The organism is Methylobacterium sp. J-076 (assembly GCF_022829405.1).
Taxonomy (GTDB): domain Bacteria; phylum Pseudomonadota; class Alphaproteobacteria; order Rhizobiales; family Beijerinckiaceae; genus Methylobacterium.
The window spans coordinates 108832-164818 of the sequence record NZ_JAKSXW010000143.1 but is presented as its reverse complement, the minus strand read 5'-3'; the positions used below and the strand labels follow the sequence as shown (position 1 = coordinate 164818).

At 72.4% G+C, this 55987-nt stretch carries 54 protein-coding genes and 1 pseudogene (2 of these 55 running past the window's edge); 28 read left to right on the top strand and 27 right to left on the bottom strand.

Annotation, left to right across the window (positions count from 1 at the left end; translation table 11 throughout):
* From fdxA to MKK53_RS20295, 6 genes are all read right to left on the bottom strand, one after another.
* Positions 1-203: the 5' portion of a ferredoxin FdxA gene (gene fdxA / locus MKK53_RS20320; RefSeq protein ID WP_243930567.1), read on the bottom strand. 136 nt of this gene lie to the left of the window's left edge; only the first 203 of its 339 coding nucleotides appear in the window; it begins with the start codon at positions 201-203; its stop codon lies off the left edge, out of view.
* 176 nt (positions 204-379) lie between these two features.
* Positions 380-655 (bottom strand): RNA-binding S4 domain-containing protein, encoded by a 276-nt coding sequence (locus MKK53_RS20315; RefSeq protein WP_243930566.1) that lies wholly within the window; start codon positions 653-655, stop codon positions 380-382.
* Between the two features lie 15 nt (positions 656-670).
* Positions 671-3949: a helicase-related protein gene (locus MKK53_RS20310; RefSeq protein ID WP_409564381.1), complete on the bottom strand. Its 3279-nt coding sequence runs from the start codon at positions 3947-3949 to the stop codon at positions 671-673.
* Between the two features lie 126 nt (positions 3950-4075).
* A complete protein-coding gene (locus tag MKK53_RS20305) occupies positions 4076-4345 on the bottom strand; it encodes a hypothetical protein (protein WP_243930565.1) in 270 nt (89 codons plus the stop codon).
* A 301-nt stretch (positions 4346-4646) separates the two neighbouring features.
* Positions 4647-4937, bottom strand: a complete 291-nt coding sequence (locus MKK53_RS20300; protein ID WP_243930564.1) for a DUF1330 domain-containing protein — start codon at positions 4935-4937, stop codon at positions 4647-4649.
* A gap of 69 nt (positions 4938-5006) precedes the next feature.
* Positions 5007-5903, bottom strand: a complete 897-nt coding sequence (locus tag MKK53_RS20295; RefSeq protein ID WP_243930563.1) for a DUF3108 domain-containing protein — start codon at positions 5901-5903, stop codon at positions 5007-5009.
* 258 nt (positions 5904-6161) lie between these two features.
* Here MKK53_RS20295 and rpmB point away from each other — a divergent pair, with 258 nt between their 5' ends.
* The 3 genes from rpmB (at position 6162) to MKK53_RS20280 (ending at position 7680) form a co-directional block, all read left to right on the top strand.
* Positions 6162-6467, top strand: coding sequence for a 50S ribosomal protein L28 (gene rpmB, locus MKK53_RS20290; RefSeq protein WP_243930562.1), 306 nt, complete (start codon positions 6162-6164; stop codon positions 6465-6467).
* A 159-nt stretch (positions 6468-6626) separates the two neighbouring features.
* Positions 6627-7100 carry a DUF1348 family protein gene (locus MKK53_RS20285; RefSeq protein ID WP_243930561.1) on the top strand — a complete coding sequence of 158 codons (474 nt, stop codon included), beginning with the start codon at positions 6627-6629 and terminating at the stop codon, positions 7098-7100.
* 37 nt (positions 7101-7137) lie between these two features.
* Positions 7138-7680 (top strand): TetR/AcrR family transcriptional regulator, encoded by a 543-nt coding sequence (locus MKK53_RS20280; protein WP_243930560.1) that lies wholly within the window; start codon positions 7138-7140, stop codon positions 7678-7680.
* 132 nt (positions 7681-7812) lie between these two features.
* Here MKK53_RS20280 and cobT read toward each other — a convergent pair whose 3' ends face one another.
* From cobT to MKK53_RS20260, 4 genes are all read right to left on the bottom strand, one after another.
* Entirely contained in the window at positions 7813-9717 is a 1905-nt protein-coding gene (cobT, locus tag MKK53_RS20275; RefSeq protein ID WP_243930559.1) for a cobaltochelatase subunit CobT, read from the bottom strand.
* 5 nt (positions 9718-9722) lie between these two features.
* Positions 9723-10235, bottom strand: a complete 513-nt coding sequence (locus MKK53_RS20270; protein ID WP_243930558.1) for a DUF29 domain-containing protein — start codon at positions 10233-10235, stop codon at positions 9723-9725.
* A gap of 4 nt (positions 10236-10239) precedes the next feature.
* Positions 10240-11223: a cobaltochelatase subunit CobS gene (cobS, locus tag MKK53_RS20265; protein ID WP_243930557.1), complete on the bottom strand. Its 984-nt coding sequence runs from the start codon at positions 11221-11223 to the stop codon at positions 10240-10242.
* A 191-nt stretch (positions 11224-11414) separates the two neighbouring features.
* Positions 11415-12038, bottom strand: coding sequence for a J domain-containing protein (locus tag MKK53_RS20260; protein WP_243930556.1), 624 nt, complete (start codon positions 12036-12038; stop codon positions 11415-11417).
* Positions 12039-12141: 103 nt separating this feature from the next.
* Here MKK53_RS20260 and MKK53_RS20255 point away from each other — a divergent pair, with 103 nt between their 5' ends.
* From MKK53_RS20255 to gmk, 6 genes are all read left to right on the top strand, one after another.
* Positions 12142-12420, top strand: coding sequence for a BolA family protein (locus MKK53_RS20255; protein ID WP_243930555.1), 279 nt, complete (start codon positions 12142-12144; stop codon positions 12418-12420).
* A 16-nt stretch (positions 12421-12436) separates the two neighbouring features.
* On the top strand, positions 12437-12856 hold the full coding sequence (arfB, locus tag MKK53_RS20250; RefSeq protein ID WP_243930554.1) for an alternative ribosome rescue aminoacyl-tRNA hydrolase ArfB: 420 nt from the start codon (positions 12437-12439) through the stop codon (positions 12854-12856).
* A gap of 114 nt (positions 12857-12970) precedes the next feature.
* Positions 12971-13915 carry a bifunctional DNA-formamidopyrimidine glycosylase/DNA-(apurinic or apyrimidinic site) lyase gene (gene mutM, locus MKK53_RS20245; RefSeq protein ID WP_243930553.1) on the top strand — a complete coding sequence of 315 codons (945 nt, stop codon included), beginning with the start codon at positions 12971-12973 and terminating at the stop codon, positions 13913-13915.
* An 87-nt stretch (positions 13916-14002) separates the two neighbouring features.
* Positions 14003-15406, top strand: coding sequence for an endolytic transglycosylase MltG (gene mltG, locus MKK53_RS20240; RefSeq protein WP_243930552.1), 1404 nt, complete (start codon positions 14003-14005; stop codon positions 15404-15406).
* Positions 15407-15597: 191 nt separating this feature from the next.
* Positions 15598-16476 carry a YicC/YloC family endoribonuclease gene (locus MKK53_RS20235; protein ID WP_243930551.1) on the top strand — a complete coding sequence of 293 codons (879 nt, stop codon included), beginning with the start codon at positions 15598-15600 and terminating at the stop codon, positions 16474-16476.
* 49 nt (positions 16477-16525) lie between these two features.
* Positions 16526-17182: a guanylate kinase gene (gene gmk, locus MKK53_RS20230; RefSeq protein WP_243930550.1), complete on the top strand. Its 657-nt coding sequence runs from the start codon at positions 16526-16528 to the stop codon at positions 17180-17182.
* Positions 17183-17705: 523 nt separating this feature from the next.
* Here the strand turns inward: gmk and MKK53_RS20225 are convergent.
* From MKK53_RS20225 to rimP, 9 genes are all read right to left on the bottom strand, one after another.
* The gene (locus tag MKK53_RS20225; RefSeq protein ID WP_243930549.1) at positions 17706-18266 is read right to left on the bottom strand and encodes a biliverdin-producing heme oxygenase; all 561 of its coding nucleotides are present in this window, start codon (positions 18264-18266) and stop codon (positions 17706-17708) included.
* Between the two features lies 1 nt (position 18267).
* The gene (locus tag MKK53_RS20220) at positions 18268-20901 is read right to left on the bottom strand and encodes a histidine kinase dimerization/phosphoacceptor domain -containing protein (protein WP_409564380.1); all 2634 of its coding nucleotides are present in this window, start codon (positions 20899-20901) and stop codon (positions 18268-18270) included.
* A 96-nt stretch (positions 20902-20997) separates the two neighbouring features.
* Positions 20998-22401 carry a dihydrolipoyl dehydrogenase gene (locus tag MKK53_RS20215; protein ID WP_243930548.1) on the bottom strand — a complete coding sequence of 468 codons (1404 nt, stop codon included), beginning with the start codon at positions 22399-22401 and terminating at the stop codon, positions 20998-21000.
* Between the two features lie 70 nt (positions 22402-22471).
* Positions 22472-23494 carry a tRNA pseudouridine(55) synthase TruB gene (gene truB / locus MKK53_RS20210; protein ID WP_243930547.1) on the bottom strand — a complete coding sequence of 341 codons (1023 nt, stop codon included), beginning with the start codon at positions 23492-23494 and terminating at the stop codon, positions 22472-22474.
* 144 nt (positions 23495-23638) lie between these two features.
* Complete coding sequence (rbfA, locus tag MKK53_RS20205; RefSeq protein ID WP_243930546.1) at positions 23639-24055, bottom strand: 30S ribosome-binding factor RbfA; 417 nt, start codon at positions 24053-24055, stop codon at positions 23639-23641.
* 108 nt (positions 24056-24163) lie between these two features.
* Positions 24164-27193: a translation initiation factor IF-2 gene (gene infB / locus MKK53_RS20200; RefSeq protein WP_243930545.1), complete on the bottom strand. Its 3030-nt coding sequence runs from the start codon at positions 27191-27193 to the stop codon at positions 24164-24166.
* A gap of 109 nt (positions 27194-27302) precedes the next feature.
* Positions 27303-28013, bottom strand: coding sequence for an RNA-binding protein (locus MKK53_RS20195; RefSeq protein ID WP_243930544.1), 711 nt, complete (start codon positions 28011-28013; stop codon positions 27303-27305).
* 160 nt (positions 28014-28173) lie between these two features.
* Positions 28174-29823 carry a transcription termination factor NusA gene (nusA, locus tag MKK53_RS20190; protein WP_243930543.1) on the bottom strand — a complete coding sequence of 550 codons (1650 nt, stop codon included), beginning with the start codon at positions 29821-29823 and terminating at the stop codon, positions 28174-28176.
* 72 nt (positions 29824-29895) lie between these two features.
* The gene (gene rimP / locus MKK53_RS20185; RefSeq protein WP_243930542.1) at positions 29896-30666 is read right to left on the bottom strand and encodes a ribosome maturation factor RimP; all 771 of its coding nucleotides are present in this window, start codon (positions 30664-30666) and stop codon (positions 29896-29898) included.
* Between the two features lie 188 nt (positions 30667-30854).
* Here rimP and MKK53_RS20180 point away from each other — a divergent pair, with 188 nt between their 5' ends.
* From MKK53_RS20180 to MKK53_RS25475, 8 genes are all read left to right on the top strand, one after another.
* Complete coding sequence (locus tag MKK53_RS20180; protein ID WP_243930541.1) at positions 30855-31817, top strand: glycosylase; 963 nt, start codon at positions 30855-30857, stop codon at positions 31815-31817.
* Positions 31818-31822: 5 nt separating this feature from the next.
* Positions 31823-32779 (top strand): hypothetical protein, encoded by a 957-nt coding sequence (locus MKK53_RS20175; RefSeq protein ID WP_243930540.1) that lies wholly within the window; start codon positions 31823-31825, stop codon positions 32777-32779.
* Between the two features lie 187 nt (positions 32780-32966).
* Positions 32967-33716, top strand: a complete 750-nt coding sequence (locus tag MKK53_RS20170) for a class I SAM-dependent methyltransferase (RefSeq protein WP_243930539.1) — start codon at positions 32967-32969, stop codon at positions 33714-33716.
* Positions 33717-33752: 36 nt separating this feature from the next.
* Positions 33753-34463, top strand: a complete 711-nt coding sequence (locus tag MKK53_RS20165; RefSeq protein ID WP_243930538.1) for a spermidine synthase — start codon at positions 33753-33755, stop codon at positions 34461-34463.
* Between the two features lie 643 nt (positions 34464-35106).
* On the top strand, positions 35107-35610 hold the full coding sequence (locus MKK53_RS20160; RefSeq protein WP_243930537.1) for a cell division protein DivIVA: 504 nt from the start codon (positions 35107-35109) through the stop codon (positions 35608-35610).
* Positions 35611-35679: 69 nt separating this feature from the next.
* Positions 35680-36195: a hypothetical protein gene (locus MKK53_RS20155; RefSeq protein ID WP_243930536.1), complete on the top strand. Its 516-nt coding sequence runs from the start codon at positions 35680-35682 to the stop codon at positions 36193-36195.
* Positions 36196-36220: 25 nt separating this feature from the next.
* On the top strand, positions 36221-36775 hold the full coding sequence (locus tag MKK53_RS25480) for a hypothetical protein (RefSeq protein ID WP_279599149.1): 555 nt from the start codon (positions 36221-36223) through the stop codon (positions 36773-36775).
* Between the two features lie 38 nt (positions 36776-36813).
* Positions 36814-37071, top strand: coding sequence for a hypothetical protein (locus tag MKK53_RS25475; protein ID WP_279599148.1), 258 nt, complete (start codon positions 36814-36816; stop codon positions 37069-37071).
* Positions 37072-37082: 11 nt separating this feature from the next.
* On the opposite strand, the gene MKK53_RS20140 is transcribed toward MKK53_RS25475, so the two are convergent.
* Positions 37083-38099: an aldo/keto reductase gene (locus tag MKK53_RS20140; RefSeq protein WP_243930535.1), complete on the bottom strand. Its 1017-nt coding sequence runs from the start codon at positions 38097-38099 to the stop codon at positions 37083-37085.
* A gap of 166 nt (positions 38100-38265) precedes the next feature.
* On the opposite strand from MKK53_RS20140, the gene MKK53_RS20135 reads away from it, so the two are divergent.
* Together MKK53_RS20135 and MKK53_RS20130 are read left to right on the top strand one after the other, a co-directional pair.
* Positions 38266-39213, top strand: coding sequence for a sulfite oxidase heme-binding subunit YedZ (locus MKK53_RS20135; protein WP_243930534.1), 948 nt, complete (start codon positions 38266-38268; stop codon positions 39211-39213).
* 85 nt (positions 39214-39298) lie between these two features.
* Positions 39299-39688, top strand: coding sequence for a hypothetical protein (locus MKK53_RS20130; RefSeq protein WP_243930533.1), 390 nt, complete (start codon positions 39299-39301; stop codon positions 39686-39688).
* 30 nt (positions 39689-39718) lie between these two features.
* Here the strand turns inward: MKK53_RS20130 and MKK53_RS20125 are convergent, their stop codons facing one another.
* Complete coding sequence (locus MKK53_RS20125; RefSeq protein ID WP_243930532.1) at positions 39719-39895, bottom strand: hypothetical protein; 177 nt, start codon at positions 39893-39895, stop codon at positions 39719-39721.
* A 183-nt stretch (positions 39896-40078) separates the two neighbouring features.
* On the opposite strand from MKK53_RS20125, the gene MKK53_RS20120 reads away from it, so the two are divergent.
* From MKK53_RS20120 to MKK53_RS20085, 8 genes are all read left to right on the top strand, one after another.
* Positions 40079-41098: an NADP-dependent oxidoreductase gene (locus MKK53_RS20120; RefSeq protein WP_243930531.1), complete on the top strand. Its 1020-nt coding sequence runs from the start codon at positions 40079-40081 to the stop codon at positions 41096-41098.
* A 382-nt stretch (positions 41099-41480) separates the two neighbouring features.
* Entirely contained in the window at positions 41481-42056 is a 576-nt protein-coding gene (gene msuE / locus MKK53_RS20115; RefSeq protein WP_243930530.1) for an FMN reductase, read from the top strand.
* 8 nt (positions 42057-42064) lie between these two features.
* Entirely contained in the window at positions 42065-43012 is a 948-nt protein-coding gene (locus MKK53_RS20110) for an aliphatic sulfonate ABC transporter substrate-binding protein (protein ID WP_243930529.1), read from the top strand.
* Between the two features lie 6 nt (positions 43013-43018).
* A complete protein-coding gene (locus MKK53_RS20105) occupies positions 43019-44032 on the top strand; it encodes a sulfonate ABC transporter substrate-binding protein (RefSeq protein WP_243930528.1) in 1014 nt (337 codons plus the stop codon).
* Entirely contained in the window at positions 44029-44808 is a 780-nt protein-coding gene (gene ssuC / locus MKK53_RS20100) for an aliphatic sulfonate ABC transporter permease SsuC (protein WP_243930527.1), read from the top strand. The genes MKK53_RS20105 and ssuC overlap by 4 nt, the downstream gene beginning before the upstream one ends.
* Positions 44805-45641 carry an ABC transporter ATP-binding protein gene (locus tag MKK53_RS20095; protein ID WP_409564384.1) on the top strand — a complete coding sequence of 279 codons (837 nt, stop codon included), beginning with the start codon at positions 44805-44807 and terminating at the stop codon, positions 45639-45641. Before ssuC ends, MKK53_RS20095 begins: the two co-directional genes overlap by 4 nt.
* 18 nt (positions 45642-45659) lie before the next feature.
* Positions 45660-46835 (top strand): FMNH2-dependent alkanesulfonate monooxygenase, encoded by a 1176-nt coding sequence (ssuD, locus tag MKK53_RS20090; RefSeq protein WP_243930525.1) that lies wholly within the window; start codon positions 45660-45662, stop codon positions 46833-46835.
* Between the two features lie 81 nt (positions 46836-46916).
* Positions 46917-47576 (top strand): SCO family protein, encoded by a 660-nt coding sequence (locus MKK53_RS20085; protein WP_243930524.1) that lies wholly within the window; start codon positions 46917-46919, stop codon positions 47574-47576.
* A 142-nt stretch (positions 47577-47718) separates the two neighbouring features.
* Here the strand turns inward: MKK53_RS20085 and MKK53_RS20080 are convergent, their stop codons facing one another.
* The 6 genes and pseudogenes from MKK53_RS20080 to MKK53_RS20055 form a co-directional block, all read right to left on the bottom strand.
* On the bottom strand, positions 47719-50046 hold the full coding sequence (locus tag MKK53_RS20080; RefSeq protein WP_243930636.1) for a TonB-dependent receptor family protein: 2328 nt from the start codon (positions 50044-50046) through the stop codon (positions 47719-47721).
* Positions 50026-51384: pseudogene (locus MKK53_RS20075) on the bottom strand (PepSY-associated TM helix domain-containing protein); the annotation flags it as partial. The gene MKK53_RS20080 and the pseudogene MKK53_RS20075, both read right to left, overlap by 21 nt.
* Positions 51385-51424: 40 nt before the next feature.
* Positions 51425-51742 carry a hypothetical protein gene (locus tag MKK53_RS20070; protein ID WP_243930523.1) on the bottom strand — a complete coding sequence of 106 codons (318 nt, stop codon included), beginning with the start codon at positions 51740-51742 and terminating at the stop codon, positions 51425-51427.
* 89 nt (positions 51743-51831) lie between these two features.
* Positions 51832-52872 carry an aldose epimerase family protein gene (locus MKK53_RS20065; protein ID WP_243930522.1) on the bottom strand — a complete coding sequence of 347 codons (1041 nt, stop codon included), beginning with the start codon at positions 52870-52872 and terminating at the stop codon, positions 51832-51834.
* A 60-nt stretch (positions 52873-52932) separates the two neighbouring features.
* Entirely contained in the window at positions 52933-54168 is a 1236-nt protein-coding gene (locus tag MKK53_RS20060) for a nuclease (protein WP_243930521.1), read from the bottom strand.
* Positions 54169-54246: 78 nt separating this feature from the next.
* Positions 54247-55053 (bottom strand): hypothetical protein, encoded by an 807-nt coding sequence (locus MKK53_RS20055; protein ID WP_243930520.1) that lies wholly within the window; start codon positions 55051-55053, stop codon positions 54247-54249.
* Positions 55054-55347: 294 nt separating this feature from the next.
* On the opposite strand from MKK53_RS20055, the gene MKK53_RS20050 reads away from it, so the two are divergent.
* Positions 55348-55987, top strand: the 5' portion of a protein-coding gene (locus tag MKK53_RS20050; protein WP_243930519.1) for a lipid kinase. The gene runs 311 nt beyond the window's last position; the window shows 640 of its 951 coding nt (coding positions 1-640); its start codon is at positions 55348-55350; its stop codon lies beyond the right edge, outside the window.

Below are 55987 nucleotides of genomic sequence, written 5' to 3'. Positions count from 1 at the left end.
TTCAGCCACGTCTCCAGGCTCGACTCGGTGTCCGGCTTGATCGCCTCGGCCGGGCATTCCGGCTCACAGACGCCACAATCGATACACTCGTCGGGGTGGATGACGAGCATGTTCTCACCCTCGTAGAAGCAGTCCACCGGACAGACTTCCACGCAGTCCATGTACTTGCACTTGATGCAATTCTCGGTGACGACGTAGGTCATCGGCTATCTTGGTCCTCAGGTCCCGCATCGTCCGGACGGGGCGTCTCGGCCCGCGCATCCGGGGGCTGCGCTGGCACGCAGGCGTTCTTGTGAAGGGCTCTAGCCCCTGCCTTCGGGGCTGACAAGCGCGTGGGCGCCGCATGGCCTGCGCGGGGGCCCCCTGTGGCAGAGGGTCATCACCCGTGATCCGGGGACAACGCCTCGTAGAGCCCCTTGGCCTCCTCGGAGGGGCCGCGGCGCTCGCCGAGGTCGGTCACCCGCACCGCCATCGTGGCGTGGGGCGCGGCGACGGTCACCACGTCCCCGAGGCTCAGGCCCTTGGCCGGGTTGTCCGACCGGGTGCCGTTGACCCGGACGAACCCGTCGCTAACGAGGCGGGCGGCCAGGGTCCGCGTGCGGGCGAAGCGCGCGAACCACAGCCATTTGTCGAGGCGCTGACGCCCTTCGCGCATCGCGCCTCCGTTCGGTCAGCGCTTGCCGCCGTCACCCGACTCCAGCTGCGCCTTGAGGGCGGCGAGCTTGGCGAAGGGCGAATCGGGATCCGGCGCCCGCTCCCGCCGGGGCGGACGGGGGTCCGGGCGCGGCGCGCCGGGGCGTGTCTCCTGCCGGGGATCGTGGCGGCCCTCGCCGCGATGCTCCGGCCGGCGCTCGGGACGGCCCTCGTCCCGGCGGCGCTCGGGACGAAAGCCATCCGGCCGGTCGCGGCGGCGGTCGTCGCGGCCGGGGCGGGGGGCGCCATCGCCTTCCGCCCGGCGCTGCTCGGGGGCCCCGGGCTGGCCGGGCGGCGGCCCACCCTCGCGGCGCCCGCCGCGCGGACGGTTGTTGGGACGGGCATGGGCCGGGCGCTGATGCCGCTGGAGCCGCCAGACCTCGATGGGCGAAACTTCGGCGGGGGCGGCGGCCTCCCCGGCGGCGGCATCGGCCGGAGCCTCGGCCGCCTCATCCTCGGCCTCGCCGGCGACGTGTTCCGCGACGGGCTCTGCGCCGGCTTCGGCCGCATGGGCCTCCGACTCGGGCTGGTGCTCGGGCTGGGCCTCGGCCTCCGGCTCGGCGGGGGCGGCTTCGGCGACGGGCTCGGGCGCCTCGGGGGGTGCCTCCGCCGCGATCTCGGCCTCCGGTTCGCCCACAGGCGGCTCGGTGACGGTCGGCTCGGGGGCCGCCTCGGCCGGGGCGTCCTCCGCGACGGCGTCCGACGGCTCCGCGGAGGCGGCTTCCGGAGTAGCTTCGGGCGCTTCGGCCGGTTCCGGCGCGTCGGCGGCCTCGGCCTCCGGCGCCGTCACGGCCTTGGCCGGCACGGTGGGGGCGGCCGGCAGCAGCGGCACGGTGATGGCGGGGCCGGGCCGCGCCTCGTTGGCGTAGCCCAGCGATTTCAGGATCGAGGCGAAATCCTCGCCCGAGCAGCCGACCAGCGACGTCATGCCCACGGTGGCCACGAACCCGTCGCCATCGGCGGTGCCCTCCGGCGGGGCGCCGGGGGTCGTGCCGGGGCGGTAGGCGATGGCCGGGCGAATCAGGTCGGCGAGGCGCTCCAGGATGTCCACCCGCACCGCCCGCTCGCCGCAGACGCGGAAGCCGGCCGCCCGGTAGAGGCCCTTGGCGATCTCCTTGTCGACCTTGATCGAGGTGCGCCCGGACCCCGCGAGGTGGGCGATCTCGTCCAGGCCGCGCTGGTCGAGGCCGCCGTTGCGCAGGGCCCAGAGCTGGGCCGCCAGGGTGCGCGGCGCCGGCTTCAGCAGGGCCGGCAGGAAGATGTGGTAGGCGCCGAAACGCACGCCGTGCCGGCGCAGGGCGGCGCGGCCGTCCTGATCCAGGGTGCGCATCTCCTGGGCGACCTTGGCGCGCTCCAGCACGCCGAGCGCCTCGACCACCTGGTAGCCGATGCCCTTGGCGAGCCCGACGAGGTCGGCGGCCGTCTCGATCTCCATGAGGGGGCCGAGCAGGCGCACCACATGGGCCTTCAGCCACGCCTCCAGGCGGGCCTGGACCTTCTCGCGGGCGGCGGTGTCCAAGCTGTCGTCAGCCAGGACGCGGATCTGCGGGGCGAACAGCTTGTCGCCCGGCATCAGCCGGCCCACCGGGGCGCCGGTCCAGCGGATCGTCCCGTCGTGCGACAGCACGAGGGTCGAATCGGGCGTCGCCGCGAAGCGCTCGGCACGGGATTCGATCTCGCTGGCAAGCGCCTTGTCGGCCGCGTGCCGGAGCGTCTTGGCCTCGTGGCCTTCCGCATTCGCGTCGGGCACGAACAGGAAGCCGTTCAGCTGGCCGACATGCTGACCCTCGACGGTCACATCCCCGTCGGGGGTAATCTGGGCTTCGAGCATCGTGTTCTCTCGTAGGCGTCGCATCAGGACGCTGGTGCGCCGGTCAACGAAGCGGCTCGCAAGGCGTTCGTGGAGGGCGTCCGACAGTCTGTCCTCTACCCGACGCGTTTCGCCCTGCCAATGTTCAGGGTCACGAAGCCAGTCGGGCCTGTTGGCCACGAATGTCCAGGTGCGACCCTGCGCGATCCGCCGGGACAGGGTGTCGATGTCACCGTCGGTGCGGTCGATCATCGCCACGTGCTCGGCGAACCACTGGTCCGGGATCCGCCCGGCCATGCCCTTCATCAGGAAGCGGTAGAGCTGCGCCACGAGGTCCGCATGCACCTGGGGATGCACCTTGCGGTAGTCCGGCACGCCGCAGACATCCCACAGCCGGCGCACCGCCGACCGGCCCGCGGCCATGTCGCGGATGTCCTCCTCGCGCATCAGGATTTCCAGCGCCTGCTGGTCCTCCCCCATCGGCGCGCGGGTCAGCCCCGCTTCGTGGGGATGCGTGTCCAGGCTCGCCTGGAGGGCATCGAGGCTGGCGAAGGAGAGGTCGGGGTTGCGCCATTGCAGGATGCGCAGGGGGTCGAAGTCGTGGTGCTCCAGGCGCTCCACCAGCTCCGGCTCGAAGGGCGGGCAGCGGCCGGTGGAGCCGAAGGTGCCGTCCGAGAGGTGGCGCCCGGCCCGGCCGGCGATCTGCCCCATCTCGGAGGGGGTGAGGCGGCGGAAGCGGGTGCCGTCGTATTTCCAGTTGGCGGCGAAGGCGACGTGATCGACGTCGAGGTTCAGCCCCATCCCCACCGCGTCGGTGGCGACGAGATAGTCCACGTCGCCGCTCTGGTAGAGCTCGACCTGGCTGTTGCGGGTGCGGGGGGAGAGGGCGCCGAGCACCACCGCCGCCCCGCCCCGCTGGCGGCGGATCAGCTCGGCGATGGCGTAGACCTCCTCCGCCGAGAAGGCGACGATCGCCGTCCGCCGGGGCAGGCGCGAGAGCTTCTTCTCCCCGGCGAAGGTCAGCTGCGACAGGCGTGGGCGGGTGGTGGTGTGGACGTTGGGGATCAGGCTCTGCACCAGCGGCAGCACGGTCGAGGAGCCGATGAGCAGCGTCTCCTCCCGGCCGCGGACGTAGAGCAGCCGGTCCGTGAAGACGTGGCCCCGGTCCATGTCGGCGCCGAGCTGGATCTCGTCGATGGCCACGAAGGCCACGTCGAGGTCCCGGGGCATCGCCTCGATGGTGCAGATCCAGTAGCGCGGCCGGTCCGGCTTGATCTTCTCCTCGCCGGTCACGAGGGCGACCTTCTCCGGGCCGACCTTGGCGACGACGCGCAGGTACACCTCCCGGGCGAGCAGCCGCAGGGGCAGCCCGATCATCCCGGTCGGGTGCGCCAGCATCCGCTCGATGGCGAGGTGCGTCTTGCCGGTATTGGTCGGCCCCAGCACCGCGGTGACACCGCGGGCGCGGGCGTCGCGGGGCAGGGAGCGCTGGGTGGGGCGGAGCAGGGCGTCGATGATCGGCTGTTCCTGCGGTCGGGCGACCGTCGGCCTGGGGAAGGTCTCCCGTCCCGCCTAATATGGGTCTCTGCGCCCGCCCCTGCCAACCTGCGGCACGATGACGGGATAGGCGTCGATGCGCACATCCGCCCCCGGATGCTGGGGGGCGACGTCGGCGCACAGGGTGTCCGGCACCGCCGTGAGCGGCCCGTGCCGGGGCGGCCGGTGCTCGATCACCTGGGCGGAGGAGAACGCATCCCCACCGCAGGGGGAGTCGGTGGTCAGCGGCTGCGCCACCGCCGGGGCGGCGATGAGCAGCAGGGGGAGCAGGGCAGTGATTCGCATGGCTGGCTTCGTCCTCGCCTCACCGGGGATGGGCCGCGGTCTCATACGGCCTCCGTTCGCCCCCTAGGGCAGTGACGCACTCACTCCGTTCATGCGTCTCTGCCCTAGCTTCTTGTTTTTGCATCAATTTTTCCAGGCACGGCCAACGCCTTCGTCTGGATCGATGCACGAGGCCGTCGCGGCCAGAGAACGGCCGATCCCGTCGTCGCGAGGCGAAGCCGACGCAATCCAGAGCGCGACTCATCCGGGCAGGGCGGTGCCGCCTGGATTGCTTCGCTCCGCTCGCAATGACGGGCGGACGTCAGTCCACCCCCTCGACCAGCACCACTTCGCCGATCCCCGCCGGCCGGCGCTTCTCGACCGCCGCCTGGTACTCGGGGGAATAGTAATAGGCCCTGGCCGCCTCGTAGGAGTCGAATTCGAGGACGACGTTGCGCGGCCGGGCCTCGCCCTCCAGCGCCTCGCTGCGGCCGCCGCGGACCAGCGGCTTGCAGCCGTGGAGCTTCATCGCCTCGGAGGCCATCGCGGCGTACTCCCGGTACGTCTCGGGGTCCGTGACCGTCATGCGGACGATGATGTAACCCTTGGCCATGCCGTCTCCCCCCGGCGGCCCCTGCCGCCGCGAGGGGGGATAGGGCGACGCCGCGGCGAAGGGAAGCGCCTACTGGCCGGGCAGGCTGGCCTGAGCGAGGGACGGCTCCCCGGCGGCCTTGTCCGCCGTCTCGGCCTCGCCCGAGCGGGTCCAGCGGGTCGCCTCGATGATGTTGGTGCCGATCTCGGTGAGGACGGAGATCCGCAGGGGCACGAGCAGCCGCGTGCCCTCGACCGGGGCGAGCCACACGGAAATCTCCCGGTTGTCCTCCATGAACTTCACCCCCGGCCGGTCGGGCCGGTGCCCGGCCACCGCGTGGTACCGGGCGCTGCAGACGAGGACCGGGCCGGCATAGCCCGGCTTCTGCACCTCCCGGGTCTCGGCATAGCTGAGCACCACGTTGAAGCGCGTCGCCCCGTCGAACAGGGGCAGCGTCCGGTCGCAGTTGGCCGGATCGGTGAGGGCCGCCCCCGCCCGGGCCGGCATGACCAGGGCGCTCGCCGGATCGACGATGCCGCGCTTGTCGGCGGCGGTCACGGGGACCCGGTCCTGCATGTCGACGAGGGGCGGGGTGATCTCGGTTTGGACCACGTTGCCGTGGGCCAGGGCCATGCGCACGGCGATGCCGGAGCTCGCCGTGCGGGTGGCGATGGAGAAGGCGTTCGGCAGCGGGCCGGCGCCGACCGTCCCCGTGGCGCGGGCCGAGCCCTGGCCGCCGGTGATCGCCCCCACGAGGCCGGTGAGCGTCGCCGACACATCCATGCGGTACGCGTCGCGCTCGAACGAGCCGGCGAGGCGGGCCGTGCCGATCCGCAGGCCGGCGAGCGCGATGGCGTAATCGACCGAGAGCGAGGCCGGGGCCGCCTTGGCGGGCCGCGGACGGGCCTCCGCCGCGGGGGGCGCGATGCCGAGCACCGCGGCGATGCCCGCCGCCAGCACGGCCTTGACCGGGATCGTGATACGCATGGTCCGGCTCGAATCCTGAGGCCACCCGGTCGGGCCGGGCGGGGTGGAACCCGGTTATCCCCACGCCATGGTTAACAGAGGGTTCGGGCACGGCATCGTCACCAGAGCCTTGACGGGGCGGCACTGCGTCGCCTATAGCCCCCGCCTTCAACAGGACTCCGCAGGACCTGGTTTGACGCACGGGCGCAGCCCGCGGCGCGAAGGTTTGCGCAGGCTGCGATCTGGCCCGCGGCGGAACGGAACGGGATAGTTTAAGTTATGGCGCGCCGCTGCGAACTCACCGGCAAGGCCGTTCAGGTCGGCCACCTCGTGAGCCACTCGAACCGCAAGACCAAGTGCCGGTTCCTGCCGAACCTGTGCAACGTCACGCTTCAGTCCGATGCCCTCGGCAAGCGCGTGCGTCTGCGCATCACCGCCCACGCCCTGCGCACGGTCGAGCACCGTGGCGGGCTCGACGCCTTCCTCACGAAGGCGCCGGAGAGCGATCTGTCGCAGACGGCCCGCCTCCTGAAGCGCGAGCTGCACAAGAAGCTCGCCGAGGTCGAGGTTCCGGCCGCGGCCTGAACCCCTTCTCCAGTTCGGTGTGACAGCGACCGGCGGCCCTTGGGCCCCGGTCGCTTTCGCTTGTCCGCACTCCGGCTCCGCCCCCGGTCGCGGCTGACCGGGACGATGCGTTGACCGTGCCCGGGCCTCGTTGTACCGATCGGTACAAAGGAGTTGCCCATGTCCGCGAATCGTCCGCCGCTGCCGCCCTTCACCGCCGAGACCGCCATGCGGAAGGTCCGCGCCGCGGAGGACGGATGGAACGGCGTCGACCCCGCGAAGGTCTCCCTCGCCTATACCGAGGACAGCCGCTGGCGGAACCGGTCGGAGATCTTCTCCGGCCGTGAGGCGATCGTCGCCTTCCTCACCCGCAAGTGGCAGGCGGAGCGGGACTATCGGCTGATCAAGGAACTCTGGGCGTTCCACGACGCGCGCATCGCCGTGCGGTTCGCCTACGAGTACCACGACGCCTCCGGGGCGTGGTTCCGGGCCTACGGCAACGAGAACTGGGAGTTCGACGGCCACGGTCTGATGCGGGTCCGCCATGCCAGCATCAACGACCTGCCCATCGCCGCGGGCGAGCGCCTCTTCCATTGGGACCGCTCCGGTCCGCGCCCCGCCGACCATCCCGGCCTGACCGATCTGGGCCTGTGAGCGAGGGCCTGGACGCTCCGATTCGGCGAGGCGCGTCGTGACGGAGCGGGCGGATGCCGTCGCGGCCATCGCGGAGGTGTTCCGCGAACTCGGCTTCGAGGGGGCGAGCCTTTCGGCGATCACCGCGCGCACGGGGCTCGGCAAGGGGAGCCTGTACCACCTCTTTCCCGGCGGGAAGGAGGACATGGCGGAGGCCGTCCTCGCCGGGATCGACGGCTGGTTCGCCCGCGCGGTCTTCGCACCCCTCCGGGACGACCCGGACGGCGAGGCGGCGATCCGGCGGATGCTGCGGGAGACGGACGCGTATTTTCGCTCGGGGCGGCGGATCTGCCTAATCGCCGCCTTCGCCCTCGACGGGACCCGCGACCGCTTCGCCGGGCGGATCGCCAACTACTTCACCGCCTGGCGCGACGCCCTGGCCGGTGCCCTCCGGCGGATCGGCCGGGCGGAGGCGGACGAGCGGGCGGAGCACGCCGTCCTGGCGATCCAGGGGGCGCTGCTCCTCAGCCGGGCCCTCGACGATCCGGCGGTGTTCGGCCGGACGCTCGAACGGCTGGAGGCCGATCTGCTCAGACGGTGACGGGCCCGCCGGACTCTGCGCCAGGGCGGCGGACGAACCCACGGCATTCGCCGCATCGCCCTCCCGCCCGACCGATCGCCGCTTCGGCCCACGACGCCTCAGCGGACCGCCCCGGCGGGAGCCGCGGGCTCCTCAGCGCCGGCCGCCGACGCGCTTGGGCTGGCGGAGGGGGACGGGGGAACCGTCCTCCTCGAACAGCTCCGCCAGCTTCTCGGTCATGGCGCCGCCGAGCTCCTCGGCGTCGATGATCGTCACCGCCCGGCGGTAGTAGCGCGTCACGTCGTGGCCGATGCCGATGGCCAGCAGCTCCACCGGAGAGCGGGTCTCGATGTCCTCGATCATCCAGCGCAGGTGCCGCTCCAGATAATTGCCGGCGTTGACCGAGAGGGTCGAATCATCCACCGGGGCACCGTCCGAGATGACCATCAGGATCTTGCGCTGCTCGGGGCGGCCGAGCAGGCGCTGATGGGCCCAATCGAGGGCTTCGCCGTCGATGTTCTCCTTCAGCAGGCCCTCGCGCATCATCAGCCCGAGGTTCTTGCGCGCCCGGCGCCAGGGGGCGTCCGCCGCCTTGTAGACGATGTGGCGAAGGTCGTTCAGCCGGCCGGGTGACGGCGGCTTGCCGGCCGCAAGCCACGATTCGCGGCTCTGTCCGCCCTTCCAGGCGCGGGTGGTGAAGCCGAGAATCTCCACCTTCACGCCGCAGCGCTCCAGCGTCCGCGCCAGGATGTCGGCGCAGGTCGCCGCCACGGTGATCGGCCGCCCGCGCATCGACCCGGAATTGTCGAGGAGCAGCGTCACCACGGTGTCGCGGAAGTTCGTGTCCTTCTCCTGCTTGAAGGAGAGAGGCTGGAACGGATCCGTCACCACCCGCACGAGGCGGGCGGGGTCGAGCTGGCCCTCTTCGAGGTCGAAGTCCCAGGCGCGGTTCTGCTGGGCGAGCAGCCGGCGCTGGAGCCGGTTGGCCAGCCGCCCGACGACGCCCTGCAGATGGGAGAGCTGCTTGTCGAGGTAGCTGCGCAGGCGGGCGAGTTCGTCCGCGTCGCACAGCTCCTCGGCGTAGATCACCTCATCGAATTTCGGGCTGAAGACCTTGTATTCGGGCCCGTGGGCCTCGTTCGCCTGACGGGGCGGCGGGCGGGAGCCCTCGGCCGCCTCGTCCGATTCGGCATCCTCGGCCTCGTCGGGCAGCTCGCCGGAGGGGGCGTCCGCCTGCTCCTGCGCGCCCTCCTCGATGTCGTCGGAGGCCTCCTCGGAGGTCTTGATCTCGGCGCGCTCGCCCTGCGACTTCTCCTCGGCATCGCCCTCGCTGGGGTTCTGCTCGTCATCCTGGGCGTCGTTCTCGTCGTCGTTCTCATCGTCCTCCGGGTCGAAGGGCGTCTCGTCCGACATGTCGAGGGAGGTGAGGAGGTCGCGGATCAAGCGGGCGAAGGCGCGCTGGTCCTCGAGGGAGCCGATGAGCCCGTCGAGGTTCGGCCCGGCCTTGGCCTCGACATGCGCGCGCCACAGATCGACGATCTTCATCGCCGCCTGGGGCGGGGCCTGCCCGGTCAGGCGCTCGCGCACCATCAGGGCGACGGCGTCCTCCAGAGGGGCGTCGGCCCGGTCGGTGATCGTCTCGTACTTCCCGCCCCGGTGGTAGCGGTCTTCCAGCATCGCCGAGATGTTGCTGGCCACGCCGGACATCCTCCGGGAGCCGATGGCCTCCACCCGCGCCTGCTCCACGGCATCGTAGACCGCCCGCGCCGGGGCGTTCTCCGGTGCGAAGCGGCGGTGGAGGGTCACGTCGTGGCAACCGAGGCGCAGGGCCATGGCGTCGGCGTTGCCGCGCAGGATCGCCACGTCGCCGGGCGTCATCTTCCGCGGCGGCTCGGGCAGGCGGGCCTTGTCGCCGGTCAGCGCGGGCCGGTCGGTGGCGTAGGTGACCTCGATCTCGGCCTTGCGGGCGATGGCACGCAGGCACCCCGCCACGGAGCGCTTGAGGGGCTCCGCCACGGGCTCGCGCCGCTCGCCGGGCTTGCGGTTGGACAGGGACATGCGGGCTACCGATCGGCGTCGAAGTCGAAGGGACGGGTCAGGATGTCGTCCCAGGTGTAGGGGCACTCGTCGGGCAAGGACTTGACCGGACGCCGCATCTGGCGCGCAGCCCCGAGGCGGGCGAGGCGGTACGCGTCTTTCCGCACCTCGCTCAGACTCGATTTGAGGCCAGGGCTCTTACGCTGCTGGATCCGAGCCCGCTCACGATGCTCCGCAATGCTGAGCGCCCAACTTCTCGTCCGACGCTCGGGCTGGTGGTCCCATTTCAGCATATGGAGCAGCACGATCTCGATCGCGCTTTGGAGCCTGTAATACTCACTCAGACCCACGTCGTTCAGTTCCTCGGCGATATTCTCGAGGTCCAGCGCGTCGACGTGGCCGGCGCGAAGGAGGGCGACCTGCTCCTGAACCCAGGTGTACACATCGGCCTCGTGGCGCGTCGCCGCCGCGCGCGAGGGCGCGTAGCCGGGGCTTTGCGGCTCCCGGCTCGGGACAGGACGCGCCACGGTCTCCTCCATGGGTTTAGCTCAGGGCGACGTTCATCGCGCTCTCGGGCAGCTCCTTGCCGAAGGCGCGCTGATAGAACTCGGCCACCAGGGACCGCTCCAGCTCGTCGCACTTGTTGAGGAACGTCACCCGGAAGGCGAAGCCGATGTCGCGGAAGATGTCGGCGTTCTCGGCCCAGGTGATGACGGTGCGCGGGCTCATGACGGTGGAGAGGTCGCCGTTCATGAAGGCGTTGCGGGTCAGGTCCGCCACGCGGACCATGCGGTTGACGATGTCGCGCCCGCTGTCGCCCTTGTAGTGGGGCGCCTTGGACAGGACGATGTCGACCTCCCGGTCGTGGGGCAGGTAGTTCAGGGTGGTGACGATGGACCAGCGGTCCATCTGGCCCTGGTTGATCTGCTGCGTGCCGTGATAGAGGCCCGACGTGTCGCCGAGGCCCACCGTGTTGGCGGTGGCGAACAGGCGGAAGGCCGGGTGGGGGCGGATCACCCGCTTCTGGTCGAGCAGCGTCAGGCGGCCCGAGACCTCCAGCACCCGCTGGATCACGAACATCACGTCCGGGCGGCCGGCATCGTACTCGTCGAACACGAGGGCGACGTTGTTCTGCAGCGCCCAGGGCAGGATGCCGTCCTGGAAGGCGGTGACCTGCTTGCCGTCCTGCAGCACGATCGCGTCCTTGCCGACGAGGTCGATGCGCGAGACGTGGCTGTCGAGGTTGATGCGGATGCAGGGCCAGTTCAGCCGTGCCGCCACCTGCTCGATATGGGTCGACTTGCCGGTGCCGTGATAGCCGGTGACCATCACGCGGCGGTTGCGCGCGAAGCCGGCGAGGATGGCGAGGGTGGTCTCCCGGTCGAAGATGTAGTCCGGGTCGAGGTCGGGCACGTGCTCCTCAACCGCGGTGAAGGCCGGGACCTTGAGGTCGAGGTCGATGCCGAAGACGTCGCGGACGGAGACGGTGCGGTCGGGGAGCCGGGCGGGCGTATCGTCAGAGAGCATTCGGGACCTCTTGGGGCGCGGGGTGGCCTGGGCGGCCGCGTCCGCGCGGGAGACGTATCGGGAGCGGTGTCCGCGAGCCGCGGAACCTTAGACGGCAGCGAGGGGACTCGCTACCGCGGGAACGACACCCTGCATATAGAGCCCACCGGCCTCCGCTTCGAGCGGGGCCGTGCATCCTTCGTGCCGGCCGGTCAGCAGAGCCCGGCGGCGCGCAGGACGTCGTGGGCGCGGATGATGTCGCGCAGGCGCTCCTCGAAGGACCGGTCGCCGCCGTTGGCATCCGGGTGGAAGCGCTTCACCAGGGTCTTGTACTGCGCCTTGATGCCGGCCGTGTCCGCCGACTCGTCGAGGCCGAGGACGTCGAGGGCCTTGCGCACGGCGGCCGTGCGCTGGGGCCGCTCGGGCTCTTCCTGCCGGGCGCGGCGCGCCTTGTCGCCCACGCCGTTGGCCCGGAGGATGCCGAGGGGATCGACATAGGCCCAGTCCCGGGCCGCCTCCTCCTCGGGCTTGGCGGGGCCGGTGCGGTTCACGCCCATGGCCCAGGTCGGCCGGTGCCCGATCAGCGCGTCCTTCTGGTAGGCCTGGACGGCGGCGTCGTTCATCCCGTCGAAGTAGTTGTACGAGGCGTTGTAGGCCCGCACGTGGTCCATGCAGAAGCGCCAGTACTGGCCCTCCGCCCTGCGGCCCTTCGGCGCCCGGTAGAGGCCCGGATTCGTGCAGCCCGGACTCTCGCACGAGGCCTCGGCAGCGGCCTTCGGCTCGTCGCAGGACGGCTTGATGCGGATGCTGTCGAACAGGCGCGAGTTGAGATCCATGACGGGCCGATTATGAGGGGGAGTATCGCCAACACAAGTGCGCCGGGCCTGATGACGCATGCGCGGGATCGGACTTGACGGCGCCAGCGACGCGGGACGCGCAATGGCAGAGACGCTACGGGACTGGATCGAGATGCGGCTGCGCGCCGAACTGGCGCCGACGCAGCTCGACGTGATCGATGAATCGCACCTCCATGCCGGCCATTCCGGGGCGCGGCCGGGGGGTGAAACCCATTACCGCCTCGATATCGTATCGGCGGCTTTCGACGGAAAGAGCCGGGTGGAGCGCCACCGCCTCGTGAACGGGCTCCTCGACCCCGCCTTCGCCCGGGGCCTGCACGCCCTGGCGATGCGCGCCCGCACCCCGGCGGAAGCCGCGTGACCGGAAGGCGCCGGCCGTGACCCTCGTCTGCACGCCGGCGATCGCGATCCCCGACGCGGAGCTCATCGAGACCTTCGTGCGGGCGTCGGGTCCGGGGGGCCAGAACGTCAACAAGCTCTCCACGGCGGTGCAGCTGCGCTTCGACGTGCGCCGCTCCCGCGCCCTGCCCGATCCCGTCGCCGTGCGCCTGATGCGGCTGGCGGGGCGGCGGCTCACCGATGACGGCATCCTCGTCATCCTGGCGCAGCGGTTCCGCACCCAGGAGCGCAACCGCGCCGACGCCCGCGAGCGCCTCGCCGCCCTCGTCGCGGAGGCCGCCATACCGCCCACCCCCCGCCGCCCGACCCGGCCGACCCTGGCCTCGAAGAAGCGGCGGCTGGAGGAGAAGACCAAGCGGGGCGCCACCAAGCGGATGCGCGGCGCCCCGACGGACTGATCGGGACCACCACCTCGCCCCGCGGCGGGAAACTCCGGCGACGCGCGCACGGGGCGCATTGCCGCCCGCGCGGGCGGTGCCGATATCGGCGGGCGCCGAGAGAAACAGGACGACATGCCCGAACTGCCCGAGGTCGAGACCGTGCGACGGGGCCTTGAGCCCGCCCTGGTCGGCGCCCGCTTCAGCCGCGTGACGCTCCGCCGGCCGAACCTGCGCTTCCCCTTCCCCGAGCAGTTCGCCGGCCGGCTCGAGGGGCGCGCCGTCACCGCCCTCGCCCGCCGGGCGAAGTACCTCGCCGCCGCCCTCGATTCGGGCGAGACGCTGATCATGCACCTCGGCATGAGCGGGCGATTCGACGTGGCGATGCCGGACGGGCGCAATCTGTCCCCGGGGGATTTCTACCTGGAGGGCGCGCAGGGCGTGCCCAAGCACGACCACGTGGTGATGGCCATGTCCTCGGGCGCCACCGTGACCTACAACGACGCCCGCCGCTTCGGCTTCATGGACCTCGTGCCGAGCGATTCCCTCGACACCTGCCGCCACTTCGCGAAGATGGGCGTCGAGCCCCTGGACGGGCTGACGGGGGCGGTGATCGCGGGCCTGTTCCGGGGCAAGGTGACGCCCCTGAAGGCGGCCCTCCTCGACCAGCGGCTGATCGCCGGGCTCGGCAACATCTACGTCTGCGAGGCCCTGCACCGGGCGAGGCTCCACCCCGAGGCGGCGGCGGGCAGCCTCTCCCGCGCGGATGGCCGGCCGACGCCCCAGGCGAACGCCCTCGCCCGCGCCATCGTGGCGGTGCTGACGGAGGCCGTGGAGGCGGGGGGCTCGACGCTCCGGGACTACGCCCACACGGACGGCAGCGCCGGGAGCTTCCAGCACGCCTTCCGGGTCTACGACCGCACCGGCCTGACCTGCACCCGCGCCGGCTGCACCGGCACGGTGGCGCGGGTGGTCCAGAGCGGCCGTTCGACCTTTTTCTGTGCGACCTGTCAGCCGCCGGCCGTCGAACCCGCGGACCTTCGCCGTGCAGGACGGCAATTTCGCCACAAAAGCGGCTAGGGTCGCGCTCCCGACGCCCCAACCCGTTGCGGGTGGCTGGCCCGGACCCGTTCGCGAGACGGTTCGGCCGGCCCGCCGAGGATCCCGATGTTCTTTCGCCGTTCCAAGACGACGCCCGGTGAGGGACCGGATGCGGCCGGCCACGAAGACCGGGACGAGGAGCAGGCCCTGCCGCAGCGCCTCTCGCCGCGCTCGCCCAGCGAGGCGATCAAGCCCATCGCCGCCCCCCCGCCCCCGGAGCGGCCCGAGCGCGAGCGCGGCAGCTTCATCGGCCTGTTCAGCGGCCTCCTGACCTTCGGGGTGGCCGCCGCCCTGGCGGCGATGGTGACGCTCACGATCTACCAGCGCAACGTGCAGGAACCCGGCCCCCTCCCGGCGGACAAGGTGGTGGTGATCCCGAGCCGCAGCGGCACGAGCGAGATCGCCGAGACCCTCGCGAAGGAGGGCGTCATCCAGCATACCGGGCTGTTCGAGTTCGCCGCGCGGTTCGGCGGCCGTCCGCCGCTGCGGGCCGGCGAATACCTCTTCAAGGCCCATGCCAGCATCGGCGACACCCTGGACACCCTGGCCACCGGCCGGCAGGTCCAGCACGCGATCACCTTCCCCGAAGGGCTGACGTCGGAGCAGATCGTCGCCCGCCTCAACGAGAACGACGTGCTCGCGGGGGAGATCGGGGAGACCCCGCCGGAGGGCTCCCTCCTGCCCGACACCTACAAGTTCGAGCGCGGCGCGACCCGCCAGCAGATCGTCAACCTGATGAAGACGAAGCAGCGCGAGGTGCTCAACCAGATCTGGCAGCGCCGCAGCGCCGACATCCCGGTGAAGACGCCGGCCGAACTCGTCACCCTCGCCTCCATCGTGGAGAAGGAGACCGGCCGGGCCGACGAGCGCCCCCGGGTCGCCGCGGTGTTCGCCAACCGCCTGAACCGGCGGATGAAGCTACAATCCGACCCGACCATCGTCTACGGCCTCGTCGGCGGCCGGGGCACCCTCGGGCGGGGCATCCTGCGCTCCGAGATCGACCGGGCCACGCCCTACAACACCTACGTGATCGAGGGCCTGCCGCCGGGGCCCATCGCCAACCCCGGCAAGGCCGCCCTGGAGGCGACCGCCAACCCGTCCCGCACCCGCGACCTCTACTTCGTGGCGGACGGGACCGGCGGCCACGCCTTCGCCGAGACCCTGGAGGCGCACCAGCGCAACGTCGCCCGCTGGCGGGCCGTGGAGAAGAGCCGCCAGTCCCCGCCGGACGCGGTGGACAAGGCCGATCCCAACGCCGACCCGGCCGCGCCCCGGCCCACCGGCGCCATGCCCGCCGGCGGCACCAACGCGGCCTTCCTCGACCCGGCCTCGCCGGAGGCCCGCTCGCGCGCCTTCGACGCCTCGGAGGGCACGCGCCTCGATCCCCTGAAGAACCGGACCTACGACCTCGGCTCGCCCAAGAGCGTGCCCCTCCTGGCCGAGCCGCCGACCCTCAAGCCGAAGCGGTAGGGCCGCGGTTGGTGTGGGCCCGGGAATGACGGGGCTGGTTTTCAAACCCGCATCGTCATTCCGGGGCTCGCCGCAGGCGTGAACCCGGAACCCGGAGCCGCCGCCATCGCCGGACGGCCGACGCTCCTCCCCCTTCCCCTTGCAAAAGATCCGTGCGACAGCCGCCGTCCCTCCGGACGCCGACCCTGCCCATGGCCCAGATCGCGAGCATGACGGGATTCGCCCGGGCCGCCGGCACGACGGGCCCGGTGCAATGGGCGTGGGAGGTCCGCAGCGTCAACGGACGCGGGCTCGACGTGCGCGTCCGGGTGCCTTCCGGTTTCGAGGCCGTGGGCGAGACCGCCCGCACCGCCCTGCAGAAGACCCTGTCCCGGGGCCAGTGCCAGCTCTCCCTCACCCTTACCCGGAGCGAGGGGACCCCGCGGGTGCGCATCAACGAAACCCTGCTCGCCAGCCTCGCCCAGGCGGTGGCCCGGGTCCCCCGGCCGGAGGGCGTCGCCCCGGCGACCATGGACGGGCTGCTCGGCATCCGCGGCGTGGTGGAGGCCGAGGAGGAGGCCGCGCCCGAGACCGATTCGCTGAACCGCGACCTCACCGAGGGCGTGGTGCGGCTGGTGGCCGACCTCGTGGAGGCCCGCCGGGCCGAGGGGCGCCAGCTCGAAGAGATCGTCGGCGGACAGGTCGCCCGGATCGCCGCCCTGACCCTCGCCGCCGAGGACGAGCCTTCCCGCCGCACGGAGGCGGTGCGCGCCCGGCTGGCGGCGGCGATGGAGGCCCTGTCCGGCACCGGCCTCGACCCGGAGCGGCTTCACCAGGAGGCGGTGCTGCTCGCCGCCAAGGCCGATGTCCGCGAGGAGCTGGACCGCCTGCGCGCCCACGGGGCGGCGGCGCGGGACCTGCTCGCGGCGGGCGGACCCATCGGCCGGCGCCTCGATTTCCTGGCCCAGGAATTCGGGCGCGAGGCCAACACCCTCTGCGCCAAGGCCGGCGACATCGGCCTGTCGCGGATCGGACTCGACCTGAAGACCGTAGTCGAGCAATTCCGCGAACAGGTTCAGAATATCGAATGACTCTCCGGCTTATCGCAGGGCGGCGAGCAAGAGGGAGCCGGGCGAACCCGTGATCGACGAGACGAGAATTGCGCGGCGGGGCCTCATCCTCATCCTGTCCTCGCCGTCGGGCGCGGGCAAGACGACGCTCACCCGCGCCATCGCCGGGGATCCGAGTTGGGCCCTCGAACTGTCGATCTCGGTGACGACGCGGGCGCGGCGTCCCTCCGAGATCGACGGGCGGCACTACCATTTTATCGAGCGCGAGGCGTTCGAAGACCTGCGCGCCCGGGACGACCTGCTCGAATCGGCCGAGGTCCACGGCAACTTCTACGGCACGCCCCGGCGGCCGGTGGAGAAGGTGCTGGGCGCGGGCCGGGACATGATCTTCGACATCGACTACCAGGGCACCCGGCAGGTCCGCGGGAAGCTCTCGGGCGACGTGGTGAGCGTGTTCATCCTGCCCCCCAGCATGGCCGAGCTGCGCCACCGCCTGGAGCGCCGGGCCGAGGATTCCGCCGAGACCATCGAGCGCCGGCTCGCCAACGCCCGCACCGAGATCCAGCGGTGGAGCGAGTACGACTACGTCATCGTCAACGACGACCTGCAGGCGGCCTTCACCGCGCTGAAGGGCATCCTCGCCGCCGAGCGGTTGAAGCGCACCCGGCGCACGGGGCTCTCCGCGTTCGTGGAGGGTTTGCTGGCCGAGGCCGACGGGCAGGGGTAACCGCCCCCCGCGCCCGGCATCGCGGGCGCCGCGGCGGGCCCCAGGGATGCGGGCCTTCTCCGGCTCTCGCGCCGCCCTGGATTGCTTCGCTCTGCTCGCAAAGACGGGGGCGGCTCCTGCACCTCGCCGCCGTCATCGCGAGCGAAGCGAAGCGACCCAGGGATGCGGACCGCTTCAGGCCGTCGCGCCGCCCTGGATTGCTTCGCTGCGCTCGCAAAGACGGGGGCGGCTCCCGCACCTCACCGCCGTCATCGCGAGCGAAGCGAAGCGACCCAGGGATGCGGGCCTTCTCCGGCCGTCGCGCCGCCCTGGATTGCTTCGCTGCGCTCGCAAAGACGGGGGCGGCTCCCGCACCTCACCGCCGTCATCGCGAGCGCGGCGAAGCGACCCAGGGATGCGGGCCGCTTCAGGCCGTAGCGCCGCCCTGGATTGCTTCGCTGCGCTCGCAAAGACGGGGGCGGCTCCAGGGGCTCCTCCGGCGTCGCGAGCACAGCGCCGCGACCCGCCGTGACGGGCTGCGCGCTCAGGGCGCCTTCAGCCACATCCGCATCGCGTCGAACGTGGCGTTCGCCGCCGCCACGACCGCATCCCCATCCCCGTCGAAGGCCTCGAGGCGGGTGCGGAAGGCCGACCACATGGCCCCCGTCCCGGCCGCGTGGCCGGAATAGTAGGCCAGCCCGTCGCCGGCGAGGCCGTGGGTCGCCATGATGTGGCGTCCGATCACCCGGCCGCCCAGGGTCGAGCCCTCCAGGACGTAGAGCGCCCCCATCGCCTCGGCCGCCCCGCCGAGGGCGATGGGCCGGGCCCGGGGGAGGCCGGCGATGTCCTGCGCGGACAGGCCGAGGAAGCCGAGGTCGCGGTCGAGGGCACCGACGCGGCGGCGGGAATCGAAGAACGCGCCGTCCCCGAGCGCCGCGCCGATCGCCGGCTCCCAGGCGGCATGGAAGCCGTGCAGCCGGGCGAGCAGCCCACGGTAGCCGTCAAGGGTGGCGACCCGCGCCTCCCAGCCCAGCTCCTCCTCCAGGGCCGCGTGCGCGGACGCCGTCGCCGCCCGCAGCCGCAGGTGAAGGGCCCCCGCGGACATCTCAGGCCGTGATCGTGAAGCAGGCGCCGGGATTGTTCACCACATCGAGACGGGCGTTGATCTGGTCGAGCATCGCCCGGATCAGCTTCATGCCGAGGCCCGAGCCCTGCGCGCGGCCCTTCGGCTCGGCCCAGTCGGCGGGCAGGCCGCCGCCGTCGTCGCAGACCTTGAGCTGGACGCCACCCATGTCGTCCGCGGCCGAGACCGTCACCTCCACCCGGCCGCCGCCGGTCGGCGTGGCGGCGTATTTGAAGGCGTTGGTCACGAGTTCGGTGGCGATGAGCGAGAGGGCCACCGCCTTGCGGTAGGGCACCATCATCCCCCGCTCGACGGTGAGATCGACGGAATGCCCGTCCCCGGCGAGGCCGGCGAGGTCCTTGCACAGGCTCTCGATGGTCTGGCCGAGATCGACCTCGTCCACCCGGTCGGCCTGGTAGAGGCTGTCGTGGACCCGGGCGACGCTCATCACCCGCGCCGAGGTCTCGGCGAAGGCCTGCCGCGCCGCCGCATCGGAGATCTGGCGCCGCTGCATCTGCAGGAAGGCCGACACGATCTGCAGCGAGTTCTTCACCCGGTGGTCGATCTCGCGGGTGAGCAGGTCCTTCTGCGCCAGCAGGCGCTCCTTCTCGGCCAGCAGGCCGGTGAGTTCGTCGATCTTGCGCCGCTGGCGCAGGACGACGCCCTCCACCGCCTCCGCGAGGGAGCTCGCGAGGTTGGCCTGCCATTCCTGCCAGGGGTTGGCGTGGCCGGTGCGCTCCTCCACCCAGCGTTCGAACGAGCGCCGCGGCAGCACCGCCACCGAGCCGCTGCCCGCCAGCACCGGCTTGCGGGGGTCGCCGCCCCAGGTCACCGTGCTCGGCATCTCCGGGCGGAACCACACGAGCAGGGTCTCGCGGCCCTCGTCCACGAAGGCCGCAAGCAGGCCGCTCGCCACTTCGCGATACGCGGAGGCCTCCGGATAGACGGTGGTGAAGTGGCTGCTGTGGAAGCGCGTCTCGCCCGCCGGCAGGGTGTCCCGCAGCCACGCGGCGATCGCCTCGACGGCCTCGGGCGGGGGAGCCCGGCCGATCAGGGTCGCCCGGTCGCCGGTGACGATGCCGGCCCCGGTGGCGTCGAACAGGTGGAGCAGCGTGGTCACGCCGCCGGTCAGCGCACCCACGAAGTCGTCGGAGCGGGTGAGGCTGCGCACGAGGCGGCCTTCGACGTCGAGATGGGCCTGCCGTTCGGCCCAGAGCCGGCGGGACTCGATCTCCTGCACCCGCATGGCGAAGGCGTCGGTCAACACGGTCGCCGCCGCGCGGGTCTCCGGCGGCACGTAATGCGGCCGGCGGTGGTGGCCGATCATCAGCCCCCAGAGCTGCCCATCGACCATGATCGAGATCGACATGGAGCCGTTCACGCCGAGGTTGCGCTGGTACTCCAGGTGGATCGGCGACAGGGAGCGGTGCTGGGCGAAGGTGAGGTCGATGGGCGCGTTGGCGCCCCCCGGCGCGCCGACCAGGGGCACGGGCACGCTGTCCCGGTCGATCACGAAGCGGCTCTTGGCCTTGGTGTAGAGGGCCCGGGCCTGGGCCGGGATGTCGGAGGCGGGAAAGCGCAGGCCGAGCAGGCTGCGCGACCAGTTCGGCGCCTTGTCCTCGGCCACGGCCTCGCCGTTCCAGTCGGTGTCGAAGCGGTAGACCAGCATCGCCTCGAACCCGGTCAGGGCGCGGATCTCCAGGGCGGCGACGCGGGCCGCGCCCGCCAGGGTCTCGGCGGCGCGCAGCCGCGCCACGGCGAGCTCGGTATCGGTCTGGCTCGCCTGCCGGAAATCGTCCGCGATGTCCGGCTCGCGCTCGATCTCCACGATCAGGCGTTCGGCATGGACATGGGCGACGGCGAGGTAATTCGTCTCCGGCTGGACCGCGAAACGGATGCGCCGCCGGAGCGAGCGGCCGTCATCCAGGGTGCCGCTCGTGAGGCGCGCCCGCACGGCGTCCACGAAGGCGGCGGGCAGGACATCGCCCAGGGAGCGGCCGAGCAGGGGCGGCTCCGCCGGATTCACGATCTCCGTGATGTTGGTGGAGAAGGCGGTGACGAGGAGCGTCGCCGCGTCGGCGGCGAGCAGGACGGCGTTGGGCTGGATCGAGCCCGGCACGTGGATCGGCTCGCGCTCGCACAGGCCCGGATCGACCGGCTCCGAGCGGACCCGGCGGCCGATGGCCGAGACCACGGCCTCTCGGGTGGCGCCGAAGCCGATGGTCTCCAGGGCGTCGATCCGCAGCCAGGTCACCGGATTGCCGTCGAACCGGCCGTGCTGCATCCGCACCTGCGCCCGCAGGGGCTGCGGCAGGCGGCCGAACACGTATTCGAACTGCTCGTCGAGGACGCCCCGGCGGGAGCCGGCGAGGAACCGGCCACGGAACGCCGGTACGTTGGCCCCCGGCATCACGTCCTGGAAATAATCCCGGCCGAGCACGGCGGCGCGCGGCAGCTTCAGCAGCGCGCTGGCACCTTCGCTGAACGCGACGATGGTCCCCACCGCGTCGAGCGCGATGATGCCCGCATCGAGGCGATCGAGCTCGTCGGGGGCAAGGGCATCGAGGTCGCCGCCGCCCTGGCGGCCCTCCGAGGGGGGCTTGCTCGGCGGCATCATGCACGAGACCGGGTCATCGGACACGGTATGACGATGCCATTCACAAAGTGCAATGCTTGCAAGCCGGTTGTTTCTTTCCTTGTTCGGGAGCGTCGTTCAATTTCCGTTCGCATCACTGGTTTTTTGTATCATTCCTGACAATGCGGTGTAGAGGCCTTCCTCTACGGTCGGATGGTAGACTGGCCTGTCCTGCATGGCCTGGACGGTCAGCCCATCGCGCAGGGCGTTGGATACGATCTGCGCGAGATGCTCGACCGCAGGTCCCAGCATCTCTCCGCCGAGCAGGCGGCCATCGGGCGCCGCCCACAGGCGGATCCCGCCGCGATTGACCCCCTCCGTGCGCGCGCGCCCCTGATCGGCGAAATCCATCTGTGCCCCGATCCGGCCGGTTGCGTCGGGATCGTAGGGCTCACCGATCGCCGCGGCCTGGGGATGGGTGAAGACCATCGCCAGGGCCGGCCAGGGCGCGGGCGTCTCCACGCTGCCCCCCGCCGCCAGGGCGGCGGCGTTCCGTCCGGCGATGCCCCCCTGGCGGCTCGCCTCGTGCAGGACCGGGCGCCAGGCGTTGGCATCCCCGGCGATGAGGATCGGCGCCCCCCGGCAGACGAGGCTCCGGCGGTCGAAATCGGGCAGGCCGTCCTCGTCCAGGGCGAGGCCGGTGGCCTCCAGGCCGAGACCGCGCACGTTCGGGGGGCGGCCCGCCGCCGAGAGGACGCAGTCGGCCTGCGTGGCGTGAGTTCGCCCCTCCCCGTCGGTCCAGTCCAGCCGGACGCCCTCGCCCGCGCGCTCCGCCCCCTCGATCCGGGCGCCGAGATGCAGGGTGAACTCCTCCCCCAGGATCTCCGCCGCCTCGCGGACGAGGTCCGGATGCGTCAGCCCGGCGATGGTCCCGCCGGAATCGAACGCGGTGACCCGGACACCCAGGCGGGCCATCGCCTGGGCCAGCTCGACCCCCACGGCGCCGAGGCCGAGGATGGCCAGGGAGGCCGGCAGGGCGGGGATCTCGAACAGCGTGTCTGTGGTGAGCAGGCGGTCGCCCAGGCCCTTCAGGGGCGCCGGCACGGCGGGGCTGGACCCGATGGCGATCACGGCGGCGCCGAATCGCAGGCGGGTCGACCCCTCGATCTCGAGGGTGCGGCCATCGACGAAGCGGGCTTCACCCACGAGGCGGTCGTCCCCGGGGATCTTGTCCACGCCCTCCAGCACGGATCCCACGAAGCGGTCGCGCTCACGGCGCACCCGGTCGAGGACGGCCCCGCCATCGACCGCCATCGACCCGATCCGGATGCCGAACAGGTCGGCGTGACGTGCCTTGTGGGCGGCTTCGGCGGCGGCGATCAGCAGCTTGGAGGGCATGCAGCCGACGCGGGCACAGGTGGTGCCGCCGGGGCCACGCTCGATGAGGACGGCCTGCGCCCCCGCATCCCTGGCGGCCCGGTACGCGGCGAGACCGGCCGTTCCCGCGCCGATCACCGCCACGTCGCACACGCGTTCCAGCATCCCACCCCCCGGACTCGATCCGGGGGCCAACAGGGCGGGAAAACGTTCGTTCCGGGTGCGCCGACGCGCCTCAGGCCCGGCCGGGGGCCGTGCCGCCGAGGTGGAAGACCCGGTGCGGCACCAGTTCGCCCCGCTCCACGTCGCCCACCGCCACGAGGATGCCGGAGCAGGTGGCGAACGCCTTGCCCGAGACCGGCGCGTCCCGCCCGCGCAGGATCACCGGCTGGCCGCGCATGAGGCGCAGGCCCATGTCGCGGGAGACGGCGACGCCGGGGATGGCGTCGAGGGCGGTCTCCACCGGGCGCAGGTGGGCGAGGGCCGCCTCCGGCCCGTCGTCGGTGAGGGTGGCCACCCCGCAGGACTCCGCTTCGGCGAACGGCCCGACCCGGGTGCGCCGCAGGGCGGCGACGTGGCCGTAGCAGCCGAGCATCCGCCCGAGGTCGCGGGCGAGCGCGCGGACATAGGTGCCCTTGCCGCACTCGGCCTCGATGACGGTCTGCCCGTCGTCGTGGGACACCACCTCCAGCCGGTCGATCTGGACGGGGCGGGCCACGAGTTCCACCATCTCGCCGTCGCGGGCGAGGTCGTAGGCCCGCTCGCCCTGGATCTTGATCGCCGAGTAGCGCGGCGGCACCTGCTCGATGGCGCCGACGAAGGCCGGCAGCGCCGCCTCCACCGCCTCACGCCCGGGCCGGGCGTCGCTGGTGGCGACCGGGCGCCCCTCGGCGTCGTCCGTGTCGGTCTCGACACCCCACGACACGGTGAAGCGGTAGGCCTTGCGGCCGTCCATGACGAAGGGGACCGTCTTGGTCGCCTCACCCAGGGCGATGGGCAGGATGCCGGAGGCCAGGGGATCGAGGGTGCCGGCGTGGCCGGCCTTCTTGGCGTTGAAGGCGCGCTTCACCACCGCCACGGCGTGAGTCGAGGTCATGCCGACATGCTTGTCGAGGATCACCCAGCCGGACACGTCCTTGCGCTTGGGGCGATCCGGCCGGGGGCCGCGGGCCTGGGGACGACGGCTCTCCTGGCCGTGGGTCTCGCCCGGCAGGCCGGCCGGCGGCGGCTGCGCGTGATCGTCGGTGGAAACCGTCATGTCCCTCTGTGCCCTAGAGCGTGATCGATACAGGTTTCAAAAGGACAGGTCCTTTTGCGCGTGCAGGGACGGAGCCCTGCGAGGGATTCCCGGCATGGCGCCCAGACATCCCGCCGGAGGGGCCAGCCCCCCGGGGTCACCGGATCAATGATCGGCGTCCTGATCCGTTTCGTCCGGGTCCAGGTCCCGGCGGACACGCTCGTCGCGCAGGAGCCGGTCGATCCGGGCAGCCTCGTCGAAGGTCTCGTCCCGGCGGAAGCGCAGCTCCGGGGCGTATTTCAGGTTCACCCGGCGGGCCACCTCCTGGCGCAGCACCTTCCGGTGCCGCTCCAGGGCCGCGATCACGGGCGCCTCGTCCTGGCCGCCGAGGGGCATGATGTAAGCCGTGGCGAGCTTGAGGTCCGGTGACATCCGCACCTCGGGCACGGTCACCACGTGCGAGCCGAGCACCGGATCCTGGATGTCGCCCCGCTGCAGCACCTCGGCCAGCGCGTGGCGAATCAGTTCCGCGACGCGCTGCTGGCGCTGGGAGGGGCCGGTCGTTGTGGGTTTCTGCGCCATGGTCCCGCGCTAGGGCCGCTGCCGCATGGGCGGACCCTGCCTCCAAGAAAAGAAAAACGGCCGCGGCGGGTGCCGCGGCCGCCCTGTCCGGACGGTCCGTCCGGACGATCAGAGCGTGCGGCGGATCTCCTCGACCCGGTAGCACTCGATCTCGTCGCCTGCGCGCATGTTCTCGAAGTTCTCGAAGGCCATGCCGCATTCCTGGCCGCTCGTGACCTCCTTCGCGTCGTCCTTGAGACGCTTGAGGGTCTTGAGCTTGCCCTCGTGGATGACGACGCTGTCGCGCACGAGGCGGACATGGGCGCCGCGCTCCACGACACCGTCGGTTACGCGGCAACCGGCGACCTTGCCGACCTTCGACACCTCGAAGACCTGAAGGATCGTCGCCGAACCGAGGCGCTCCTCGCGGAGCGTCGGCGGGAGCATCCCCGACAGGGTCGCTTTGATGTCGTCCACGAGGTCGTAGATGATGTTGTAGTAGCGGATCTCGACGCCGGCCCGCTCGGCAGCCTCGCGGGCCTCCTTGTGGGCGCGGACGTTGAAGCCGATCACCACCGCCTTGGATGCCTGGGCCAGGGTGATGTCCGATTCGGTGATGCCGCCGACGCCCGAGAGCAGGATGCGGGCCGCCACCTCGTCGTTGCCGAGCTTCTCCAGCGCGCCGACGATGGCTTCCACCGAGCCCTGCACGTCGCCCTTGATGAGGACGGGCAGTTCCTTGCGGCTCGAGCCTTCCTTGATCTCGCGCATCATGTCCACGAGCGAGCGGTTGGCACCGCCGGTGCGGGCCGCCGCACGCTCCCGCTTGATGCGGGCGCGGTACTCGGTGACTTCGCGGGCACGGGCCTCGGTCGGGACCACGATCACGCGGTCGCCGGCATCGGGGGTGCCGTTGAAGCCCAGCACCTCCACCGGGACCGACGGGCCGGCGTACTGCACGTTGTCGCCGAGGTCGTCGATCAGGGCGCGGACCTTGCCCCATTCGGCGCCGGCCACGACGATGTCGCCGGTGAACAGGGTGCCGCGCTGCACGAGCACCGTCGCCACCGGGCCGCGGCCGCGGTCGAGCTGGGCCTCGATCACCGTACCTTCACCGTCGCGCTTCTCGTTGGCGCGCAGGTTCATGATCTCGGCCTGGAGCTGCAGGCCTTCGAGGAGCTCGGGGAGCCCGTCGCTGGTCTTGGCCGACACCTCGAATTCCAGGGTCTCGCCGCCCATGGACTCGACCTGGATGTCGTGCTGCAGCAGCTCGGTGCGCACCCGCTGCGGGTTCGCATCCGGCTTGTCGATCTTGTTGATCGCGATGATCATCGGGACGTTCGCAGCCTTCGCGTGCTGAATCGCCTCGATGGTCTGGGGCATGACGCCGTCATCGGCCGCCACCACGATCACCACGATGTCCGTCACCTTGGCGCCGCGGGCGCGCATGGAGGTGAAGGCCGCGTGGCCGGGGGTGTCGATGAACGTGATGAGGTCGCCGGAGGGCGACGCCACCTGGTAGGCGCCGATGTGCTGGGTGATGCCGCCGGCCTCGTCGTCGGCGACGTTGGCCTTGCGGATCGCGTCGAGCAGCGAGGTCTTGCCGTGATCGACGTGGCCCATGATCGTGACGACCGGGGGACGGGGATCGAGATCCTCCTCCAGATCCGGCTCGTCCGAGGACAGACCCTCTTCGACGTCCGACTCGGCGACGCGGCGGACCGTGTGGCCCATTTCCTCGGCGATGAGCTGGGCGGTGTCCGAATCGATCACGTCGGTGATCTTGTGGATCTGACCCTGCTTCATCAGCATGCGGATCACGTCCACCGCCCGCTCCGACATGCGGTTGGCGAGTTCCTGGATGGTGATCGTCTCGGGAATGATCACTTCGCGGGACAGCTTCTCTTTTTGCTCGACCTGGCCACGGCCGCTCATCCGCTGCTGGCGGCGGCGGAACGAGGCGACCGAGCGCGTGCGCTCGTCTTCGCCCGCGGTGGCGTTGGCGATGGTCAGACGGCCGCGGTTGCGGTCGCCACCCGGACCCTTGGGGGTCTTGGGCGGGGTGATGATCTTGAGCGGCATGCCGGGCCGCCGGATCACCCGCTTCGTCTCAGATTCGTCGTCGTTGGTCTGGGCACCGCGGCCGGCGGCCGGGCGGGCCGTGGCCGCACCGGCCGGGCGGGCGGCGGTGGTCGGCGTCGCCGACTTCTCCGGTTCCGGCGCGGGGGCCGGGCGGGCCATAAAGTTCAGGTCCCGCGGCTTGCGGTTGTCCGCGGTGAGGATCTTGCGCGGCTCGTTGGAGGCCGGGCGCGGCGCCGGGGCGGCCGGGCGTGCGGACGCCTCGCCGGTCCGGGCGGCCGGGCCGGCGGAACGCGCCGCGGTGGGACGGGACGCAGCCGCCGGCTGGCGGGCCGGCGCGGCGGGCTGGCGGGGCGCCGCGGCCGGAGCCTGCACCTGCACGGGGGCCGGCGTGGGAGCGGTGGGTGCCGCGGCCTGGGTCGGAGCCGGAGCGGAAACCGGAGCCGCCGCGACGGGCGCGGGGGCGGCGGGAGCCGGCTCGGCGGGTGCCGGAGCAGGAGGCGCGGCGGCAGCGGCCTTGGCGGCCTCGGCGGCAGCGACGGCCTGCGCCTCGGCGGCGGCCTTGCGGGCAGCCTCCTCGGCGGCCTTGGCCTCGGCGGCGGCGCGGGCGGCCTCCTCCTCGGCGCGGCGACGGGCTTCCGCCTCCTCGCGCTGACGGCGGGCCTCGGCCTCGGCGGCGGCGCGCTTGGCGGCCGCCTCCTCCTCAGCCTTGCGGCGGCCTTCGGCCTCCCGGCGCTGGGCGTCGGCAAGGGCGGCGGCGCGGGCCGCGCTTTCCTGCTCGCTCAGGGTCCGGAGCACGACGCCACCGGCAGCGGGACGCTGCGGGGTGCGCGGCGGCGCGGCGGCCGCTCCGCCGACCGGGCGGACGCTGGGCGCGGGGCGGGCGGCGGGCGCGGCATCCCTGGCCGGCGCCGCGGGGGCACCGACGCGACGCTTCACCGTCTCGACCATGACCTGCTTCGTGCGGCCATGGGAGAAGCTCTGCCGCACCACACCCTGTTCGATCGGGCGCTTCAAGGACAACGGCTTGCGGGATTCCCGCTCCGGCACCTTGTCGCCCGGGTTGTTCGTGTCACTCATCCAGTCAGAACCCTGGGGGTTACCATTCGTACCGTGGACTGCACCCCGGCGGCACCGGATGCGCAGTCAAACTCGTGTCGTCTCGTGGGGCTCGTAAGATCCCGCCGCGTCAGACAGGATCGGGCTCCTCGGTCGCCGTGGCGGCGCCCTCGAAAGATCGTAGCCGACGCCAACGTGACAGGCAGCCGGCAGCTCCGGCTCCTGCGACGAGCGCAGCGTGTATCACATGATCCCGACCCAAGGCCATGTCCAATTCGTCCTCGGACAAGTCATCGACGATCGGGATGGTTGATATGGCTTGTCCATGGCGCCGCATCAAGGCGGCGGCAATCTTTCTGCGGCCGTCGGGGCTCGCTTCACTGGCATGAATCACCGCCGCGACCCCCGGATCCGATCCGATGGCCGATTCGACCTTGCCGAAACCGGCCACGACGTTGCCCGCCTTGTTGGCCAGGGCGATGGCCTGTCGAAAATCGGCGCGCAGGGCCTCGGCGATTCGGTCGGGCAGGTCGGCCCCCGCCGGGGACGGCCCCTTGAAGGCCCGGGAGAACAGGTTCTTGCGCAGCGCCGTCTGCACGGCGTCGCGCCTCGCGCTGACCCAGGCGCCCCGGCCGGGGAGCCGGGCGCGCAGGTCGGGCACCACCGTCCCGTCCGGCCCGCGGACGAAGCGGATCATCGCCTCGGGGGCCTGCGCCACCCGCGTGACGATGCAGGTGCGGGTCCGCGCCCGGCGGCCGGGCCCCGCATGGTCGGGTCCCGAATCGAGGGCATCCCCGATCTCTGGCTCCTGGTCGGAGAGGCTGTCCACGGCCACCGTCATGCTGCGGCACCCCTTCCGCACCCTGCCGTAATCGCGCACGCGGAGGGGCGCCCCAGGGACGCGGGACGTCTGCGGACGTCGCCGGTCCCCGGATCGCTCCGCTGCCCGCGCGAGGGCGGCGCGCCCGCGAGCGTATGGATCGGCGCCCGCCTCACCCCTGTCAGGTCCGCTGCTCGGCGGACTCGTCCTGCGAGGAATCGGCCACCTCGGCGTCGGCCTCGGCGCCCTCTTCCCCCTCTTCCGTCTCCTCGGGCTCGGCGGGGGCCTCAATCCAGCCCGCATGGACGCGGGCGGTCATGATCAGCGCCTCGGCCTCGGCCCGCGACAGCTCGAACCCGTCGAGGAAGCCTGCATGACGGACGGCCTCCGGCCCGCGGCCCTCGACATAGCCCACGAGGTCGTCGGTGGCGCAGCCGGCCAGATCCTCGACCGACTTCACGTCGTTCTCGCCGAGGGCGACCATCATCGGGGTGGTGATGCCCTCCAGCTCGCGCAGGTCGTCCGAAACGCCGAGTTCCCGGCGGCGGTCGTCGTGCTCCTGCTCGATCCGGGCGAGGTGATCCTGCGCGCGGGCCTGGATCTCGGCGCCGGTCTCCTCATCGAGACCCTGGATGTTGGACAATTCTCCGGTCTCGACGAAGGCGATCTCCTCCACCGAGCGGAAGCCTTCCGCCGCGAGGAGCTGGCCCACGGTCTCGTCCACGTCGAGGGCTTCCATGAAGATCTGGGTCCGCTCGGCGAACTCCTTCTGGCGCCGCTCGGATTCCTCGGCCTCGGTGAGGATGTCGATGTCCCAGCCGGTGAGCTGCGAGGCGAGCCGCACGTTCTGGCCCCGGCGGCCGATGGCGAGGGAGAGCTGGTCGTCGGGCACCACCACCTCGATGCGGTCGGCCTCCTCGTCCAGCACCACCTTCACCACCTCGGCGGGCTGGAGGGCGTTGACGATGAAGGTCGCCTGATCCTCCGACCAGGGGATGATGTCGATCTTCTCGCCCTGCAGCTCGGCCACCACCGCCTGGACGCGGGAGCCGCGCATGCCGACGCAGGCGCCGACGGGATCGATCGACCCGTCGCGGGAGATCACCGCGATCTTGGCGCGGGAGCCCGGATCGCGGGCCACCGCCTTCACCTCGACGATGCCGTCGTAGATCTCGGGCACTTCCTGGCCGAACAGCTTGGCCATGAATTGCGGGTGCGAGCGCGACAGGAAGATCTGCGGCCCGCGGACCTCGGCGCGCACGTCGAACAGGTAGGAGCGGATCCGGTCGCCGGGGCGGAAGGTCTCGCGCGGGATCATCTCGTCGCGGCGGACGATGCCCTCGCCCCGGCCGAGATCGACGATGACGTTGCCGTACTCGACGCGCTTGACCACGCCGTTGAGGATCTCGCCGATCCGGTCCTTGTACTCGTCGAACATCCGGGCGCGCTCGGCGTCGCGGACCTTCTGGACGATGACCTGCTTGGCCGACTGGGCGGCGACGCGGCCGAAATCGAAGGGCGGCAGGGTGTCGGAGATCACGTCGCCCACCAGGGCGCCGGGGTTGAAGCGGCGGGCCTGATCGAGGGTGATCTCGCGGGCGTCGTTCTCCACCTGCTCCACCACCAGCAGGTGGCGGGAGAGGCGCAGCGCCCCGCTCTTCGAGTCGATCTCGGCGTGGACGTCCGTCTCCGCGCCGTAGCGGGAGCGGGCGGCCTTGGCGATCGCCTCCTCCATCGCCTCGATGACGATGCCGCGGTCGATCACTTTCTCGCGGGCGACCGCGTCGGCGATCTGGAGGAGTTCGAGCCTGTTGGCGCTGACGACGGCCATCGGTTCAGGTCCTTCTTCACAGGTCATCATGCCCGGCGCCCCTCGGCGCGCGGACCGGATTCGAAAACAATCTCAGAGCGGCTCGTCGCGACCCTTGAGCCGGGCGGCCTTGGTGAGGACCGGCTGCTTCGGCCCGCCGCGGGCGGGCTTCGCGGCGCCCGGTTTCGCGGCCCCCGGCTTCCGGCCCGCCGGCTTCGCCTTCGGTGAGGCGGCCTTGCGCGGCGCGGGGCGGGGCGCCTCGGCCTCGGGCTCATCCGTCTCGTCCGCCGCGTCGCCCTCGTCCGGCGGGCCGCCCCGGCGCAGGGATTCGCGCACCAGCTCGTCCGTGAGGACGAGGTGCGCGTCGGCGAGGTCCCGCAGGGGGAGGACGATCCGGCTCGGAAGGCCCTCCTTCACGTCGGGCAGGTCGATCGGGACCGTCCTGCCCTCGGCATCCGGCACGCCGATCAGGCCCCGGAAGCGCTTCCGCCCGTCCAGGGGCACCGCCAGTTCGACCTTCGCCTCGTGGCCGGCCCAGCGGGCGAAGTCCGAGACCCGCACCAGCGGCCGGTCGATCCCCGGCGAGGACATTTCGAGGTGGTAGGCCACACCCACCGGATCGTCGAGGTCGAGGATCGGCGACAGGACGCGGCTCGCCGCCTCGCAATCGTCGATGGTGCAGGTCCCGTCCGGCCGCTCCAGCATGATCTGCACGGTGCAGCCGTTCTGGGCCGAGACCTTCACCCGCACGAGGCGGTAGCCGAGGCCCTGCAACGGGCCCTCGACGACCCGCGCCACCTGCGCGCCGACGCCGCTCTCGCCGGCGAGGCGTGGTTCCGTGAGATCGGAGGGAGATTCGGCCATGGGAGTTACGCGCAAGAGCCCGCATCGGGGGGCGAGGTCGCGGCCAAAAAAAAGAGCGGGCCCGGGGGCCCACTCCGAACCGCAGCCTCGCGACTGCCATCAGAAATGATGTCCGTTACTTACGGTCATTCGCCTTCCGCCGCAAGGGCCGCGCGGGTAGTCTGCGCCGTCGCGACAGGGGGAACGACGTGCCGCATTGGCGCAAGCTCGGCCGGGTCTTCGACCCGATGACGGTCCGGGATCGGCCCTGGCTGAAGGAATTCGCACAGGCGCCGAGCGCCCTGATCTGCGGCGACGTGGTGCGGATCTACTTTTCCTGCCGCCCGCCCGCCGACGCGGCCGGGCAATACGTGAGCCACAGCGCCTATGTCGATCTCGACCGGGCCGACCTGTTCACGATCCGCGCCGTGGCCGAGGCGCCGATCCTGCCCCTGGGGCAGACCGGCGCCTTCGACGAGTTCGGCGTCTATCCCGTCTCGGTGATCCGGCACGGGGACGAGGTGCGGGCCTATTACGCCGGCTGGACGCGCTGCGAATCGGTGCCCTTCAACACCGCCATCGGCTGCGCCGTGAGCCATGACGGCGGCGTGCGCTTCGAGCGGCTGGGGCCGGGGCCGATCCTGCCCTACGGCCCGGACGAGCCCTTCGTGATGAGCGGGCCGAAGGTCCGCATCTTCGGCGGCACGTGGTATCTGTTCTACATCGCCGGCCGGAGCTGGACGATGCATGGTGGCCGGGCCGAGCCGGTCTATCGCATCCGCATGGCGACCTCCCCCGACGGGCTGACCTGGACCAAGGCGGGCCACGACCTGATCCCGCCCCGGATCGAGCCCGACGAGGCGCAGGCGAGCCCCGACGTCTTCTTCGCGGACGGGCGCTACCACATGCATTTCTGCTACCGGTACAGCACCGATTACCGCGGCCATGAACGCGGCTACCGCATCGGCTACGCCTGGAGCGACGACCTCGTGACATGGACCCGCGCCGACGAGCGCGCCGGTATCGACGTCTCGGCGGAGGGGTGGGACGCGCAGATGGTGAGCTATCCGCACGTCTTCACGGTCGATGGCCGGACCTACCTCGCCTATCTCGGCAACGATGTCGGGCGCGGCGGCTTCGGCCTCGCCGTCCTCGACGGGCCGATGGGGTGACGCCGATGCGCTGGGACAGGCTCGGCCTCGTCTTCGACCTTCGGGCGCATCCGCTGCCCTTCGGCATCGGCGCGTTCGCGCAGGGGCCGCAGGCCCTGGTGCTGGACGACCGCGTGAGGGTCTACGTCTCCACCCGCAGCCGCGATCCGGACGGGAAGTACCGCAGCCTCGTCGCCTTCGCGGATTTCACCCGCGACCTCTCGGCGGTCCTCGGCGTCAGCCGGAGCCCGGTGATCGAACCCGGCGGGCTGGGCACCTTCGACGAGCACGGCATCTTCCCGATGACCGTGCTCGCCCATGACGGGACGGTCTACGGCTACACGACCGGATGGAGCCGCCGCGTCTCGGTCTCGGTCGAGACCGGGATCGGCCTCGCCATCAGCCGAGACGGCGGCCTCACCTTCACCCGGCACGGCGCCGGGCCGGTGCTCTCGGCCACCCTGAACGAGCCCTTCCTCGTGGGCGACGGGATCGTGCGGGTGATCGGCGGCCGGTTCCACATGTGGTACATTTTCGGCACGCAATGGACCCGGCCCGCGCCCGGCGCGGAGGCCGAGCGGGTCTACAAGATCGGCCACGCCACCTCGGCGGACGGGATCGCCTGGGTGAAGGAGGATGGGCGCCGGATCGTGCCCGACCGCCTCGGCCCCACCGAATGCCAGGCGCTGCCCACCGTCTTCGACCGGGACGGGCGCCACCACATGGTGTTCTGCTACCGCGAGCAGGTCGGCTTCCGCACCGATCCGTCGCGGGGCTACCGGCTCGGCCATGCGTGGTCGGACGACCTCGCCACGTGGACGCGGGACGATGCCATGCTCGGCCTGCCGAGCGTGCCGGGCGAGTGGGACGGGGCGATGCAATGCTACCCGAACGCCTTCACCTGCGACGGGGCCACGTACCTCCTCTACAACGGCGATGCGTTCGGGCGATTCGGTTTCGGCGCGGCGCGGCTGCTGGGGTAAGTCTCGGCCCTCGTGTCTCACGTGACCCTTTCCCGAGAGTCCGGCCGGACAGTCGCGGCTTTCCCCTCTCCCCGCAGGCGGGGCGAGGGGAGGCCAACCCTTCCCGGCCGGAGTGGGCCTCGAAGGATGACGTAACGTCTTGAGAGTACGGTTCAAACGGGATCTGCACGGCGACGAGGATCGAACCATGACCGGGGCACGCGATTTCGACCGCGAGGCGCAGGATGTGCAGGGGCACCGCTACGCCTACGACTTCGACTTCGACGTCATGCACGGCTACATGGTGCGGGCCTTCGCGCCGTTCTTCCGGCCGGGCCGGTTGCTCGAACTCGGCAGCTTCCGGGGCGACTTCACCCGGCGCCTGACGCCGCACTTCTCCGACATCACCTGCGTCGAGGCCTCCGGCGAGGCCGTGGAGGCCGCGCGCGAGCGACTCGGCGGTGCGGCGATCATCACCCATGCCACCTTCGAGGAGGCCGCCCTCCCCGGCCGCTTCGACACGGTGGTGCTCACCCATGTCCTCGAACATCTCGACGACCCGGTCGGGGTGCTGCGGCGGGTGAACGACGAATGGCTCGCCGAAGGCGGGCGCCTCCTCGTCGCCTGCCCGAACGCCAACGCGCCCTCCCGGCAGATCGCCGTGCGGATGGGCCTGATCCCGCACCACAGCGCCGTCACCGAGGCCGAGCGCCAGCACGGCCACCGCCGCACCTACGCCCTCGACACCCTGGAGCGCGACACCGTGGCGGCGGGCCTGCGCGTCGTCCACCGCTCGGGAATCTTCTTCAAGGCGCTCGCGAACTTCCAGTGGGACGCGCTGCTCAAGACCGATATCGTCTCGCAGGATTACCTCGATGGGTGCTATGCGCTCGGACAGGTCTATCCCGACCTCTGCGCGAGCATCTACCTCGTCTGCGAGGCAGGCCGCGCGGCCTGACCCGGAGCCGCCCTTCGCGCGGCGTGAGAGTGAACCGTGCTTCCCTGGATCGAGATCGACACCGGCCCCGTCCCCGGCTGCGACGCCCCGCTGCGGCTGATGCAGAGGGGCCAGGAATTCTCGATCTTCGCCGGGTCGAACGAGCTGATGAACAGCTTCCGCGGCGGCTCGGAGGAGGCGCTGGCGGTGCTGGCCTGCGAGCGCCTCGCCGGCCTGCGCGCCCCGCGGGTGCTGATCGGCGGGCTCGGCATGGGCTTCACCCTGCGCGCGGCGCTGGCGAGCCTGGGGCCTGACGCCCACGTGGCCGTGGCCGAACTGGTGCCGAAGGTCATCGCCTGGGCGAAGGGCCCGCTCACCGGCGTCTTCAAGGGATGCCTGGACGACCCCCGCGTCGCCCTGCACGAGGCGGACGTGAACCGCCTGATCCAGTCGGGTCAGGGCGCCTGGGACGCGATCCTGCTCGACGTCGACAACGGCCCGGAGGGCCTCACGCGCCGGGAGAACGACCGGCTCTACGACAGCTGGGGCGTGAAGCGGGCGCTCTGGGCGCTCAGCCCGAACGGCGTCCTCGGCGTGTGGTCGGGCGGGCCCGACCGGAAGTTCAAGGCGCGGCTCCAGAACGGCGGGTTCGTGGTGGACGAGGTAAGGCCCCGGTCGGGCGGCCGGCGCGGGGCCCGGCACGTCGTCTGGCTCGCCTCCCGCCCGAACCGGGCCGCCCCCCCCGCCGGCCGCGCCCCCGGGCGCTGATCCGGCCCGCGCCGCTCGTCTTTTTTTCCCGGTCGTTCCGCCCGCGGGATCGGCCCGGGGACGGCCTCAGGGATAGCGCTGGAACTCAGTATTGGTCCGGGTCGTCAGCGGCCACGGCGCCGTCCGCGCAAGCAACGACATCTCCCGCCCCGCGGTGACCGGATGGCCAACGCCGCGTCCGGGACCGGGGAATTGTGCCCGGCGGAGTTGCATTCCTTCCCGGTTGCTGTCGAGAACCGGGCGATTGAACCACTATAGGTTGGGTTGCTGGGGGCCACACGCCGGTCTGAGCGAGCAGTGCAGCGCCGGGCGAACAACTGGACCGTTCCCTCGACCGGGCAATTTCAGCCCTTCACATGTTAATGCCGGGCAGGACACATTAGAAAAGCCTTACCCCTCACCACCCTATTAACTGCGCATTAACCATGGGCGTGGTCCACATGCTGATAGATTAAGTTTTCGTGTGGAGGGCAGAAACATGGCGGTGACTGCGCGCACTCCCTGGTCGCAAATTTTGAATCAATTTGCGGAAGGGCTCGACGCTATTCCTGATCAAAGAAGCGCTGAAATTCTGGTTCTCAAGTCGAGTCTCGACAATCCCTCACCCCCGCGTGAGGAGATCGGCGAGAAGGAGACCTTGGACGTGTCGGTCGAACCCGCCCGTCCCCTGGCGCCCCCGCAGTACTCGGCCGCGGCCGAACTGGATCCGGGTGCCGGCGAGGATCTCGCCGACTGGACCACGACCCTCGACATCATCAACGGGATGGCCGGCTACGCCGACGAGCAGCGCTCGCGGGTCAAGGAGCAGGCCAAATCCTACAAGGAGACCCTGCAGGACCTGCAGAAGGAGCTCCGCGACGTCCACCAGCGCCTGCGGCTGTTCGAGAAGCAGGCCGCCGAGACGCAGCTCCAGGCCGATGCCCGCGTCCAGCGGATCCAGGCCGAGGCCGACGCCCAGGTGCAGGAGATCCGCCTCGCCGCGGAGGCCCAGATCCGCTCGATCCGCAACGAGGCCGACGGCCGCGTGAAGATCGCCGAGGAGAAGACCCGGGCCGCCAACCTGCGGGCGGTCACCGCCGAGAAGTGGCTGCAGCGCATCGACAACGCCGCCAAGAACCTTCTGACCGGCGTCCATACCGGCCTCTGAGCCGTCCCCTCACCGTCCCCGGACCGCTCCGGAGACCCACGCAACAGGGAACACACGGGACTGGGACCGATGGACGACCTCAGCTACGAGCAGAACCCCACCGTCAGTTCGCTCATGGACAAGGGGAAGAAGTTCGCCAATGCCGAGCAGGTGAAGAAGATCCTGCTGCTGAACACGGCCGGGAAGACGCTGGACAAGGGCCATGGCGAGGGCCTTCCGAGCGCGGAGAAGATGACCGGGCTGCTCGAGCGGGTGCGCGACGCGGCGAGCTACATCCGCGACGTCGAGGACCGCGCCCAGGAGCAGGAGTTCCGCACCCAGGAACTGCTGGACCAGGTCCGGGCCGACATGCATGCGGCCCGGGGCCAGGTGCAGGCGGCCGAGCAGCGGACGCGGGACATCCAGGTCCAGGCCAACGCCCTGATCAAGGCCGCCGAGGACCGGGCGCGCGTCGCCGAGGAGCGGGCGGAGGCCGCCGAGGGCTGGCTGCGGCGCGTCGCCGAGGCGATCGAATCCGAGTTCGCCCCCGGATCGGCCGAAGCCGCCGCGATCCGCACGAGCATCGGCCGCGCCGCCGTGGCGTAACGGTCCACAGGGACAGGGGACCAGGATGGCAGGGATTGACGACGCGTTCTGGGATCAGCTCGACGCCCGCATCGCCGCCACCATCGTCACGGCGCCGCGTCGGCGCCGGTCCCAGGCCCCCACCCGCAGCGCCCACGTCCGCGCCCCGCGGCCGGCGCCCGCGGACGAAGCCCCCCCGGAACGCCACCAAGTCTCGGACTGGACCGGTCTGGTGGAGACGATCTCCGCGGCCGGCGCCGCCGCCCAGGAGCAGGACACCCGCCTGCGCCGGCAGAACGCCGCCTACGAGGCGCTCGCCAGCGACCTCCGGCAGGCCCTGGACGACGTGGAGAAGTACAAGGCCCTGGTCGCGAAGGCGCAGGCCCAGGTCGAGGCCAAGTCCCTGGAGATCCAGGCCCTGGCGGATGCGCGGGTCGAGGCCATCCAGGCCCGGGCCGACGCCCGGGTGAGGCGGGCCGAGGAGCGGGCCCTGGCCGCCGACCGGCGCGCGGTCGTGGTCGAGGACTGGCTCTCGGACTTCGACGAGGCGAGCCGGGCCCTGCTGCCCAGCCCGCGCATGGCCTTCGCCAGGGCGTCCTGAGCCGCCCCCGCCCCTCGCCGCCTCCCCCAGTGACCCGAATGCATCGACGCCCCGTCCTCCTCGGCCTCGCCGGGCTCCTGGCCGCGGCGACGGCGGGCTGCACCCCGCGGGAGCCGCCCCAGACCGCTCAGCTCACCCCCGCCGCCCACGCGCGGGCACCGGGCCGGGCCGGGGCCGGACACCGGATCCGGGCGCTCCACCGGAGGCCGGCGACGCCCCGCCCCGCCGACGCGCCGCAGGCCGCGGCCACGCCGCCGGGGGCCGCGCCCCTCCGCCTGCGCCTCGGCCGCGACTGAGCCGGCCCGCGTCAGAGGCTGCCCGAGCGCGGCAGCCGCCCCTCGATCGGATAGGCCGGATCGTTGTAGCCGGGGGTCGAGGGGTGGCCCACGGCGACGGACGCATCCACCAGGGCCTCGTCCTCCGCGGTGAAGGCGTAGTCGAGGGCGCCGAGGTAATCCTCCCACTGCGCGAGGGTGCGCGGGCCGGCGATCACACCCGTCACGAGGCGGTTGTTGAGCACCCAGGCCGTGGCGAACTGCCCCGCCGAGAGGCCCCGCGCCTCCGCATGGGCCCGGAAGGTCCGGGCGATGCGCAGGGATTCCGGGCGCCACTCGGTCTGCATCATCCGCGTGTCGGACCGGCCGGCGCGGGACTCCTCCGGCGGCGGGGCGTCGGGATCGTACTTGCCGGTGAGGACGCCGCGGGCGAGGGGCGAGTAGGGGAAGACGCCGAGCCCGAAATGCGCGCAGGCCGGCAGGTGCTCGGTCTCCGGCATCCGGTTGAGGGCGTTGTAGTAGGGCTGGCTCACCACCGGGCGGTCGATCCCCGCCTCGTCGCAGAGCCGGCAGATCTCCGCCACCCGCCAGGACCGGTGGTTCGAGACGCCGAAGTAGCGGATCTTGCCCGCGCGGACGAGGTCGGCCATCGCCCTCACCGTCTCGGAGAGGGGCGTGCCGTGGTCCTCCTTGTGGAGGTAGTAGATGTCGATGAAGTCGGTGCCGAGCCGGCGCAGGCTGTCCTCGGCGGCCTTCATCACGTGGACGCGCGAGAGGCCGCCCTCGTTCGGCCCGCGGCCGACCGGGGTCGAGACCTTCGTCGCCAGCACCCAGCGGTGGCGGGCGGGGCCGATGAGGCGGCCGGTGATCTCCTCGGAGCGGCCCTCCGTGTAGACGTTGGCCGTGTCGATGAAGTTGACCCCGGCCTCGCCGGCATGGGCGACGATCCGGCCGGCATCGGCCTCGTCGGTCGGCCCGCCGAACATCATGGTGCCGAGGCAGATCGGCGAGACCGTGAGGCCGGAACGGCCGAGATGGCGGTACTGCATGGCGTGGTCCGTCTGGTGGGCGCGGCCCGATCTATCTCCGCCGGGGATGAGCCGCGTCAACCGCGCCGCCGCGTAACCGCCCGGCGCGGCGCGGCGAACTGCCCCTGCGAGGGGACCGGATCGCTCCCGGACCGTTCCCCTTCCCGCCGCCCCCGTGCCGAGCCCGATGACGAACACCGCAAACCCGGCCCCGCCGCGCACCGCCCCCGGCTCCCGGCCCGCGCTCCGGTCCTGGCCCTGGCTCGACCGGGCGGGCCGCCTGTCCTGGCTGAAGCTCGCGATCTTCCTCGCCTGCCTCGCGCCGGCCTGCGAGCTGGCCGCCGCCTACCGGCTCGACGCGCTGGGCGCCAAGCCCGTCACCGCCCTGATCCACGGCACCGGCGAATGGGCGATGCGGTTCCTCCTGGCGAGCCTCGCCATCTCGCCCCTGCGCCGCATCGCCGACTGGCCGCGGCTGATCCTGGTGCGGCGGATGCTCGGGGTGACGGCGATGGCCTACGCCCTCGCCCACCTCGCCCTCTACGTCGCCGACCAGAACTTCGACCTCGTGAAGGTGGTCTCGGAGATCGCCCTGCGGATCTACCTGACCATCGGCTTCGTCGCCCTCGCCGGGCTGATCGCCCTGGGCGCCACCTCGACGGACCGGGCGATCCGCGCCATGGGGCCGAACTGGCACCGCCTGCACCGGCTCGCCTACACGATCACGGTGCTGGGGCTCGTCCACTACTTCCTGCAGGCGAAGATCGACGTCTCCGCGCCGGTCTTCTGGACGGGCGTGTTCCTGCTGCTGATGGGCTGGCGCATCATGCGGCGCGTCCACGCGCCCGAGCGCCCCTGGGCGCTGCTCCTATTGGCGCTGTGCGCCGCCCTGCTGACGGCGGCGCTCGAGGCGGCGTGGTACGGGCTCGCCAGCGGCGTCCCGGCCGACCTCGTCCTCTCGGCCAACCTCGATTTGTCGGGCCCGATCCGGCCGGCCTGGTGGGTCCTGGCCGTGGGCCTCGCCCTGCCGGCCGCAGCCCTGGTCCGGGACCTGCGGGGGCGGGGGACCTCCGCCCGCCGGGCACCCGCCCGGCAGGCCCCGCGGACGGCCGCCCCCCTGGCGCCCGAGGTGTGAGGCCGCGCTTGTCGGCGGGGTCGCGATGCCGCAGAACCCGCCCGGTCGCCCGCCCTCCCCGCGGGACGATTGCGGAGTTTTTCGGATGACGCGCGGCCCGCTGCTTCTCCTCGCCCTCATCCTGTCGCCTGCGGCGGCGCTCGCGGCGCCCCCCGCCAAGCCGGCGGCGCCCACCCCGGCCAAGCCCGCCGCGGCGGCGCCGACCCCGGCCGCCGCCTCCTGCACCGCCCCGGTCCCCCCGGCGACGGGGGAGCGGCCCCAGAAGCCGTCCCTGCCGCCGAAGCCCGCCTGCCTCGACACCAAGGAAGGCTGCCCCGGCTGGGAGGCCTACAGCTACAACGACGCGGCCAAGACCTTCAACGCCCAGGCCCAGGCCTTCCGCCCCCTGGCCGAGGCCTACCTTCAGAAACTCAACGCCTACGTGAAGGCGAGCTCGGCCTACGCCCAGTGCGAGGCCGAAGCCATGCAGCGCTAGCCCCGGCCGCGCCGGGGCCCGGGCCGGCGGTCAGATCCGCGCGGGGGCCTTCTTGAGGGCGGCGGCGAAGGCCTTGAGCTGGCGGTTCAGGTCGGCCAGCTCGTTGAGGGCGATGGTCTTGTGCCCATCGCGAACCGCCCGCTCGATATCCTCGACCTGCGAGGCGACGAGGCGGCGGAGCGCGGTGGCGACTTGTTCACGGGTCATCGATCGAGCGACTTCGCGGGCTTCTCGGAGGACGGCCGGACGGGCGGCCGGGCACCGGACGGTGATAGGCCGGTAGGCTTAACCCTTCGTGTCCCGCCGGGCCGCGGCCCCGGTTTGCCCCCGCGCCCGGGCGCCCCAGATGCGGGGGGCCGACCCGATCCGTCCCGACCACAGGAAACCACCATGGCCGCCATGAACCGCCGCATCGTCCTGGCCGCCCGTCCGCACGGCGAGCCGAAGCCCGCAGATTTCCGCCTGGAGGAGGTGCCCGTCCCGACGCCGGGCCCCGGCCAGGTCCTGCTGCGGACGAAGTGGCTCTCCCTCGACCCCTACATGCGCGGCCGGATGAGCGCGGCGAAATCCTACGCCGCGCCGGTGGAGATCGGGGCGCCGATCACCGCCGAGACGGTGGGCGAGGTGGTGGCCTCGAACAACCCGGATTACCGGGTCGGGGAGCTGCTGACGGCCTTCGCCGGCTGGCAGGACTACGCCGTCACGGACGGCAAGGGATCCCGCCGGGTGGACCCCGGCGCGGCGGCACCCTCGACGGCGCTCGGCATCCTCGGCATGCCGGGGATGACCGCCTATACCGGCCTCCTGAACATCGGCCGGCCCAAGCCCGGCGAGACCGTCGTGGTCGCCGCGGCGGCGGGGCCGGTCGGCTCCCTGGTCGGGCAGATCGCCCGGCTGAAGGGCGCCAGGGCGGTGGGGATCGCGGGCGGGGCCGACAAGGGCCGCTACCTGACCGAGGAACTCGGCTTCGATGCCGCCGTCGATCACCGCGCCCCGGACTTCCCCGAGGCCCTGGCCCGGGCCTGCCCACAGGGCATCGACGTCTATTTTGAAAATGTCGGCGGGGCGGTGTTCGACGCGGTGCTGCCGCTGCTGAACGATTTCGCCCGCCTGCCGGTCTGCGGCCTCGTCTCGGCCTACAACGCCACCGAGGTGCCCCCCGGCCCCGACCAGCGCCCGGCGCTGATGCGCATGGTGCTCACCAAGCGCCTGCACATCCAGGGCTTCATCGTGTGGGACTTCGCCTCCCAGGCGGAGGACTTCCGCCGGGACGTCGGCGCGTGGTTGCAGGAGGGCCGCGTGCGCTACCGCGAGGACGTGGTCGAGGGGCTGGAGAACGCCCCCGAGGCCTTCATCGGGATGCTCAAGGGCCGCAACTTCGGCAAGCTCGTGGTGCGCGTCGCCCCCTGACGGGGTGGCCCGGCCTTCAGCGCGACCGCGGCGGGGGGACCGCGGCACTGGTTTCGTCTCCGCAACGCGGCCGGGGCGCGATCTTTTTCGCCCCGGCGGATGGCACGCGAAAGCATTCTTCGCCCCGCCACCCGTCATTTTGAGTTCAATCGAACATTTTCATCGCGTCTCCCGGCGGACGGCGCAGCGTTTTCCTTTATCTCCCGCCGATGCGGAAAGATCGTCTGGCGCAGCCGCGATCTTTGAAAGAGCATTTTATTGACCCGCGGGCGACCCGGCGCCACCCTTTAGGGCAACAACTTGGACCGGTGACACCGGGTGTGGGCCGAACCGTTCGGCCTGCGCGCCTCCCGCCGGCCAGACCCACCGGAAAGACCCCGCGATGACCCGTCCGAGACTCGTCGGCCTGAGTGCGAACGTCCAGCGTCCGTCCAAGACGCGCACCCTCGTCGAGACGATCGTCCGGGAGGCAGGGGCGCGCGGCGCGGTCGAGGCGCGGGTGTTCGACTTCGTGGATGCCGGCCCCGGCCTCGGCGCCGCCTGGACCCGGGACCAGCTTCCCCTGCCGGCCCGCCGGCTGATCGAGGCCATCGAGGCGGCGGACGGCCTCGTCGTCGGCTCGCCGGTCTACAAGGGCAGCTACACGGGGCTGTTCAAGCACCTGTTCGACCTCGTCGATCCCCAGGCCCTGGCCGGCAAGCCCGTCGCCATCGCCGCGACGGGGGGCGGCCCACGCCACGCCCTGGTGGTGGAGCATTCCTTCCGGCCGCTGTTCGGGTTCTTCGGCGCCCTCCAGGTCCCCGTGAGCGTCTACGCCTCGGACGCCGAGTTCACGGACGGCGCCCTGACCGACGGGGGCGTGCGCGAGCGGGCGGCCCTGGCCGGCGGCTTCCTCGCCGACCTCCTGGCCCACCGGGCGAGCACCGCGGCACCGGCCGCCCTCGCAGCGGCCCGGTGATCGGGACGATGCTGCACCGACGCACGCTCCTGGCCGGGCTCGCCGCGCTGCCGGCCCTGCACGCCGCCCGCGCCGCCGGGGCGGACACCCTGCGCATCGGCTACCAGAAGAACGGCATCCTCGTCGTCGCCAAGCAGCAGCGCGCGATCGAGGCCGCCCTGGATCCCCTCGGCCATCAGGTCACCTGGGTGGAGTTCTCCTTCGGGCCGCCGCTGCTCGAAGCCCTCTCCCTCGGCGGGATCGATTTCGGCCAGACCGGGGACGCGCCGCCGATCTTCGCGCAGGCGGCGAAATCGCCCCTCGTCTACGCCGCCGCGCAGGAAGCGGGGGGCTCCGGCTCCGGCATCCTGCTGCCGAAGGGCTCGCCCATCCGGTCCCTCGCGGACTTGAGGGGCAAGCGCGTCGCCTTCGCCAAGGCGTCGAGCGCCCACAACCTCACCGTGGCGGCCCTGGAGAAGGCGGGGCTGACCTATGCGGAGATCGAGCCGGTGACCCTCGCCCCGGCCGACGCGGCCGCCGCCTTCGCCCGGGGCAGCATCGACGCCTGGACGATCTGGGACCCCTACTTCGCCATCGCGGAGGCCGGCGACGGCGTGCGCGTCCTCGCGACCGCCAACGACATCGCCCGGCAGAACAACTTCTTCCTCGCGAGCCGGGCGCTCGCCGAGCAGAAGGCCGCCGTGCTCTCCGCGGCGATCGGGGCGCTGGGCCACGTGGCGCAATGGTGCACGCAGAACCGGGGCGAGGTGGCGGCGCTGCTGTCTCAGGGCACCGGCGTGCCGCTCGCCGCCACGCGGCGGGCGGTCGACCGGACCGATTACGTGATCGGCCCGATGAACCCCGGCGTCGTCGCCGCCCAACAGGCGATCGCCGACCGCTTCCACTCCCTCAAGCTCATTCCCCGCCCGATCCGCGTCGCGGATGCGGTCTGGACGGCCCCCGACCGCAACGGCTGACCGACGATGACCGATCGACCCCCCCGCACCCTGGCCTCGCCCTTCCCGGCCCATGCCGGCCCGAGCCGTCGCCTCCTCATGGCCGGCGGCCTCGGGCTCGCGGCGGCGGCGGCCCTGCGCCCGGCCCGCGCCGCAGGAAGCACCCTGCGCATCGGCTACCAGAAGTACGGATCGCTCGTGCTCCTCAAGGGGCGCGGCACCCTGGAGCGCGCCCTCCAGCCCCTGGGCGTGGCGGTGGAATGGTCGGAGTTCCCCTCCGGCCCGCCGCTGATGGAGGCGCTGAACGCCGGGGCGATCGATTTCGGCTCGGCCGGCGAGGCGCCGCCGATCTTCGCCCAGGCGGCGAGCCCGGAGCTGCGCTACGTCGCCGCCGAGCCGCCCGCCCCCCGGGGCGAGGCGATCCTGGTGCCCAAGGACAGCCCCGTCCGCACCGTCGCCGACCTGCGCGGCCGGACCATCGCCCTCAACAAGGGCTCGAACGTCCACTTCCTGCTGGTGCGCGCCCTGGAGCAGGCCGGCGTCCCCTACGACGGGGTGAAGCTCGCCTTCCTCGCCCCGGCGGACGCCAACGCCGCCTTCGTGCGCGGCGCCGTCGATGCCTGGGCGATCTGGGACCCTTACCTCGCCGCCGCCGAGCGTTCCACGGGGGCGCGGGTGCTGGCGGACGGCCAGGGGCTCGCGCCCAACCGCCAGTTCTACTTCTCGCGCCGGGGCTTCACCGACCCCCATCCCGAGATCGTCTCGGCCGTGCTGAAGGCCATCGGCGAGGTCGATGCCTGGGCCGCCGGCCATGCCGAGACGGTGGCGGCCGAGCTCGCCCCGACGGTCGGCATCCCGGCGCCGATCCTCGGCGTGGCGCTCGGGCGCCTCTCCTACGGGGTGGCGCCCCTGGACGCCGCCACGGTGGCCGACCAGCAGCGGGTCGCCGACGCGTTCCGCAGCCTCGGCCTCCTGCCCAAGCCCCTGCGCGTGGCCGACGCGGTCTGGGCCGACCCCAAGCGACAGGCGGACAATCGATGACCCTCTCCCTTTCGCGGGCACGGCACGCCACGGTCCCCTGGCTCCTGCCGGCGGCGATCCTCGTCGGATGGCAGGCCGCGGTCTCGGCCGGCCTCATCTCGAGCCGCGTGATGCCGGCCCCCCTCGACGTGGTCCGCGCCGGCTGGGAGGCCGGGCGGACGGGCGAGCTCTGGACCAACCTCGGCGTCAGCACCCTGCGGGCGCTGGCGGGCTTCGCCGTCGGCGGCGGCATCGGGTTCGTCCTGGGCCTCGCCAACGGGCTGTCGCGCCTGTCGGAGCGGCTCACGGACACCTCCGTGCAGATGGTGCGCAACGTGCCCCACCTGTCGCTGATCCCCCTGGTGATCCTGTGGTTCGGCATCGGCGAGGAGGCGAAGCTGTTCCTCGTCGCGCTCGGGGTGTTCTTCCCGATCTACGCCAACACCCTGCACGGCATCCGCTCGGTGGATCCGGCCCTGGTGGAGATGGGCCGGGTCTACGGCATGTCCCGGGCGGAGCTGTTCCGCCGGGTCGTCCTGCCCGGCGCCCTGCCCTCGATCTTCGTCGGCCTGCGCTACGCGCTCGGCATCATGTGGCTCACGCTCATCGTCGCCGAGACGATCTCCGCCTCCTCCGGGCTCGGCTACATGGCGATGCAGGCGCGCGAGTTCATGCTCGTCGACGTCGTGGTGCTGGCGATCCTCATCTACGCCCTGCTCGGCAAGCTCGCCGACACCTTCACCCGGGCGCTCGAACGGAGCTGCCTGTCCTGGAACCCCGCCTACAGGAGCGCCTGATGCTCGACACCCTGAGCCGGGACGCCCCCGCGCCCCTCGACGCGCCCCCCCGGGAGCCGGTCGCGCCGGCCCGCCGCCAGCCCGCCCACGGCCTCGCCGTCACCGTGCACGACCTGCACAAGAGCTTCGACGGGCACCCCGTCATCACCGGGCTCGACCTGTTCCTGCCGGCCGGCGGCTTCACGGCCATCGTCGGCCGCTCCGGCTGCGGCAAGAGCACCCTCCTGCGGACGATCCTCGGCCTGGAGACGCCCACCGCCGGGCGGGTCCAGGTGGAGGCCGGGGCGGCCACCTCGCCCCGGGCGGCGCCGTCCCAGCGGATCATGTTCCAGGAGCCGCGCCTGCTGCCCTGGGCGAGCGTGCTCGACAACGTGGCGGTGGGCCTGACCGGGCTCGGCACCCGCGCCGAGCGCCGGGACCGGGCCCAGGCGGCGCTGGCCGAGGTGGGGCTGGCGGACAAGGCCGGCCAATGGCCCGCGACCCTCTCCGGCGGCCAGCGCCAGCGCGTCGCCCTGGCCCGCGCCCTGGTGAGCGGGCCGGGCCTGCTCGCCCTCGACGAGCCGCTGGGCGCCCTCGACGCCCTGACGCGCATCGGCATGCAGGAGCTGATCGAGCGCATCTGGCAGGCGCAGGGCTTCACCGCCCTCCTCGTCACCCATGACGTGAGCGAGGCGGTGGCGCTGGCCGACCGCATCCTCGTCATGGAGGGCGGACGCATCGCCCTCGACCTGCGGGTCGACGTGCCCCGGCCGCGCCGCCGGGGCGAGCCCGACCTCGCGCGCCTGGAAGGGCGCATCCTCGACCACCTGCTCGGCACGCCCCAGGCGGCCTGACGCACGAAGGACCACACCATGACCGCATCGCAAGACGGGCGCGCCGACGTCCTCTGGTTCCTGCCGACCCACGGCGACGGGCGCTACCTCGGGGCGTCGGAGGGTGCGCGGGAGGTGTCGCTGCCCTACCTCCGGCAGATCGCGCAGGGCGCCGACGAACTCGGCTATTTCGGCGTGCTGCTGCCGACCGGCCGATCCTGCGAGGATTCCTGGGTGATCGCCTCGGCGCTGGCCCCCCTGACGCGGGACCTGCGCTTCCTCGTGGCGGTCCGGCCCGGCCTCCAGGAGCCCTCCGTCGCGGCGCGCATGGCGGCGACCCTCGACCGGATCTCCAACGGGCGGCTGCTCATCAACGTCGTCACCGGGGGCGATCCGGTGGAGCTGGCCGGCGACGGCGTGTTCCTCTCCCATGGCGAGCGCTACGCGGTCACGGACGAGTTCCTGCACATCTGGCGCGGCCTCATGGGCGGCGAGACCGTGAACTTCGAGGGCAAGCATCTGCGGGTGGAGAACGGCCGGGTGATCTTCCCGCCCGTGCAGAAGCCCTACCCGCCGCTCTATTTCGGCGGCTCGTCGCCCGCCGGCATGGCGGTCGCGGCCGAGCATTGCGACGTCTACCTCACCTGGGGCGAGCCCCCGGCCCAGGTCGCGGAGAAGATCGCCGCCGCCCGGGAGGCCGCCGCGGCCAAGGGCAAGACCTTCTCCTACGGCATCCGCCTGCACGTCATCGTCCGCGAGACCGAGGCCGAGGCCTGGGACGCGGCCGAGCGCCTGATCTCCCGCGTGGACGACGCCACCATCGCCAAGGCGCAGGAGACCCTGAAGCGCCAGGATTCCGTCGGCCAGCGCCGGATGATGGCGCTCCACGGGGGCAGCCGCGACAACCTCGTCGTCTCCCCGAACCTCTGGGCCGGCGTCGGGCTGGTGCGCGGCGGGGCGGGCACGGCCCTCGTCGGCTCGGCCGACCAGGTCGCCGACCGGATGAAGGAGTACATCGACATCAGCATCGACCGGTTCATCCTCTCCGGCTACCCGCACCTGGAGGAAGCCTACCGCTTCGCGGAGCTGGTCTTCCCCAAGCTCCCCCTGCGCGCCACCACCGGGCGGACCGGGGGGCGGGCCCGCAACGACGGGCCGTTCGGCGAGATCATCGCCAACGACCTCGTGCCGCAGCGGCAGGTCTCGGCGAGCTGACCTGCGCCGCCGGGGCGCGGTGGCATTCGGCCCGCCCCGGCGTTATCTGAAGGTGGCCGCCGCGCCGCCCGGATGCCGCCCGTGATCTCCACCCCCCTCGCCGTCCTCGCCTCCGGCGTGATGCTGGCCTTCGTGGCCGCCGGCACGGGCGCGATCATGCTGCAGCAGGGCTCCTCCTTCAGCCACCCCCGGCGGGTCGGCGGCCCGTTCACCCTCGCCGACCTCGACGGCAAGCCGGTCACCGAGGCGGACCTGAAGGGCAAGCCCACGGCCCTGTTCTTCGGCTTCACCCGGTGTCCGGAGGTCTGCCCCACCACCCTCACGACGCTCTCGGGCGCCCTGGAGCGGATGGGCAAGGACGGCGACCGGCTGAACGTCGTGTTCGTCACCCTCGACCCGGCCCGCGACACGCCGGACACCCTGCGCGACTACCTCACCGCCTTCGACCCGCGCATCCGCGCCCTGGTCGGCACGCCGGAGGAGGCCGCCCGGATGGCCGACCTCTACCACGTCCATGTCCGCCGCATCCCCACCAGGGACGGCGACTACACCCTGGAGCACACGGCCGCCGTCGAGCTCTTCGACCGGGACGGGAAGGTGGTGGGTGAGATCGGCTACAACGAGGAGGCCAAGATCGCCCTCGCCAAGCTGATCACCCTGGCCTTCCCCGGCCAGTGCCACCCCGGCGGCGGGGTGAGCCTCTGGGACGGGGCGGCGGACGGGACCTGCAAGGCGTCGTGATCGCGCCTCCGAACCCGCCGCCGTCACCGTAAGGGCAGCGAAGCGACCCAGGGTCGCGCCGCGCCGCCATGCGTCGCGCCCCTGGATGATGTCACGTCGTGCGCCCTGACGATGCGGCCCGGAGGGACCGCGTCCCCGGCCCTCAGAACGCCAGCCGCATCCCCCCCGTGAAGGTGCGCGGCGCGCCGGCATAGACGGAGCCCGTGGTGGTCGCGAGGACGGCCGCCCCGTTCTGGAACCCGGTGGTGGCGCTGATCGTGTTGGCGAGGTTCTGCGCCGAGGCGACGTAGACCGTGTCGAACAGGTTGCGCACCTCGAAATACAGGTTCAGCCGCTTGGCGTAGCCGCCCGTCAGGGCGGTGTCATAGTGGATGTTGGCGTTGACGACCGCGTAGCCCGGCGCCTTCAGCAGGTTGGCGTTGTCGATCGCGAAGTCGTCCTGGAACACCGTCTCCACGAAGGCGCCGAGGCCGGCCAGGGGCCCCACCGGCACGTCGTAGCCGACCCGGGCGAGGAGCTGGTTCGCCGGCACGCCGGGGATGCGGTTGCCGGCTCGGTCGAAGGTCCGGGCGAGGTTGCCGGCGCTGATCTGCTCCACGTACTTCGTGTAGATCTGGTCGGTGAAGCCGTAGGCCGCCGTCGCCCGCCAGCCGGGGGCGAAGTCGTAGGTCGCGCCGAACTCGATGCCGCGGTGCTCGGAGGCCGGGGCGTTGAAGGTGTAGGCGAGAAGCCCCGCCCCGGGGGATTGCGAGACCAGCTCGTTGCGGAAGAACTCGTAGTACCCGGTGAGGCTCACCGAGACGCCCGGCAGGGGTGTCCAGTCGGCGCCGAGGTCGAAGCCCAGGTTCTCCTGCGTCTTCAACTGCGTGTTGTTGCCGGGCAGGCCGGCGGGGGTGATGAACAGGTTCGAGGCGGCCGGCGTGGTGTAACCGGTCGCCGCGCGGGCACGGATCTGCCACGCCTCGCTCGCCCTGTAGACCAGCGCGAGTTCGGGCGCCGTGTTCAGGAAGCTGCGGTCGGTGTCGGCCAGCGACCGCGTGGTCCCCGCCGCCGTGGTCGTGAAGGCGATGTTGCGGCCGGTGATGCGGGTCGACTCGGCGCTGATGCCGGCCACCGCCGTCCAGCGGTCGGTGAGCGCCACCTCGACCCGCGCCCGCCCGCCGAGGTTGTCCTGCACGGCGCTCTGGTCGCCGATCAGCGCCCCGAGCCGCGGGCCGCCATAGGGCGCCCGGTTGTAGGTGCTGATGTGGTTGTCGATGGTGTTGTAGGCGAGCGCCACGTAGCCCACCGCCGGTAGGCCGAACAGGTCGCCCTGCCGGGTCAGGTCGGTGAGGAAGTTCCACGATGGGTACGAGCCCCGCGAGGAGGTGGTGTAGAACGGCTGGTTGAAGTTGCGCTCGTCGAACACGAGCTGCGTGCGCCAGGTGGTGAAGGCGTCGAAATCGTGCTCGTAGCGCAGGCCGACGACGGTGCGGCGGTCGTTGCGCTGGAGCGAGGCCTCGCTCGCCGTCACCGGCACGGTCCGCCCGAAGGCGCCGTTCACGAAGTAATTGTAGGTGGTGCACCCCGCCGCCGCCGTCAGCGCCGAGGCGCAGCCCCGCTGGTAGGGGTTGATGCCGTACTGCGCCAGGGACGAGCGGGCCGCGAGGTTGGCGTGGAGGTCGTTGTTGATGACCTTCAAGGTGAAGCGGTTGTCGGGGGTCGGGGTGTAGCTCGCCAGCAGGTTGACGGTCTGCGTGTCGTAGGACGCGTGGTCCTGGTAGCCGTCGCCGCGCACGTCGCTGGCGAACAGGCTGATCTCGAACGGCCCGCTCACTCCGCCCACGGTGAAGTAGTGCGACAGGTAGCCGAACGAGCCCGCATCGACGCCGACCTCGTAGCCGTCGATCTCCCGCCCGGTGCGGGTGCGGAAGGCGATGGCGCCCCCGGTGGCGTAGTTGCCGAACAGGGCCGATTGCGGCCCCCGGAACACGTCGATCCGGCTGTAGGCGCGGGGATCGGTGAGGTCGAACCGGGAGGCGCCGTCGGGCTGGGTGAGGATGAACCCGTCCTCCAGCACCACCAAGTTCTTGATGACGCCGGTGGAGCGGGCGTTGTTGCCGCGGATCGAGACGATGACGTCCCGGGCGCCGTTGCCCTGCCGCACGGTGACGCCGGGGCTGTTGATCAGCACCGAGCCGATGCTCGTCGCCGGGCGGTCGGCGATGGTGTTCTGGCGGTCGATCTCGGTGACGACCTGGCCCACGGGGCGGTCGATCACCAGCGAGGCGCTGTTGGGCGGGGCGGCGACGCCGAAGGCGCGCGGGGCGCCCGGCACCGGGCCGCCCTCGCCGGTGACGGAGAGTTCCCCGAGGGTGACGGCCTCCTGGGCCCGCGCGCCGACGAGGGGAGCCCCGGCGAAGAGCGCGGCGAGGAGGAGCGGCGCGGTGGCCCCCCTGCGCCCCCGGGCGCGGCGCAGGGCGCGGCCCACGGCGAGGTCGAGGCCGAGCATGGCCAGGATCGCGAGGCCGGTGAGGGGAAACAGCGCGCCGAGCCCGGCGACGAGGGCCGTGACCACCGCCACGACCCCCCGGTCCCGCGGCCAGGGCGGCACGCCGACCCCGCCCCTGGGCCGGCGCTTCCACCACATCGCCCCCGCCGTGGCGGAGAGCAGGAGGGTGGCGAGGCAGAAGGCCAGCATCACGAGCTGGTTCCCCCGGCCCCAATATTGGCCGAGATGGAGGGACACCCCGGTCTGGACCAGTCGTCCCACCGGTCCGAGGTCGCTGAACCGCACATCGACCAGGGGCTGGCCCGTGTACTGGTCGAGGGAGACGATGCGCTGGTGGGCGATGTCCTTCGGATAGACCGCCGCCGCGTAGACGCCCTCCGGCCCGACCGGGAGCGTCAGGGTGTAGCCCCGCGGCATCCCGAGGCGGGCGAGGGAGGCCGCCGCCTCATCGATGCCGATCGGCCTCCCCCCCGAGCCGGAGCGTGGCAGGGGGGCGGTCTGCATGGTCCACCCGGTGGCGTCGAGCACCTGACCCATCGGCACGGTGGAGACCGGCTTGTTCGCCCAGAGGATGGCGGGCTGGCCGAGGCCGGCGGCGTTCGACCAGTTGCGCAGCTGCTCGCCCCACCAGATCGACCAGGGCAGGCCCGTCAGCGCCAGGAACAGCAGGCCGCCGCCGGCCACGAAGCCGGTCACCGCATGGAGGTCGCGCCACCAGACCCGGCGCCGCGGCGTCCCGCGGAGGGTGACGACCCCGCCCTCCTGCCCCCGCGGCCACCACAGATAGGTGCCGGTGATCACGAGGATGATCGCGAAGCCGGCCACGATCTCGATGATCCCGTTCGCCACCGGCCCGAAATAGGCGAGGCTGTGCAGGCGCCGGACCAGCATAGCGAACTCGCCGTCCCGGTCGACGGTGTCGAGGACGGTGCCGTCCGCGGGGTCGAGGTAGACGACGCGCTGCCGGAGCCCCTCGGCGAGGGTCACCGTGGCCGAGGCGTCGGGCTGGGCCGGGTCGGTGTAGCTGAGCGGGGTGCCGCCGGGCACGGCCTGCATCGCCTCGAAGATCAGCCGGTCCGGCCCCAGGGGGCGGGCCGCGGGGACGACCGTGGTGCGGCCCGCGAACACGGTGGCGTTGATCTCGTCCTTGAACAGGTAGAGCGCCCCCGTCGCGGAGAGCGTCATCAGGAAGGGCAGGCAGAGCAGGCCGGCGTAGAAATGCCAGCGCCAGACGGCGCGATACACGGCCTCGCGCGAGGCGCGGGCGGGCTGCGCGACGCCGAGGGGGCGGGCGCTGCCGGAAAGCGAGAGCGACATGATGGGGTCCGGAATCTGAGCGATCGATGGGCGGATCGGTTCAGACGGCGGGCGGACCTCGGGAGCTGACGGCGCCGCGGTCGGGCGGGCCGCGGACGGGGGGCCTCTCCGCGGGGCGCCAGACCTGCGCCACGGCCCGGCGCCAGGGCACGGCCACCGCGACGGGGGCGGGGACCGGGGCGGCGAGCGGCTGGGCGAGGTGGGCGGCGAGGCAACAGAGCTGCTGCGGGCAGGGCGTGCCGTCGTCGGCGGGCGCCCCGTCATGGGCCGCGCAGATCACCCCGTCGCCGGGGAGCGACACGGGGGGCTGGAGCGAGACGAGGAAGACCTGAAGCAGCAGGGCGTAGAGCGCGGCCACGGCGATGACCGCGCGGCTTCGAGCCGATCGGTCCGAGGGCCTGCGCATTCCGCTGTCTTGGCGGGCGATCGAGCCGCCGTCAACACGACTCAGGCCACAGTGAGACGGAACTCCGTCACCGCCTCGAACGCCTCGCCGGGGCGGAGCACCGCGGAGGGGAAGGAGGGGATGTTGGGGGCGTTCGGGAAGCGTTGGGTCTCGAAGCACACCGCGTCGCCCGAGCGGTAGATGCGCCCGGACGGCCCGACCAGCGTGCCGTCGAGGTTGTTGCCCGTGTAGAGCTGCAGCGCGGGTGACGTGGTCCACACCGCGAGGCGCCGGCCGCTGGCCGGATCGTGGCAGGCGGCGGCGCGGCGCAGCGTGTCGGCCTGGCCGCGCAGAACGAAGGAGTGGTCGTAGCCCTTCGCGAAGACGATCTGCGGATCCCCCACCCGGATGCGCTCGCCGAGCGCCCGCTCCGTGCGGAAATCGAGGGGCGTGCCGGCGACGGGGCGGATCTCCCCGGTGGGCACCTGTTCCGGATCGGTGGGCGTGAAGGCATCCGCCTCGATCTGCACCCGGTGGCCGAGCACATCGCCCGCCCCCTCCCCCGCGAGGTTGAAATAGCTGTGGTTGGTCAGGTTCACGACCGTGGGCCGGTCGGTCCACGCCCGGTAGGCGATGCGCAACACGCCGTCCGCGGGCAGGCTGTAGTGGACTTGCACGCTGAGATTGCCGGGGAAGCCCTCCTCCCCGTCCGGTGACAGGCGGGACAGGCCCAGGCTCACCTCGTCGGCGTGGTCCACCCGCCAGAGATGCAGCCCGAAATTGCGTTTCCCCCCGTGCAGCGTGTTGCCGCCGTCGTTGGTGGGCAGGTGATAGGTGCGCCCGTCCAGGCTGAAGCGCCCGCCCGCGATGCGGTTGGCGTAGCGCCCGACCACCGCACCGAAGCTCGGGCTGACGGTCTCGTAGCCCTTCAGGTCCGGAAGGCCGAGGACGACGTTGGCGATCCGGCCGTCGCGGTCGGGGCACTCGATGCCCGTGACGACGGCCCCGAAATCGATGATCCGCACCCGCAGCGTGCCGCGGGCGAGGGTGTGGCGCCGGACCTCGTGGCCGTCCGCTGTCCGTCCGAACGTGTCGCCCGCCATCGCCGCCCCGCATCCCGGACATGCGCCGCATCTGGCGCCCGGCGGCGGGGGATCAAGCGCTCAGCGCTTCCACACGCCGAGGCGCTCACTGCGGGCATGGTCCTCGGCGGCCACCAGCTCGGGGCTCGCCTCGGGCGAGGCGCGGCCGCCGCCGTTGTAGAGCACCACCTCGGACAGGTCGCGCCCATCGACGAGGCAGTTCATGTTCTCGCTGCCGGGGGCGGGCAGGCACGTCACCGTCCGGCCGGAGATGTAGCGGGCCAGCTCGTCGGCCTGCCCGCCGCGCACCCATTCGACGCCGAACAGGTGCACGAGCTTGCCGCCGACCTTCAGGGTCGCGGTGTCGATCACCTGCACGATGCCGGTGACCGCGTTGGCGGGGGGCGGCGGCGCGTCCGCCTCGGGGTCGCCGCGGCCGTCCCCCTCGGGCGGGGGGGTCACGTTGTCGGGCACCGAGGGCGCCCGGGCCGCCTGGGGCGGTTCCGGCGCCGGGTTGGCCGGCACGGCGGGGCGCAGGGCCGGGGTGGAGGCGGGCGCCGGGGCGGTCTCGGGCGAGCGCGGCGCGTTCACGATCACCGCGAGGAGCACCATCGCCGCGGTGGCCGCCGCGGCGGTGCCGAGCCAGAACCGGCCGCGGTGCCCGTCGGCGTCGCCGATGGGGCCGAACCGCTCGCGGAGGCGCCCCGCGACGGGCGGCCCGGCGGGCGCCGTCAGGCCCCCGGAGGACGGCCCGGCCTCCCCGGCGGGGGGATCGTCGCGGCGCAGGCGGCCCCGCAGGGCCGTGAGGGCCCCGGCGGCCGAGCGGGCCAGCGCCCGGCCCTGGACCGAGGATTGCTCGGCCAGCGAGCGGGCGCGCTCCGATTGCGATCCGATGAAGCGCGCGGTGGCGGCCCGCACCTCCGAGGCCCCCGCCGAGAGGGCGGATTCCTGAGGGGCCGGGGGCTGGGCCTCCACGGCCTCGGCCGCGGGCTCGGGGGGCAGGAACAGGCCCGGATGCCGGGACCGCTGCTCGTCGATGAGGTCGCCGAGGGTGAAGGGGCGCGGCGTGCCCCCCTCCCCCGCCGGGTGCAGGCGCGGGGCGCCGTGCCGGTCGAGGATGCGGTAGCCGGGTTCGGCGGCCTGGGGCTCCACGGCGGCCTGGAGGATGAGCAGCAGCGTCCGCTCGGCCACCGGATGGGGGCGGGACCGGGCGATCTCCCGCCGCAACGTCTCGGCCAACCCCGCGCGATCCGGCGCGTCGAGCTGGGGATGCGCCGCCCCGGCCTCCTGTTCCGCCACCGCTGTGGAAGACGTCATCCGTCCCTACCCGACCTCTTCCGATCCCGCGAAGGCCTGGGCGCCCGACCGTCCGGCGCCCTGCCTTCGTCCCGTGCTCTAACCCCTGCCCGCCCCCGGCGCCAAGGTCTCGGCCCGCTCCTGGCCCCGGCCGTCCCGGTGCAGGACCCGGCCGCTCTCGGCCACGATGACGGGGCGCTGCCCGGCAAAGCTCACCTCCAGCACCAGTTCCGAGGCCCCCCGCGACACGGCGCCCCGCTGCGGGTTGGCGGCGCTGAAATCGACGATGGTCCGCACGATGCAGGACGTCCCGTCCGGGCTGCACTGGGTGCTGAAGGCCCGGGCCGCGTAGCGCCGCTCCGGCCAGCGGCGGACGAAACCACGCTTCTCGTCGAGCAGGGCCGCCAGCGTCGTCCTGCGGCCGTAGAACCGGACGCGGGTGCCGTAGAAGCGCGGCGCCGCGCCGACCATGGCCTCCCCCGGCGCCGAGACCACGGAGAGGTAGTCCATCGCGAGCGCCTGGGCCGCCTCCACCCGCCCCGCCGGGGCGGGCGCGGCCGTCGGGGCCACGGTGGGGCCCATGGCCGGCGTGTCGGCGAGGCGCGTCCGCGGCGCCCGGTGAGGCGGCTTCGGGACGGCGGCGACCCGCGCCCGGGCCTCGGCGCGGCCGGCCGCGCGGGCGCGCGGCGGCCGCGGGGCGGTGTCGGCGGCCTTCGTCGGCCGGTCGGCCGCCTGAACGTGCGCCTCGGCCGGGGCGGCGGGCTTGGGCGCCGCCGCCTCGGGGGGTGAGGATTTCGGCGGATCGACCCAGGCCCGCGGGTCGGCCGAGGCCGGCACGGCCAGAAGCGGCAGCACGAGCCCGAGGGCCGTGGCGAGGTGGCGGAGGGGGATGGGGGAGGCGCGCATGGGACCCGGTCGGACCGCGGCGGAGGGAGGGATGGCGGGGGAAAAACGCACCCGGGTGCCGCGAGGGTTCCGGGTCGATCTCAGGCATCGCAGGTGCCGGGCCGCGGCACCAGCTGCGAATTCCGGGGATGATGGGGTTGAGTTCGCACGTCTGTCGCCCAAGTGCGAAAAAACAACACCTGTGACCCCGACCGGCCCCGGAAGGATGCGAACGCGAATGACGGCACCTCAGGCGCGAGCGCTCCCATGCGTCGTCCCCACCCCCATCGCCCCGCGCCCGGCGCGGGCCGCCCGATGAGCGCCCCTCCCCGGCGCGCCCTGCTGAGCTGCAACCCCAAGGCCCGCAGCGGCGACTTCTCCCTGGACGAGGTCCGCGCCATCCTGCGCGCGGGCGGGATCGAGCCGGTCGATCCGCCGGAGGGGGCCGATCCCTGTGCCGCCATCCGCGCCCGGGCGAAGGATGTCGACCTCGTCATCCTCGGCGGGGGTGACGGCACCATGAACGCGGCGGCCGAGACGCTGGTCGAGAGCGGCCTGCCCCTCGCCATCCTGCCGCTCGGCACCGCCAACGACCTCGCCCGGTCCCTCGGCCTGCCGCTGGACCCCCTCGCCGCCGCCCGCTTCATCCCGACGGCGCAGCCGCAGGCGGTCGATCTCGGCTGGGTCAACGGCCACTACTACTTCAACGTCGCGAGCATCGGCTTCTCGGCCGAGCTCGCGGGCGAGCTGACCTCGGAGGCGAAGAAGCGCTGGGGCGTGTTCGGCTACGCGGTGGCCGCCGTGCGGGTGCTGCGCCGGGTGCGTCCGTTCGGCGTCACCATCGAGCACGACGGCAAGGTCGAGAAGGTCACGACCATCCAGGTCTCGGTGGGCAACGGCCGGCACTACGGCGGCGGCATGACGGTGGAGGAAGGGGCCGCCGTCGATGACGGCA

Bases quoted from the DNA above. Each gene is read 5' to 3' on its own strand.
- MKK53_RS20235 (WP_243930551.1), top strand. From the start codon at position 15,598: ATGGCCCAGATCGCGAGCATGACGGGATTCGCCCGGGCCGCCGGCACG.
- MKK53_RS20225 (WP_243930549.1), bottom strand. From the start codon at position 18,266: ATGTCCGCGGGGGCCCTTCACCTGCGGCTGCGGGCGGCGACGGCGTCC.
- nusA (WP_243930543.1), bottom strand. From the start codon at position 29,823: ATGGCCGTCGTCAGCGCCAACAGGCTCGAACTCCTCCAGATCGCCGAC.
- cobT (WP_243930559.1), bottom strand. From the start codon at position 9,717: ATGTCCCTGTCCAACCGCAAGCCCGGCGAGCGGCGCGAGCCCGTGGCG.
- MKK53_RS25480 (WP_279599149.1), top strand. From the start codon at position 36,221: ATGGCAGGGATTGACGACGCGTTCTGGGATCAGCTCGACGCCCGCATC.
- msuE (WP_243930530.1), top strand. From the start codon at position 41,481: ATGACCCGTCCGAGACTCGTCGGCCTGAGTGCGAACGTCCAGCGTCCG.
- MKK53_RS20065 (WP_243930522.1), bottom strand. From the start codon at position 52,872: ATGGCGGGCGACACGTTCGGACGGACAGCGGACGGCCACGAGGTCCGG.
- MKK53_RS20295 (WP_243930563.1), bottom strand. From the start codon at position 5,903: ATGCGTATCACGATCCCGGTCAAGGCCGTGCTGGCGGCGGGCATCGCC.
- MKK53_RS20305 (WP_243930565.1), bottom strand. From the start codon at position 4,345: ATGCGAATCACTGCCCTGCTCCCCCTGCTGCTCATCGCCGCCCCGGCG.
- MKK53_RS20105 (WP_243930528.1), top strand. From the start codon at position 43,019: ATGACCGATCGACCCCCCCGCACCCTGGCCTCGCCCTTCCCGGCCCAT.
- mutM (WP_243930553.1), top strand. From the start codon at position 12,971: ATGCCCGAACTGCCCGAGGTCGAGACCGTGCGACGGGGCCTTGAGCCC.
- MKK53_RS20110 (WP_243930529.1), top strand. From the start codon at position 42,065: ATGCTGCACCGACGCACGCTCCTGGCCGGGCTCGCCGCGCTGCCGGCC.
- MKK53_RS25475 (WP_279599148.1), top strand. From the start codon at position 36,814: ATGCATCGACGCCCCGTCCTCCTCGGCCTCGCCGGGCTCCTGGCCGCG.
- rpmB (WP_243930562.1), top strand. From the start codon at position 6,162: ATGGCGCGCCGCTGCGAACTCACCGGCAAGGCCGTTCAGGTCGGCCAC.
- MKK53_RS20055 (WP_243930520.1), bottom strand. From the start codon at position 55,053: ATGCGCGCCTCCCCCATCCCCCTCCGCCACCTCGCCACGGCCCTCGGG.
- MKK53_RS20060 (WP_243930521.1), bottom strand. From the start codon at position 54,168: ATGACGTCTTCCACAGCGGTGGCGGAACAGGAGGCCGGGGCGGCGCAT.
- MKK53_RS20170 (WP_243930539.1), top strand. From the start codon at position 32,967: ATGACCGGGGCACGCGATTTCGACCGCGAGGCGCAGGATGTGCAGGGG.
- infB (WP_243930545.1), bottom strand. From the start codon at position 27,193: ATGAGTGACACGAACAACCCGGGCGACAAGGTGCCGGAGCGGGAATCC.
- MKK53_RS20140 (WP_243930535.1), bottom strand. From the start codon at position 38,099: ATGCAGTACCGCCATCTCGGCCGTTCCGGCCTCACGGTCTCGCCGATC.
- MKK53_RS20315 (WP_243930566.1), bottom strand. From the start codon at position 655: ATGCGCGAAGGGCGTCAGCGCCTCGACAAATGGCTGTGGTTCGCGCGC.
- MKK53_RS20175 (WP_243930540.1), top strand. From the start codon at position 31,823: ATGCGCTGGGACAGGCTCGGCCTCGTCTTCGACCTTCGGGCGCATCCG.
- MKK53_RS20300 (WP_243930564.1), bottom strand. From the start codon at position 4,937: ATGGCCAAGGGTTACATCATCGTCCGCATGACGGTCACGGACCCCGAG.
- truB (WP_243930547.1), bottom strand. From the start codon at position 23,494: ATGACGGTTTCCACCGACGATCACGCGCAGCCGCCGCCGGCCGGCCTG.
- mltG (WP_243930552.1), top strand. From the start codon at position 14,003: ATGTTCTTTCGCCGTTCCAAGACGACGCCCGGTGAGGGACCGGATGCG.
- rimP (WP_243930542.1), bottom strand. From the start codon at position 30,666: ATGGCCGAATCTCCCTCCGATCTCACGGAACCACGCCTCGCCGGCGAG.
- MKK53_RS20255 (WP_243930555.1), top strand. From the start codon at position 12,142: ATGGCAGAGACGCTACGGGACTGGATCGAGATGCGGCTGCGCGCCGAA.
- ssuD (WP_243930525.1), top strand. From the start codon at position 45,660: ATGACCGCATCGCAAGACGGGCGCGCCGACGTCCTCTGGTTCCTGCCG.
- MKK53_RS20285 (WP_243930561.1), top strand. From the start codon at position 6,627: ATGTCCGCGAATCGTCCGCCGCTGCCGCCCTTCACCGCCGAGACCGCC.
- MKK53_RS20130 (WP_243930533.1), top strand. From the start codon at position 39,299: ATGACGCGCGGCCCGCTGCTTCTCCTCGCCCTCATCCTGTCGCCTGCG.
- ssuC (WP_243930527.1), top strand. From the start codon at position 44,029: ATGACCCTCTCCCTTTCGCGGGCACGGCACGCCACGGTCCCCTGGCTC.
- MKK53_RS20135 (WP_243930534.1), top strand. From the start codon at position 38,266: ATGACGAACACCGCAAACCCGGCCCCGCCGCGCACCGCCCCCGGCTCC.
- MKK53_RS20155 (WP_243930536.1), top strand. From the start codon at position 35,680: ATGGACGACCTCAGCTACGAGCAGAACCCCACCGTCAGTTCGCTCATG.
- cobS (WP_243930557.1), bottom strand. From the start codon at position 11,223: ATGCTCTCTGACGATACGCCCGCCCGGCTCCCCGACCGCACCGTCTCC.
- MKK53_RS20195 (WP_243930544.1), bottom strand. From the start codon at position 28,013: ATGACGGTGGCCGTGGACAGCCTCTCCGACCAGGAGCCAGAGATCGGG.
- rbfA (WP_243930546.1), bottom strand. From the start codon at position 24,055: ATGGCGCAGAAACCCACAACGACCGGCCCCTCCCAGCGCCAGCAGCGC.
- MKK53_RS20220 (WP_409564380.1), bottom strand. From the start codon at position 20,901: ATGATGCCGCCGAGCAAGCCCCCCTCGGAGGGCCGCCAGGGCGGCGGC.
- MKK53_RS20125 (WP_243930532.1), bottom strand. From the start codon at position 39,895: ATGACCCGTGAACAAGTCGCCACCGCGCTCCGCCGCCTCGTCGCCTCG.
- MKK53_RS20260 (WP_243930556.1), bottom strand. From the start codon at position 12,038: ATGGATCTCAACTCGCGCCTGTTCGACAGCATCCGCATCAAGCCGTCC.
- MKK53_RS20270 (WP_243930558.1), bottom strand. From the start codon at position 10,235: ATGGAGGAGACCGTGGCGCGTCCTGTCCCGAGCCGGGAGCCGCAAAGC.
- MKK53_RS20120 (WP_243930531.1), top strand. From the start codon at position 40,079: ATGGCCGCCATGAACCGCCGCATCGTCCTGGCCGCCCGTCCGCACGGC.
- MKK53_RS20215 (WP_243930548.1), bottom strand. From the start codon at position 22,401: ATGCTGGAACGCGTGTGCGACGTGGCGGTGATCGGCGCGGGAACGGCC.